We start from the raw sequence: 52,792 nt of genomic DNA, 5'->3' as shown, positions 1-52,792 counted from the left end.
AGCAGAGGGCCGCCTAACATGAGCACCTGACCGGAACAGAACCGGGACAGGTCCACTATTTGTCTGCCGAGACCCTGAGCGCGCTGGCCGAAGTGGTCGAGCAGCACGGGCAGGGCAAGCACAGTGCAAGCACAGGGATCGCTGGCCGTCTGAGGTGGTGATCTGCAACTGGGCGCGTCGGCTTCAGGAGCCGCCGCCCTCTGGCAGCCGGTTTGTCACCACATACCTGCGCAGTCGCGCCGGACGGCAGGCGCTGTCCGAGGGGTGTGCGTTATGCCCTGCAAGAGCTTGTGACGATACTTGCTCGGCATAACTGCACGGTAAGCTATTGAGTTCATAATGTTAGGCCGTGCGCGACAATGTCGGCCGGATGCAGGTCAAATGTCGATCAGATGGGCGATTAACTGTTCAGTATCGCGCACTTTCAACCCGCGCGGATGGGCAAAATTCAAACCCGTAGTCTCGCTGACTCCGGATAAGAGCCGGGGGCCACAGCAAATGGATCAAGCTTGTTACCAGAGTTCTCCCTTGCAGCAGCAGGAGCGGTGCTGGGGTAACAGATGCAGCTACTCCTCGTCCGGATATGGAAGCAGGGATCTCCAGCTGTGGACGCAGTCCTGCGTTGCGAACCATTTTCCGAACCGCTATCAGAGACGAACACGGCCCCGTAGCTCAACTGGATAGAGCACGGACCTTCTAAGTCTGGGGTTGGGGGTTCAAGTCCTCCCGGGGTCGCCATCTCTCTTTTATGTGTTTCTGTCGTTCGACATCGAAATACCAACTTTTCGACAAAAGTTGGTATTCGGCAGATTCAGGATATTCGAGAAGCTTGCCGGGCCAGCCGGGACCAGGTGCTCGGCGATAAGGAATGTCGTGTCACGGTCCTGACCGCGTGCTGAGCAACACCGGCTCAGCCCAGTTCCGTTCGAACAACTGCCCGAAATCCTGCCCGCCCGGCGTGAACGGCTGTGGTCGTTCCGAACTTCGCTGGCTGCGGTGACCTCAGCCAGAGCATCGGTCTCCGACTTGCACACCATCAGATCCCTGAATCAGACCCCGGCAGGTTTCGCCCTGCATCTGGAAATCGCAATCACCCCTCCCGCTGCGCAACATGAAAGCTCCGGCGCCGCGTGATTGCTCAAACCGCGCCCAAGGGCGTAAATGATCAACGGGCTCCGGCCGCAGCCGGGTAAAAGTTCAGTGGCAGGTCCGTGCTTTAAAAGAGAAATTCAAGATTCCCAAGGTATTATAGAGATATCTCCCAATTTCTGCTGCTCGTGTCGTTGCCTGATGGTGAAGCAACGTTCGATCTCATCCCGTGGTGAAATGAACCCTGCCGACCTCGCATCCAGGGTAAATGGTTGCTTTCCTGTTGCCCGTAGCACTGCGAGAACCTCGTTCTCATGTAGCCCGAACCCGGTCGCGATGGTCGTGGTCGTCAGAAATTTTCCGTAAAACGCGGCGAGGTCGGCGCGAGTGACAGGATACTGCATGGCTTCGGTTTTTCACTTTTTTTGAGCGGAGACATGGCGGGCTTCAAAAGGGCCAGCATTCAGAAACAATTGCGCACATCCACGCTGCGCCCGAGCTCTGCCGCCGAAATGATATCCGCGAGCGCCCCAGCTTTTGTGGTGACCCGCAAGGCTCCTCAGGCTGGTGATCCCATTGTCAGCAAGTCGCCGCTGGAGCTGCTGGCCAGTGTAGTGCGATCCCTGATCCGAATGATGGAGCAGCGCATCGGCCTGCCGACAACGAGGTTTTGGCGATCAGGGCCAGACATTCGCGGGTGCGGCATCGGCCACCGTCATGATCCGGAACCGACGGCCATCCGTCAGCCGATACGACCCGCGCCATGGGCCGCAGTTCCGAGGAGCAGAAGAAACTGGACCGGCACCGGAAGAAGCAGCGCTTGCAACCGACCGCAGCGCAACCTGGCCGCCCTTTGGGCTGCTTTTTCATGTCTGACCCCATATCTGATCTTCTGGCAGGTTGGTATTCACGCGTCGGAAGTCGGGATTTCGGTATCGGCAGCTCGGCGTTTTGCGTGTCGGATGATCGCTGTTGCGCAAATGCTGTGACGGATTCACGATGAGAATCCAGTCTGTTGGCCGGGATACGGCAGACCAAAGCCTCCGGCCTGCCGTATCCCGGCCTGGCATGACCACAATACGGCGCCGGCCAGGCGCGGATCTTTGTCACACTGGTTTGATCCCGATACACAGTGGACGATACCCCGCGTTATGGAGCGCGTATCGTCCTATTGTAGTGCTGGTCTCCGTTTGTGACCGCTGGCGCCGTCATGGCCCCTGCGTGCGCCCTCGCGGAGCGGGGGGCAAAAACCGGTTGACCCCGGACCGCTCCGGGTTTTCCATAGGGGCGATGGTTCCCGGACCGGCTCTGGCCGTTTCGGGTGAAAAGGGAACGGGGTGCGGCGGCTCAAACCGCCAAGGCCCCGACTGCCCCCGCAACTGTGAGCGGCGAGCAACCTCCGGAATGCCACTGCCCTTCGGGGCGGGAAGGCCGGAGCGAGCCGCGACCCGCAAGTCAGGAGACCTGCCATCGCAAGACATCAACAAGAGCCCGGGCGGGGTGCCCCGGAAGGAGTTTGCGGTGATATATGCGAAGGCCCCCTCGGGGGGATTTAAGATCCGTCATGGCGACAGCCGCGCGGTGCGTGCGTCCGGCGCGGCGCTGACACAGGCCGGTTTTCCTCCGGTTGAGTTTCGGAAAGTGGCGCTGCCTTCGCAGGTTCAGGGCCGCGACCCGCGTCTCTGGCCGCGGCTCAGCTTTCGCCTCGATCAGGGCGAGCGGCTGGTTCTGTTCGGGGATCAGCCGGAGATTGCGGCGGAGGTGCTGCGGCTGATCGCGCGGCAAACTGCGGCGATGGCCGGGGCGGTCTGCCTGCAGGGGCGCGACATCTGGCTGATGTCTGGGGCTGAGGTCCGGCAGAAGGTCGCTTTGGTTGACGCGGGAAGCCTTTGCGATCCGGCGGGTAGGGTGGGGGTGAGTGCGGGAGTGAGCCTGTGGCAGACGGTGTCGCGGGCGCTTTTGCCCGAGGGCTGTGACTGGGGCGAGGTCCGGGATGACCGGCGGCGGCAGGATATCGCGATGGCGCTGGCGAAAATGGGCCTGCTCGCGCAAGCGGATCAGGATTGCGCCGGGCTTGATGCCGCCGGCCAGCTGGCCCTGGTGATGGCACGCGCACTTGCGATGCGGCCCGGGGTTTTGCTGATCGACGCCACCCGGCCTGACCCTGCGGCGGCGCCGGCGCTGGATCTGCTGGCCGGTCTCGATGACCTTGCCATCCTGGTCGCGGCGGCGCCACAGCAGCGCTCAATGACCTGGGCCACCGGCTGGGCGACGGGCTGGCTCAGCCCGCCTGACATGCTTTGCTGAGCTGGGACGGGGGGGGCATTTACCCCCCATTCCGGCGCCGTTCAGAGGTTTTCCGATTGCGGGAAACCGAGGATATGGAAGCCGCCATCGACATGGATCGTCTCGCCCGTCGTGGCGCGACCGTAATCCGAGCACAGCCAGACTGCGGTGCCGCCGATGGTTTCCAGTGTGGCATTCGCCCGCAGCGGCGCGTTTTCTTCGGTGTGGCGGAAGGTCGCGCGCGCGCCGCCGATCGCCGATCCGGCCAGCGTCTTCATTGGCCCGGGTGAGATCGCATTCACCCGCACGCCCTGCGGCCCAAGGTCATTTGCCAGATAGCGCGTCGCTGATTCGAGCGCGGCCTTGGCCACCCCCATCACATTGTAATTCGGGGCGATTCTGGTCGAGCCCTGGAAGGTCAGGGTGACAAGACTGCCACCGTCCGGCATCAGCTCGGCGGCGCGGCGGGCCACGTCGATAAAGCTGAAACACGAGATATTCATCGAATTGAGGAAATTCGCGCGGCTCGTATTGGTGAAGCGCCCGGTCAGCTCGTTCTTGTCGGAATAGGCGATGGCATGGACCACGAAATCCAGGCTGCCCCAACGGTCTTTCAGCGCAGCAAAACAGGTGTCCAGCGAGGCCTCATTGGTCACATCGACATCAACAAGGATATCGGATCCGACCGAAGCGGCAAGCGGCTGCAACCGCTTGCCGAACGCTTCGCCCTGATAGGAGAAAGCCAGCTCTGCCCCTTCGGCCGCCAGCGCCGAGGCAATGCCCCAGGCAATGGAACGGTCATTCGCAACCCCCATGACGAGGCCGCGTTTACCCTGCATCAGTCCGGCCATTGCCCGGTTCCCCCGCTTTATTCTTACCCGAGATATTTACTCATAACCAAAGTGGCATTGGTGCCGCCGAACCCGAAACTGTTCGACAATACACCGTCAATTTCGACATTCTCGCGAAGGCTGGTCACGATTTCGCCCGGCAGCAGCTCCGGGTCGGGGGTTTCGACATTGGCCGAGGCCGCGATGAAACCCTTGTTCATCATGATCAGCGAATAGATCGCCTCATGCACCCCGGTTGCGCCGAGCGAGTGGCCGGTCAGAGATTTGGTCGAGGCCACCGGCGGGGTTTTCCCCTCGCCAAAGACGCGGCGGATCGCCTTGATCTCGGTGATGTCGCCGACGCCGGTCGAGGTGCCGTGGCTGTTCAGGTAGTCGATCCGGCGGCCTTCCGGCAGGGTGGACAGCGCCAGTTTCATCGACCGCTCGCCGCCCTCACCCGAGGGCGCGACCATGTCATAGCCGTCAGAGGTGGCGCCGTAGCCGGTGACTTCGCCGTAGATCTTTGCGCCACGCGCCAGCGCATGGTTCAGCTCTTCCAGCACAACAAGGCCGCCGCCGCCCGCGATCACGAAACCGTCGCGATTGGCGTCATAGGTGCGCGAGGCGCGTTCCGGCGTGTCATTGTATTTCGACGACATCGCGCCCATCGCGTCGAAGAGGCAGGACAGCGTCCAGTCGAGCTCCTCGCCGCCGCCGGCGAAAACGATATCCTGCTTGCCCATCTGGATCAGCTCTGCCCCATTGCCGATGCAATGCGCCGAGGTCGAGCAGGCCGAGGTGATCGAATAATTCACGCCCTTGATTTTAAAGGGCGTCGCCAGGCAGGCCGAGGTCGTCGAGGACATGCCTTTGGTCACGCCGAACGGGCCGATCCGCTTGGGCGAGCCGGTTTCCGCGACGATGTTATGCGCCTTGAAGAAGGATTTGGTCGAAGGGCCACCCGATCCGACGATGATGCCGGTGCGCTCATTCGAGATATCGCTTTCCGCAAGGCCCGAATCTTTGATCGCCTGTTGCATCGCGATGAAATTATAGGCTGCGCCATCGCCCATGAAGCGCAGGTCGCGCTTGTCGATATGGTCCTCGAAGGTGATGTTCGGCTGGCCATGCACGCGCGAGCGGAAGCCACGCTCGGCATAGTCCGGGGCGAAAACGATGCCGGATTTCCCGGCGCGCAGGCTGGCTTCGACCTCGGCCACATCATTGCCGATGGGAGAGACGATGCCGAGACCGGTGATGACGACGCGACGCATAGGGGTACAGTCCTTGCCTTGAGGTCAGGAGGCCGAGAGGGCCACCTTCATATCTTTCACGAGGTAGATGGTCTCGCCATCCGCTTCCACGCGCCCGTCTGCCACACCCATGGTCAGGCGGCGGCTTTGCACGGCCTTGGTGAAATCGACGTAATAGCGCAGCATCTTGCGCTCGGGGCGCACCATGCCGGTAAGTTTGACCTCGCCCACGCCAAGCGCATAGCCGCGGCCTTCCCAGCCGCGCCAGCCGAGGTTAAACCCGGTCAGCTGCCACAGCCCGTCAAGGCCAAGACAGCCCGGCATGATCGGATTGCCGGGGAAATGGCAGGCGAAGAACCACAGATCCGGCGTGATGTCGAATTCGGCAACCACATGGCCCTTGCCATGCTCGCCGCCATCTTCCGAGATCTCGGTGATGCGGTCCATCATCAGCATCGGCGGCTCGGGCAGCTGGGCGTTGCCGGGGCCAAACAGCTCGCCCCTTGCGCAGGCGAGCAGGTCATCCCGGTCGAATTTGTTCGGATAACGCCCCATAATCTCCCCGTTCTGTCTTTAGTTTCACAACTTTCCTCTAACAGAGGCGACAAACATAGGGCAAGGGCGCAGCGCTTGCGAGGGGGCCGCAGGGCATTTTGGCGGTTTTCAATTGAATCCCCGGGCCGCAACACTTTATAATCTTTCCAGCAACGCCCGTATGACAGCTGGCGGTGTCGCGTCCGGTCGGTGCTGCCTCCCTGCATTTTACAGGGGCCGGCGGCCCGGAAACGGAACGCGATGCTGTGACACTGCGGCAAAAGGGCAGGAGCAGGATGGATATGGCACAGGCGAGCGAAGCTCACGATGTAAGGGCTCAGGCAGAGATCAGGGCTCAGGAAAGGGCCTCTGACTGGCTGCAACGCGGGGGCCTGCGCCCGACGCGGCAACGCCTTGCTCTGGCCAGCCTGCTGGTCGGCGATGGTGAAGATCGCCATGTCACCGCCGAAAGCCTTTTCGAGATGGCCGGCTGCGCGCAGGAGAAAGTCAGCCTCGCCACCGTCTATAACACCCTGCGCGCATTCTGCGATGCCGGGCTCGTGAATGAGATCGTGGTCGATGGGGCCCGCAGCTATTTCGACACGCGGATCGACGATCACCCGCATTTCTACTGGGAAGACAGCGCGATCCTGACCGATGCGCCCAAGGAAGAGCTCGAGCTCGCCCGTATCCCCGAGCCCCCCGCCGGCACCGAAATCAGCCGTGTCGATGTGGTGATCCGGTTGCGCCGCAAGTAACGGCGCTTATGCGCCCCGGGCGGTGCCGGAAGAGGTCAGCCGCCGATCAGCGCGCCACGCGATTTCAGCGCATTCAGCCAGAACAGCCCCTGGGCCGTGCCGCGCGCAGGCCGGTATTCCGCGCTGATCCAGACATTTTCCAGCTCTGCCACCGCATCGCAGAGATCAGGCAGCGAAAAGCCGCCACCACCCGGTTCATTGCGGGCCGGGAAACCGGCGATCTGCACATGGCGGATGCGGTCACGATGATCGGCCCAGACGCTGGCCGCATCGCCATGCAGCTTTGCCGCATGCCAGATGTCAAATTGCAGGCCGATCTTCGGATTGGCGATATCGTCGATGATCCGCGCCGCCTGGTCGTAATCATTGAGGAAGTAGCCCGGCATGTCGTCGGGGTTCAGCGGCTCCATCACGAGCGTCAGATCCGGCGCCTGTTCGGCGGCCCAGGTAAGATTGGCGGTAAACACCGCCTCGGCCTGTGGCCCGCGCGCGACACCGGCCATAACATGCACCGCAGGGACATTCAGCCGCGTCGCATAATCGGCAGCATGAAGGAACCCGTCGCGGAAGGTCTGCTCATCGCCGGGCCGGGCGGCAAAGCCGCGATCCCCCGAGGCCCAGTCGCCCGGGGGCGTGTTGATCAGCACGAGCGGCATGTCGCCAAGCGCGCGTTCCCATTCTGCAACCGGGTGATCATAGGGGAACAGCACCTCGACCCCGTCAAAGCCGGTGCGCCGCGCCCAGTCGGGGCGGTCCAGCATCGGGACCTCGGTGAAGAGATAGGTCAGATTGGCGGCGAAGCGGGACATATATCGGGATCAGGCCAGTTCTGAAGATCTGATGACGGGAAAAAACTCCCCCGAAGACCAGAGGCCAAACCAGCTATCCCCGTCATATGTCTCATGGCAACCGAAATCCACCATCCGGAGAAAGCTTTTCCGGTCGATCCGCGCCCAGAGCGCCGCCTCACCCTCACCCCGGATCAGGATATAGGGAGAGGGCTCGCCGGAAACAGGATCGCGTCTGACCTCCAGCGGATGGGCGCCGGAGGCCAGGGCCACGTCCCCGGTCTTCGTGGTAAAACGCAGCACCTGGTCGCGCCCGGTGCCTTCCGCCTCGATATCGACGGCGAAGAGCGGCGCATCTTCGACAATGATCCCGACCTTCTCGACCGGCGTGACAAGGTAATATCTGCCTTCCTCGCGCTTCAGGATCGACGAGAACAACCGCACCAGCGCCTCGCGCCCGATAGGGGTGCCGAGATAGAACCATGTGCCATCCCGCGCGATCCTTATGTCGAGATCGCCGCAAAAGGGCGGATTCCACAGATGGACCGGCGGCAAACCGCCCTTCTTTGTGGCCTCTGTGGCCGCCTTAGCCAGGCCATCGGCTGAGGGCTGGTTGTTACTCTGATCCTGCATGATCCTCACCGGCTTGTCCCTCCAATGTCGGATGCCCGGGCCCGGATCGCAAGACCGCGCCGCAACTGGCTGATTTCGGAGGCCTCCGGCGGGGATATTTAAGGACAGAAAATAGCGGCCTCTCATTTTCTGTCCCTAAATATCCCGGGGGAGCGCGCAGCGCGTGGGGGCAGGGCCCCCGGCGACAGTGGTCACCGGCGAAACATCGCGCTTCTGTCACGATCATTTGTGTCAAGTCGCCTTTTGGCATTTGTGGTCCGGCGGTGATTTCGGTCTAATGTCTCCGCTGAGACCGACGTTCAACACAGATGGAGCCTCTGAATGACCGCAGCCCCCGCAGGAGATGTCGCGCTGGTGACCGAGATCGAGGCTCTGGGCGCAAAGCTCGGCGAGGCCCGCGCCTCGATCGAGCGTCGCTTCATCGGGCAGGAAAAGGTGGTTGAGCTGGTGCTTTCGGCCATGCTCTGCGGCGGTCATGCTTTGCTGGTCGGTCTGCCGGGGCTTGGGAAGACCCGCCTTGTCGACACGCTCGGCACCGTCATGGGGCTGAACGCCAACCGCATCCAGTTCACGCCCGATCTGATGCCGGCGGATATTCTCGGCTCCGAAGTGCTCGAGACCGCGACCGATGGCAGCCGCGCCTTCCGTTTTCTCGAAGGCCCGGTCTTCTGCCAGCTTTTGCTCGCTGATGAGATCAACCGCGCCAGCCCGCGAACACAATCCGCGCTTTTGCAGGCGATGCAGGAGAAAGAGGTCACCATCGCCGGTCAGCACCGCGCGCTTGGCCGGCCGTTCCATGTGCTCGCGACGCAGAACCCGATTGAACAGGAGGGGACCTATCCGCTCCCCGAGGCGCAGCTGGACCGTTTCCTTGTCCAGGTCGATGTCGATTACCCGACCCGGGCGGTCGAGCGTGAGATCCTTCTCGCCACCACCGGCGCGGCTGAGGCCGATGCCATCCAGGTTTTCGACACCGATCAGCTGATCCAGGCACAATCGGTCATTCGCCGCATGCCGGTCGGCGATAAGGTTGTCGAATCTATCCTCGACCTCGTGCGCGCCTGTCGTCCGGGGGAACCCGAAGGCCGCGATCTGAAAGACAGCCTCGCCTGGGGTCCGGGGCCGCGCGCGGCGCAGGCTCTGATGCTGACCGTCCGGGCGCGGGCGCTCCTTCACGGCCGGCTCGCGCCGTCGCTCGACGATGTGGCGGCTCTGGCCCAGGCCACGCTGACGCATCGGATGGCTTTGTCCTTCGCCGCCCGCGCGCGGGGCGAGACCCTGGCCGCGGTGATCTCGCGCACCACCACCCGCATCCTCGGGCTTGAGGCGGCTGCGTGAGCCCGACCCTTCAGAACGAGGCCCTTCAGAGCCGGGCGGAGGCGCTCGGCCAGTCGCTGCCGCCTTTGCTGGCCGAGGCCGAGATGCTGGCCGCCACCCTGATGCTGGGCGAACATGGCCGCAGGCGAGCAGGGTCTGGCGATGAGTTCTGGCAATATCGCGCCGCGCATCAGGGCGACCCGGCGCGGGCCATCGACTGGCGGCGCTCGGCGCGCTCTGACGGGCATTTCATCCGAGAACGCGAATGGCAGGCGGCGCAATCGGTGACGCTCTGGGTCGATCCGGCCAAAAGCATGACGTTCACCGGCGGCAAGGACCGCCCGGCCAAGGGCGAGCGCGCGCGTCTGCTGGCGCTGGCGCTGGCGGTGCTTTTGTTGCGCGGCGGCGAGCGGGTCGGTCTGGCGGGGCTGGCGCAGCCGCGGTCAGGCCGCAGCCAGATTGTGCGGCTCGCGGCGCGGCTGGCGGGCGAACCCGAAGCCGGGGATTTCGGCGCGCCTGAAACGGCAGGCATGGTCGGCCATGGCCGCGCGGTGTTCGTCTCGGATTTCCTCGGGCCCATCGAGCCGGTCGAGGCGGCGCTTTCCCGCGCGGCGGATCGCGGTGTGCGCGGCGCGCTGTGCCAGATCCTCGATCCGGCAGAAGAGGAATTCCCCTTTGATGGCCGGGTGATCTTCGAATCAATGTCGGGATCCATGCGGCACGAGACGCAGCAGGCCGGGGAATTGCGCAGCCGCTACCTCGCCCGGCTGGCCGAGCGCAAGGACCGGTTGAGCGAGCTTGCCCGCCTGGTCGGCTGGCAATTTTCCACATTCCATACCGGAGCCCCGGCGCAATCTGCGCTTTTGTGGCTCTATCGCGCGCTGGAGGGCGGGCGCTGATGTTCATGATTGGTCCGGTCGGGTTTCTGACGCCCTGGATTCTCTGGGGGCTCGCAGCGCTTCCGGTGCTGTGGTTCCTGCTGCGTGCGGTGCCTCCGGCGCCGATCCGCCGCCGGTTCCCGGGTGTCGCGCTGCTTCTGGGCCTGCAGGACGAGGATGCCGAGACTGACCGCACGCCCTGGTGGTTGCTGCTTCTCAGGATGCTGGCGGTGGCGGCGGCGATTATCGGCTTTGCCGGTCCGGTGCTGAACCCTGAGCAAAAACAGGCCGGTACGGCACCACTGCTGGTGGTGCTTGACGGCGGCTGGGCGGAGGCGCGCGACTGGGCGCGCCGGATCGAGCGCGCGGGGCTTGTGCTGGACGAGGCCGGTCGCGACGGTCGCACGGTCGCGGTGATCCGCCTGACCGATGCGCCCCAGGAGGTGAGCTTCCGCGCCGCCGATGACTGGAAGGGCAGGCTTGCGGTGATGGAACCCTCGCCCTGGCTGCCGCAGGATCCCGGCGCCTGGATTGATCATTTCCCGGCCGGAGAGTTCGACACGCTCTGGTTGTCGGACGGGCTGGATCACGAGGGGCGCGCCATGCTGGCGGGATTGTTCGCCGATAAGGGGCAGCTGACGGTGCTGACCGGCGATGGCCCGGTGCTGGCGCTGCATCCGGCCGGTTTTGCCGAAGGCGCGGTGCTGCTGTCCGCCTCGCGGCTTGATGCGGGCGGGGCGGCCGATATCGAGGTCACCGGGCGCGGCCCGGATCCTTCGGGGGTGGAGCGCGAACTCGCGCGGGCCAGGATCAGCTTTGCGCCCGGCGAGACCCGGGCCGAGGTGAAGCTTGACCTGCCGCCCGAGCTCAGAAACCGCGTCACCCGCTTCGAGATTGCGGGTCTGCGGTCTGCCGGGGCGGTGAGCCTGACCGATGACAGTCTCAAGCGGCGCAAGGTGGCGCTGATCACCGCGGGCCCCCAGGCCGAAGGGCTGCAGCTTTTGTCGCCTTTGCATTACCTGCGCCAGGCGCTGGAGCCGGTGGCCGATCTGATCGAGGCGCCGGTGACGACGGCGCTGCCCGCCAATCCCGATGCCGTGATCCTGGCCGATGTTGCCCGGCTGACCGCATCGGAAGAGGCGGCGCTGGTGGAATGGGTCGAAAAGGGCGGGCTGTTGCTCCGCTTTGCCGGCCCGCGCCTCGCGGCCTCGGATGTGAGCCGTTTCGAGGAAGACCCGCTGATGCCGGTGCGGCTGCGCGAAGGGGGCCGCGCGCTTGGCGGCGCGATGAGCTGGGGCGATGCGAAGGACCTGGCGCCGTTCCCTGAGGGCAGCCCCTTCTTCGGCCTCGCACTGCCTGGCGATGTCCAGGTGGCCGAGCAGGTCCTGGCGCAGCCCGACCCTGACCTTGCGGAACGCACCATCGCCGCCCTGGATGATGGCACGCCGCTGGTCACGCGCAAATTCATGGGCGACGGCCAGGTTGTTCTGGTTCATGTCACCGCCAATGCGGAATGGTCGACTTTGCCGCTGTCCGGGCTTTTCGTGCAGATGCTTGAACGCCTGGCGATCTCAACCCGCCCGTCTTTGCCGGGCGCGCGTGAACTCGCCGGCCAGATCTGGGTGCCCGAGGTGATGCTGAACGCCTGGGGCGAAGAACGTGACGCGGGCGAGGTCGCAGGTGTGGCGGGCGAAGACCTGGCGATTGCGATGGTGGCAGGTCCTGGCCCCGCCCATCCGCCCGGGCTTTACGCGGGTGCCGACCGCCGTGTCGCCCTGAACGTCGTCAGCCCCGAGACCAGGCTGGTGGCGGCGGAATGGCCGGCTTCGGCGCGGGTCGAAGGGCTTGCGACCCCGCCCGAACAATCGCTCATGGGCTGGCTCCTGTCGGCCGGGCTGGTGGTGTTGCTGGCCGATATCCTTGCCTCTCTCTGGCTTGGGGGGCGGCTCGGCGGCCTGCGGCGCGGGGTTGCGGTTCTCGCAGTGGCGCTTGTGGCCGGGCTGGCCGCGCCACAGGCGCAGGCCCAGGTCAGCGGCGAGACGCCGCCCGCGCCCCCCGAGGCCGCGCAGACCACCGACAGCGCGCCGCCTGACACGCCGCAACCCGGCGATGACTTCGCGATCCGCTCCACCTCGGGCGTCTCGCTGGCCTATGTGAAAACCGGCGATGCGCAGATCGACGAGACCTCGGAATTCGGCCTTGTCGGGCTTGGCGACCGGCTTTGGGAACGCACCTCGATCGAGCCGGAATATCCGACCGGGATTGATCTCGAGGCTGATGAACTTGCGTTTTTCCCCTTCCTGTACTGGCCGGTTACGGCAGATGCGCCAACGCCGTCGGACGCGGCCTATGCGAAACTGAACCAGTTTCTGCGCACCGGGGGCATGATCCTGTTCGACACCCGTGACGCCAATATCGCGGCCTTTGGCGGCGGCACTCCGGAAGGCCAGGCACTGCAACGGATCGCCGCCGGTCTGGATATCCCGGCGCTGGAGCCGGTGCCGGAGGACCATGTTCTGACCCGGACCTTCTACCTCTTGCAAAGCTTCCCCGGCCGCTGGGCCGAGGGCACGATCTGGGTCGAGGCGGCGCCCGCAGATGCCGGTCAGGAAGAGGGCGTGCCGTTTCGCAACCTGAATGACGGGGTGACGCCGGTGGTGATCGGCGGCAATGACTGGGCGGCGGCCTGGGCCACCGATGAAAACGGCGTGCCGCTTTTGCCGGTGGGCCGGGGGGCGGCGGGCGAACAACAGCGCGAGCTGGCCTGGCGGTTCGGCATCAATCTGATCATGCATGTGCTGACCGGCAATTATAAATCCGACCAGGTCCATGTGCCTGCGCTTCTTGAAAGGCTCGGCCAATGAACGGCGCGATGACGGCGCATCTTGTCTTCGATCCGCTGGTGCCCTGGCCGCTTTTATGGGCGCTTGGCGGCGTGACGCTTCTGATGCTGGCGCTGGCGCTCTGGCGTGGGCTGCCGGGCTGGTTTTTGCGCGGGCTTGGGCTGGCTGCGCTTCTGGCGGCGCTGGCCGGGCCGGGGCTGCAAAGCGAGGACCGGCAGAACCTTTCCGACATTGTGATCGTCCTGGTGGATGACAGCGCAAGCCAGGGCCTTGGCGCGCGGGCTGACCAGACGCGGCGCGCGCTGACGCGGGTGGAGGCCCAGGTTGCGGCGCTGGACAACACCGAACTGCGGGTAAAACACATCACCGATGGCGCCGACAATACCGGCACGCTGGCGATGACCGCCATGTCGGAGGCCCTGGCCGAGGAACCCCGCGCCCGGGTGGCGGCGGTGATCCTGATCTCGGACGGGCGGGTGCATGACCTTGAGATGCGCCCCGATCTGCCCGCGCCGTTCCATCTGCTGCTGACCGGCGAAGCGGCCGACTGGGACCGCCGCCTTGTGGTGCAGAATGCGCCGGCCTTCGCGATCATCGGCGAGGAATTCAAGCTGAAGCTGCGGGTTGAGGATCAGGGTCTGGTGCCGCCGGATGTGCCGCAATTTGCCGATCTGACCATCGCGGTCGATGCCGATGCGCCGCAGACCTATTCGGTGCCGGTGGGCGAGGATCTGGAACTGCCGGTCGTGCTGCCGCATGGCGGGCTGAATGTGCTGCAATTCGCCATCGGCCCGACCTCGGGCGAGCTGACCGAGCGCAACAATACCGCCGTGGTGCAGATCAACGGCGTGCGCGACCGGCTGCGCGTGTTGCTTGTTTCGGGCGAGCCACATGCCGGGGAACGCGTCTGGCGCAACCTGTTGAAATCAGATGCCAGCGTCGATCTCGTGCATTTCACCATTCTGCGCCCGCCGGAGAAACAGGATGGCGTGCCGGTGGATGAACTGTCGCTGATCGCCTTCCCGACGCGCGAGCTGTTCATTGAAAAGATTGACGAATTCGACCTGATCATTTTTGACCGCTACCGGATGCGCGGCATTCTTCCGATGTCTTACATCGACAATGTCGTCCGCTATATCCGCGAGGGCGGCACGGTTCTGGTGGCCTCGGGGCCGGAATTCGGCGCGGTCGACAGCCTTTACCGTTCGCCTCTGGCCGAGGTGCTGCCGGTGGCACCGACCGCTCAGGTCATCGAAGGCGGGTTCCGCCCGAAGATCACGGAACTCGGCCAGCGCCATCCGGTGACCGAGGGCCTCGACCGATTTGCGCCTCAGGGCGAAAATGGCGAGCCGGGCTGGGGCCGTTGGTTCCGGGTGATGGAGGTCGAGAAGCTTTCCGGCCAGACCGTGATGGAGGGGCCGGATGGCGCGCCTTTGCTGGTGCTGGACCGAGTGGATGAGGGGCGGATCGCGGTCCTGACCTCGGATCATGCCTGGCTCTGGGGCCGCGGTTATGAGGGCGGCGGGCCGCAGCTGGAGCTTTTGCGGCGGCTGGCGCATTGGATGCTGAAAGAGCCGGATCTCGAGGAAGAGGCGCTGACGGCGACCGCCAAAGGCAATGAACTGACCATCACGCGGCGCACGGTGTCCGAGGACCCGCCGGGGCCGCTGATTGTCACCGCACAGGACAGCGCGGAGGCGGGAGAGCCCGGGAAGCCGGTGATCCTTGATATGATCCAGGTGGCGCCCGGCAAGTATCAGGTGGTCTGGCAGGCGCCCGAGGCCGGGCTCTACCGGCTGGAACAGGGCGATCTGACGCGAATGATCGGTGTCGGCCCGGCCAGCCCGCGCGAATTCGTCGAAACCATCGCCTCGGGCGATGCGGTGATCGCGCCGAAATCCGCCGGCGGCCCGGCCTATGGATCGGTGACCCGGCTGGAGCCCGGCCTGCCGGACCTGCGCCAGGTGGCTGAGGGGCGGCCGGTGACGGGGCGCGGCTGGATCGGTATCACGCCGCGCGAGGCCTGGATGACCACCGAGGTGCGGCTGGCGGCTTTGCTGCCGGGCTGGGCCTGGCTTCTGCTGACCGCCGGGCTGGCCATCTCCGCCTGGCTGATCGAGGGCCGCCGGGGCGCGAAGCGCTGAGAAGGGGGCGCCCCTGCGGGGCGCTTTGCCTTCGGCGAGAGTATTTTCGTCAGGGGAAAGCTGTTGCGCCGCGCTGCCGCTTTTCCGGGCGCGGGACTGAGGGCGCATTTTGCTGGGGCGCGCGGGGGACAGCCGCTGCGGGCAGGTCGCCGGGCCTGCCGGGGGGGGGCGCCGAGTTTGATATCCGGAGAGTTTAACAGGGGCGGCGGGCGGGACGGGCGAGGTTGCGGGTGATCTGCGGTGGAGAACACCCGGCCCTCCGCCAGTCCTGCAAAAAGTGGCGGAAGGCAGCCCCTGGCCGAAGTGCCTGGCGGAGCGAGCGAGGCCCGGGCGGGGCCGGAACCCCGTTTCTTCCGGTTATGGCGCTGGTCAGGCGCGGCTGATCTCGTCGAGATACCAGGTGATGTAGCGCAGCTCGTTATATTCCATCGGTGCGATGGGACCAGGCTCGAAGTAATGCGATTTCACACCGCGCGCGGTGTGTTCGATGATCTTCTTGTCTTCCTCGGTCGTGACCTTCCAGAGCCAGGTCAGGCGGTTCAGATCGTAATCGACGCCTTCTTCGGCGCCGTCTTTCACCAGCCAGATCAGTTCCATCTCGCAGGTATCATGGGTTTTCGGGATGAAACGGTAGATCATGCCGTGATCGGGATAGCAGACCAGGAAGGTTGTGCCGCCGAGATGGATCGAGGTCACGCCGCCATCATAATCGGTGAACCGCCCCATCAAAGGTGCGAGGGGGGAGCCATCTTCGGACCCGGTCGAGGCGCCCTCGTAAAGCGCATAGCGGAAGACATCGACCGCCTCGCCGCCCCGGGCCGAATTCTGCCAGTGATTGCCCGACAGCACGGAAAGCCCGAGCGCGCAGCTCTTTTCCTCCATCGCTGCATTGAGACCGGCGATCACTTCGGGCGGTTGTTCCAGCGCGTGGGTCTGCGAATATTCCGGATGCGCCGGGCCGCAGTGATAGCATTCGACATAATTCTCGACCGCGAGCTTCCAGTTCGCGGAAATCGGATAGGTCTCGCGATGGGCGACCTTTGCCGCGCCCCAGCCATATTGGCCGATACTGGCGTGCAGGGATTGCTCCACTTGCGTGAAATCCAGTGGCTCTTTCGCGAAAGAGATGAAGACCAGCCCCTCGACCACCTTCACATGCACTTTTTTCAGTGCATGGGCGGCGCGGTCGAAATCCTTCGGCATCAGCCGGGCCGCGCGCAAAGCGCCGTCCAGAGTATAGGTCCAGGCGTGATAGGGGCAGACGAACATCTTCGCATTGCCCCTGTCTTTGGTGCAGACCTCGGCGCCACGATGGCGGCAGGAATTCAGGAGCCCATGCACCTCGCCCTGCATGTCGCGCGTCAGGATGATCTGTTCATCGCCAAGGCGGAACAGTTCGAAATCGCCGGGCTTCGGGATCACGCTTTCATGGGCCAGACAGTGCCAGTGGCGGCGGAACACCCGCTCCATATCACGGGCAAAGACGTCCGGATCCATGTAGAAATCCCGCACGAGGCCATGGCCCGGGCGGTGATCTGCGATCAGCCGCGCTATGGCATCGGGCCTTTGGTCCGGGGTGGAGAAATTATCGTCGTGAAGCGCGCCCAATCTGGCCTCCTGCTGGTTTGTCTGCTGCCCCGGGGGATCGGAGACGCAAGGTCGCGGTCCGCAGCGGACCCGGCAAAGCGCTCCTGACTGCCCGCCGCAGCCACGCTGATTTCCGCCTCAGGGCTGGTTTCCGAACACCGGGCCCGATCCCTTTCAGGGACCGACATGGCACCTTCCCTGCCGCTCCCCCGGCCAGTGGGTCCCGCCATGTTGCACGGCGCTGCCACCGTTGCCGGGCCAGCACCGGCATCGGACCGGCTTCCCATTTCTCCGCCAGACACCTCCCGATAGGGTGACACCCTGATCTGACGCGATCAGAACAGGCGCAAAGCGGAAAACTGTCCTGTCTGCGGCAAAATATGTCGAAATTGATCTCAGGCCCGGAATGTGATGCGTTTCAGGCCGCAGCCGGGCCAGCTGGCGCAGGGCTGAGCGCGAGATTGCGCGAAACCGGGGCAAAAAGCCGCTGCGGATCATGGCTGATCTCGACCGGGGCAAAGCGGGTTTCAGCGCGCAACTCAGCGATCATCGCGGTGACGAGGCCCCAGGTTTCTTCATCCAGCCCCGAGGCGGCCGCAGCCAGCAGCAGGAGATGGGGGCGGATCGCAACCGCAAGCAGCAGCGCAACCCGCTGCGCCTGACCTTTTGACAGATGCCGGGCGGGCAGGTCGGCCTCTGCGCCGAGATTCAGTTTCGCGAGGGCCTTGCGGATGTCAGGCCCCGCGCGCCCGGGCAGCACCAGCGCGATGTTATGCGCCGCCGTCAGACCGGGGATCAGCTATGGGTCGCCAAAGGCAAAGCCGATGCGCAGGTCAGGACGTCGGTGAACCGCGGCGGTGACCGGGCCGGGCAGGCCGGCGATATGGCGCAACTGCGCGGTCTTGCCGGCACCGCTTTGCCCCGTGAGGCGCAGGCTGTCGCCCCGGGGCGAGGCGGAAAGACAGCGGTCCGAACAGGCGCGGCTGATCAGGCCTGATCTGTAAGCTCACGGCTTCGACAGTCACAAGCGGGGTCATGGCCGCACCGCCTCGCGGTCAGGCCGGCCCAACAGCGCCTCAGGCGCGGCGATCAGGAGCAGGGTGACGATGGTGAGCGCAAAGAGCCGGTCCGTCATCAGCCAGGTCTGCGCCGACCGGATGGCGCGTCCAGGCCTCTGGCGTCCGCCGGGCAACTCGACCGGTAATGTGATCCGCAGCCCATTGGCCAGGGCCAGGCGCAGCGCGGGCAGGAGCGCGGTGGCCAGCGCGGGCCAGGTGATGTGACGCAACCGGCGCAGGCGCGGCATCCGGAACAGCCGTGCCATCCCGTCGAGCCCGGGGTCACCGGCGGCCAGTCCGCTGCTGGTCGCGATCCGGAAGACCGGCAGCAGCAATATGGCGACCGCCGTGATCCCCATGACCGGCCCGCCATCAAGCCAGAGGATCGGCCGGATCGTCAGCACCGCCGCCGGTATCCCCATCAGGATCAGCCGCAGCGGCGCAAGGGCCGTGCCGGCCAACGGCCAGCGGGTTGAGAGCGCGCCAAGACCAGGCCCGGCACGCAGCGCGATGAAGATCCCGGCCAGAGCCGCGGCAAGGCTCGGGGCGAGGGTCTCGAGCCAGAAGGCGCGCCCGGCGATCAGGCCCGTCAGCGCGCGGGCAACCGGCAGTGGCCCGGGCAGGATCGGCGGCAGGGGCTGGCGCGACAGCGCCTCCCAGATCGCGACAAGGACTGACAGCGTCAGAGTCCAGGACGATCACAAGGTTGGGACAGGCCTCGCCCGGATGCAGAATGCGGCGCAAGGGCCGCGCCGGTATGCAGCACCCAGCCTTCGCCATTGCGGATCGGATGGGAGATGCCACTTGCGTCGCGAATGGCCATGGCGCCGGTCATGTTGCACGCCATGAGCAAACGCCCCGCCGGCCAGCGCACCAGATCTTCCATCCCGGAACCGGCGGCAAAATGGCTGAGCGCGACCGAAAGCCCGGGCCCGAGGCGAAGCAGATCGACCCGCATCGTATCCGCCACACCCGGAAGCGTGACCCTCGTGGTCTCGCCCTCACCGGGCAGGAACCGGGCAGGTTCAATCCGGGCGAGGCCCGGTCCCGATGCCCCGGTGGCGGCCGGGCGGGCTATGTGCAGGCCGGATATGTGCGGGCCAGATGCGGGCAAACCAGGCCGGGCGGCCTCAGGCAGGTCAGGAACCGTGCGACCAGAGGCCGCCGGTGGCGCGCTATTGTCCATTCTTCCTCCGATCCGTCACACCCGACGGCTGAGCCAGAATGCAGGGTCGGTCTCCTGACTTGCGGGTCACGGCCGTCCCGTCCTTCCCATGGCCGGCTTTGCCGGGCCACAATGGGCAATCGGGGTGGCTTTCCGCTTACAATCGCGGGGGCGGTCGGATTTCGCGCGGCCTCTTCCGCCTGTCGCGGACCCCGTGGCTGTCCTGTTCCCTGCCATTCCCCCTGGGGGCAATGGCACCATGCACTGCCAGGTGCCGGCATCTCGCGCCGCAGAGGTGCCGCTGAGGTCAAGCCACCGGCGGTAGGGTGCGATGGCGGCGCCGGGTCTGAACGGGATCAGAAGGGCTTTACCACCACGGCCCAGAGAATGGCGATTACGGCAAAGACGCTGATTTCGTTAAAGATCCGCAGGAACAGGTCGCTTTCGCGGAACTCGCCACGCCGCGCCCGCCAGACCATGCGACCGGTCCAGATGTAATGGATCACCAGAAGCGCGACGAGGCTCAGCTTCAGATGCAGCCAGGGGTCAAACCCCCACCAGCCGAAAGCCAGCCAGAGCCCGGTCGCAATGGCGATCACCATCAGCCCGGCCGAAAAGCGATAGAGCCGCAGGGTCAGATCGCCGAGCGGTCCGAAAGCGCCAAGCCGCGCCCATTCGCGCTTCCAGTAGATCAGCGCGCGCGGCACCGCGAAGATCGAGGTCATCCAGCCCATTACGGCCAGAATATGAATGATTTTGATCCAGTCCATCGGCTCAGGTGGCAGATTTCCCCCTCTTTGTTCAAGGGAGAAACTGTCGCAGGGCCTCAGTAGCCCCGGGTTCGGTCCACCAGATGGAGCAGCGGCTCGCCCGTTTCCGCGCGGCGGATGTTCTCGGCAATCACCTGCGAGGCGGTCACCGCGCGGGTATCGGCGGCAACATGCGGGGTGATGGTGACCTTCGGATGCGCCCAGAACGGGTGGTCCTGCGGCAGGGGTTCGACCCGGAAGACATCCAGTGTGGCATGCGAGATCTGGCCGGCATCCAGCGCCGCGATCAGCGCGGCATCGTCAATCAGCGGGCCGCGGCCGGGGTTGATCACCACGGCGCCCGGGGCCGTCATCGCAAGCGTGCCTGCATTGAGGATATTCTGCGTGTCCGGCGTGTTGGGCAGCAGGGTGATGACGATCTGCGCATCGCGCAACGCCGCTTGCAGACCGGCCTCACCATGAAAGGTTGCGAGATCCGGGATGGATTTCGGGCTGCGGCTCCAGCCTTTGACCGGGAAATTCAGGGCCTGGAGGGCGCGGGCACAGGTGAGGCCCAGCTCGCCCAGACCAAGGAAGGTGACCGGGCGCTGGCGGGCGATGGGCGGGCAGGCGTGGTCCCAGACCCGGTCGGGATTGACGATATGGCGGTCCATGCCGAGATGATGGCGCAAGACATGGCCGGTGACATATTCCACCATGCTCTCGGTCAGGCCCGGATCGACCATCCGGGTCAGGGGCTGGGTGAGGCTTTGATTGCCCACGATCCGCTCGACCCCGGCCCAGAGCGACATGACCGCTTTCGCGCGGGTGAAGGGGGCGAAATCCTGCAAAGGCGAGGTGGGCGCGTAGAGAATATAATCAATCGCCGCAGGGTCAGGCGCTTCGGTGACGATATCGGCGCTGATACCGGCCGCTTTAAGCGCGGCGGGCAGGAGGAGTTCATATTCATCCCAGCCGGGAGCGGAAAAGAAGATCTGCATCATGGGCGTGAGCCTGCGTCGCGCTGCGCGATTTGTCCAGAGGCGGCGCCCCTTCGGGGCGCTTTGCGCGTTCCGCGCGGTGAGTATTTAAGTCAGGGGAAAGCCCATTTCCCCTTGATGCAAATACTCATCTGCTGACTGCCGCTCAGCGCGGCCGGTGGACATGGGCGCTTTGCATCAGCCCAAAGCCCACAAGGATCACCAGCATGGCCGAGCCGCCATAAGACATCAGCGGCAGCGGCACGCCGACCACCGGTGCCATGCCCATCACCATCGACAGGTTCACCGCGATATAGAAGAAGAAGTTGGCGGCGACCCCGATGATCAGGAGAGACGAGAACCGGTCGCGGTTTTGCAAGGCCGAGATCATGCAAAACCCGATGATCAGCGCGTAAAGGATCAGCAGCGAGAAGGCTCCGACAAAGCCGAATTCCTCGGCGAGCGTCGAGAAGATGAAGTCGGTCTGCTTTTCCGGCAGATAGTTCAGCCGCGACTGGGTGCCCTGCATGAACCCCTTGCCCGACCAGCCTCCGGAGCCAAGGGCGATCTTGGCCTGGATGATGTTATAGCCCGCCCCCAGCGGATCGGCAGAAGGGTCGAGGAAAGTGTCGATCCGGCGGAACTGGTAGTCATGCAGGAGCTGCCACTCGGTGCCCCGGCTCTGGAACACCGCCACCACAGTGCCCACGACCACTCCGGTCACGGCAGCGAAATACCAGTAGCTGACGCCGGCGGCGAACATCACTGCCGCCCCCGCCATCAGGAGCATCAGCGAAGTGCCGAGGTTGGGCTGCATCAGCACCAGCACCGTCGGCAGCGAGGTCAGCAGCACCGGGATCAGCACCCATAAGGGCCGCGATACTTTGCGGATATCGAGCCAGTCATAATAGGCGGCCAGCATCAGAACGAGGCTGAATTTCATCATCTCGGAGGGCTGGAGCCGCAACGGCCCGAAATCGATCCAGCGCTGCGCCCCCATGCCCACGACACCATAGAGATCGACGATGATCAGCAGCACGAAAGAGGTCAGATAGGCGATGCCCGCCATCGAGCGCCAGAACCAGACCGGCACCATGGCGACCATGAACATCAGCACCATGCCGGCGGCAAAGACCTGGGCCTGGCGCCGGGCCCAGAGGTTGAAATCCCCGCCCGCCACCGACCAGAGCATCAGGATCCCCACCGCCGAGACCGCCGTGACCAGCACGATCACCTGCCAGTTCAGGTAAAGCACCTTGCGGATGCCGGTCGGGGCCTGTTTCAGGCGGTTCTCGAAAAATGCCATTGGCTCAGGCCTGATCGGATTTGGTGAGGGCGCCGGTCTCGGGGTCGCGCAGCGGCAGGTCTTTCAGCATCGATTCGATCCGGCCGCGCTGGTCGGAAGGGTAGGCGGCCAGGGGCGGGCGGCCTCCGGCAAGGGCCGCGAGGATCACATCGCGCGCAACCGGCGCCGCCACAGTCGAGCCGCCGCCGCCATGTTCGATGATCACCGCCACCGCATAGCGCGGATTGTCATAGGGCGCATAGCCCACATAAAGCGCATGGTCGCGCCGCCGCCAGGGCAGTTGTTCGTTGCGGATCACACCCTGGCTGCGCTCGGCTGCGCTGATGTTGCGGACCTGGCTGGTGCCGGTTTTGCCGGCAAGGATCATGGTCGGATCGACGATCCGGGCCGAGCGCGCGGTGCCCGCCTGGCTGTTGACCACATCCCACATCCCCTGCCGCATCGCCGCAAGGTGGCGTTCGTCAATCCCGAGCGATGCCGGTTCGGGCGCAGCAATCTCTTTCCCGTCGATCATCCGCACGAGGCGCGGCTCTACCGCACGGCCCGAGGCGATCCGCGCCGTCATCACCGCCAGTTGCAAAGGCGAGGCCAGCACATAGCCCTGACCGATCGAGGCGTTGATCGTGTCGCCGATCCGCCAGTCCTGGCCGTAGCTTTCCTGTTTCCAGGCGCGGTCGGGCATGGTGCCCGGCACAATCGCCGACATCGGCAGCTCATGGCGGCCCCCCAGCCCGAGACGGCGGCCCATCTCGGCCATCTTGTCGATGCCGACCTTTTGCGCGATGTCGTAATAATAGACGTCGCAGCTTTTCTGCAGGCTCTGGGTCAGCGACAGCGTTCCATGGCCGCCCCGGCTCCAGCAGTGGAAGCGGCGGCCGCCGAATTCCAGATAACCCGGGCAGCGCACCTTATGGCCAAGGTCAATCGCACCTGAATCAAGCGCCGCCAGCGCGGTGACCATCTTGAAGGTCGAACCGGGCGGATAGGCGCCCGAAACCGCTTTATTCGCCAGTGGCCGGTGGTCGTTTTCGGTCAGGCTGGCATAATCGGTATGGCTGATGCCGCGCACAAAAAGGTTCGGGTTGAAGGACGGCGCCGAGGCGCAGCACAAGAGATCGCCGTTCCGGACATCCATCACCACCACGGCGGCGCTCTCACTGCCCAGGCGGGCCTGGGCGAAATTTTGCAGATCGGCGTCTATGGTCAGGCGGATATCGCCGCCGGCGACACCTTCCTCGCGGCCGAGTTCCCGCATCACCCGGCCAAAGGCGTTCTTTTCCACCTGGCGGGTGCCGGCACGACCGCGCAGCACCTTCTCCATCCAGCGCTCGGTCCCGATCTTGCCGATCTGGAATTTCGGCAGTCTGAGGATCGGGTCGGGATCCTCCTGCTCGTCGAGATCCTTTTGCGACACCGCGCCGACATAGCCGACGATATGGGCGAAATCATAGCCGCGCGGATAGATCCGCGACAGGCCGACCTCGGGGATCACCCCCGGCAGCGCCGGCGCATTGATCGCAACTTTCGAGAAATCGTCCCAGTCGAGCCGGTCTTTCACCACGACCTTCACATGCGCCGCGTTCTTCTTCACATCGGCCAGCGTCTGGTCCAGCTCTTCGGCGGTCATGGGGATCAGCCCGGCAAGGCGGTGCATCACCCGATCGACATCGCCCGCATCCTCGCGCGTGATCACCACGCGGTAATTCTGTTCATTCCCGGCGATCAGCTTGCCATTGCGGTCCTGGATCAGGCCGCGCCCCGGCGGGATCAGCTCGATCGAGATGCGGTTCTCTTCGGCCAGGAGCTTGAATTCCTCGGCCTGGTCGACCTGGAGATAGCGCATCCGCACGCCAAGCGCCGCCACCATCGCCGTCATGCCGCCGCCCAGCAAAAGGCCCCGCCGCGTGATGCTGCGGGCGCTGTCTTCCGCGTCTTTTTGCGTGCGTCTCATCAGCTCACCCGTTCACAACCGTCTGCCGAAATCATCCACCTCACCGGTGGCGGGTTTTCTCAGATCAAAAGCCAGGCGCGACAGGCCCACCACCAGCGGATAGGCGAGGATCGACCACAGCACCTGGACCACGGCGAATCCGAAAGGCGGCAGATCAACAAGGGTCAGCGTAAGCGCCAGCCGCTGCGCCAGCAACATCGCGATCATCAGCCCCGAGGCCAGCAGCCATTCGACGGCGAAATTCATCTCACGCGTCAGCGCATGGCGGCCGCGCAGGAATTCAGACGCGAGCACGACCAGCGCGGTCCAGAGCCCCGGCGGGCGCAGCAGCAACAGATCCTCGATCAGCAGCACCGGCGCGATCAGCCAGACCGGCAGGAAATCGGGGCGGCGCATCATCCAGGCGATGATCAGGCATAACAGCAGATCCGGCCCGGGAAACCGGCCCACAGCCGTGCTCAGCGGCAAAAGCCGCACAAAGAGAAACAGCCCCGCCAGCGCCAGGAAAAGCAGCCGGTATCCCCAGGGATCCATCTGCATCCGGCCGATCATTGCCCGCCCCCTTGCGCATCGGCGCCCTGGCCGGTGGCATCGCCGCCTTCGGCATAGCCGGATCCGGTTTCGCCGATCTCGCCGCTGCCGGTGGCGGGCTGGGCGGCGGCCTCGCGTTCGCCGTCAACCGTGGCCACGGGGACCGAAGGCAGCGGCGGCGCGATCAGCTGGCCGGGGTCAAGGATCGGCTCCAGCTCATGGCTGCGAAGCACGCGCAGGAATTCAAGCCGCTGGTAGTCGGCGGCGAGCACCACCCGCAGCCTGCGATCCGATCCCATCGCGACCTGGCCGACCAGCAGGCCGGCAGGAAAGACACCACCATCCCCGGAGGTCACCACCCGGTCGCCCGGACGAACCTCATCGGTGGTCTCGATGAAATCAAGAAGCGGCAAGGCACTGTTATCACCCGACAAAAGCGCCTTCTGCCCCGAAGGCTGAATGGTCACCGGAATGCGGCTTGAGGTGTCGGTGATCAGGATCACCCGGCTCGTGCGGGCGCCAATGCCCGAGATGCGGCCCACCAGCCCGATCCCGTCCATCGTGGCCCAGCCGTCGCGGATGCCGTCGCGCTCACCGACATTCAGCAGCACCGACTGACGAAACGGGCTGCCACTGTCCGCCAGCACCACACCGGTCACATGGGTCAGTTTCGGGTCGAGCCGCACATGGTTCAGATCCAGAAGCCGCGCATTCTTCTGCTCCAGCTGAAGCGCGGCCTCTTTCCAGGCCTTCATCTGCTGCAGCTCGCGCTTCAGTTCCTGATTCTGTTCATAGATGCGGGTATAGGACTGAAAGTCCTCGATCATGGTCATGGCGCGTGTCACCGGCACCAGCGCCCATTCCATATTGGGGACCACCGCATCGACCAGCGCCGCGCGGAACCGTTCCACCCTCGGGCTGTCGATCCGCCAGAGGATAAAGATCCCCAGAAGTGCCGCCACCAGCAGCCCGACCAGCAGCCGCCGCACGGGGCGGGAAAACTCTTCTGATCCGCTACGGCTTCTCGACACGCGCGCGCCCCGGTGGTGCTTGAAATGGGTTTGCCAGTGGAATCGGGGCCAGGATGACCCCGGGCTGATTCAACCGGGCCGGCTCAGATATCGTATTCGATCACATGCCGGAGTTGCTTTTCATATTCCAGCGCTTTGCCGGTTCCGAGAGCAACACAATTCAGCGATTCATTCGCGACCGAGATCGACAGCCCGGTCTGTTCGCGCAGCGCCAGATCCAGATCACCAAGGAGCGCGCCGCCGCCGGTCAGCATGACGCCGCGGTCAACGATATCAGCGGCGAGATCCGGAGGCGTTGCCTCCAGCGCCTGCATCACCGCGTCGCAGATCTGCTGCACCGGTTCGGCCAGCGCCTCGGCGACCTGGGCCTGGCTGATTTCGGTTTCCTTCGGCACGCCGTTCAACAGGTCGCGCCCCCGGATCTGCATGACCGCGCCGCGCCCGTCATCGGGCATCCGGGCCGTGCCGATCGACGTCTTGATACGCTCGGCCGTCGAATCGCCGATCAGCAGATTCTGGTGGCGGCGCAGGTAAGAGACGATGGCATCATCCATGCGATCACCGCCAACACGGACCGAACGCGCATAGACGATATCGCCCAGCGAAAGCACCGCGACCTCGGTGGTGCCGCCGCCGATATCGACCACCATATTGCCGGTGGGTTCGGTGATCGGCATGCCGGCGCCGATCGCCGCAGCAATCGGTTCCGACAGGAGCCCCGCGCGTTTCGCGCCTGCCGAGATCACCGACTGGCGGATGGCGCGTTTTTCCACCGGGGTCGCGCCATGCGGCACGCAGACGATGATTTTCAACCGGGTCCAGGTGCCGCGACGAATGACCTTGCGGATGAAATGCTTGATCATCTCTTCGGCGGCTTCGAAATCGGCGATGACGCCGTCGCGCATCGGGCGGATCGCCTCGATGGAGCCGGGCGTCCGGCCCAGCATCAGTTTCGCATCTTCGCCGACCGCGAGGACCTGCTTTTTGCCGTCCTTGGTGTGATAGGCCACCACCGAAGGCTCATTCAGGACGATGCCCTTGCCACGGATATAGACAAGCGTGTTCGCCGTGCCGAGGTCGATCGCCATGTCCGACGAGAAGATTCCGGGGATAAGCGCCATGCGGGCAGCGTCCTTCGTGTCCTGTGGATCGCGTCCCGCGCCGGGCAGATGGCGGGAAAACGACCTGTTGCACCCGCGACTCAGAGAACTCCGGCGGGCGCCTACATATAAAGAGACACAGAGTTTTGTGAAAGCCCGTGAGGACGGTTCCGGCACACATCTGCGTGCATAAAACCGGCTTGCAGTTTTGCGATATTCAACTCGCCAAAACGGGCGATTTCTGCGAGTAAACTTTACATTTTACGACATTTGGTCAGAGACGCACCCTGGTTCCGGCTAAAGGACCGGACGCGCGGTTACAGCAACCGCCGGCAACGGCGCCCGGAAGCCGGTTTCGGGAATCGGGCAGCGGGAAAACGGATGGGGCCGGGGGGAGGGCAGGAAAAGGCCGCGGTGCCACCTTTCCCTGCCCCGGTCTGGTCTGAAACCGTTACGGCGCGTCGCTGTAGGAGACCGATTTCAGATCGTCATTCGGCGCCGTTTTGGTGCGGCGCACGATCAGCCGGTTCAGCGCATTGATATAGGCCTTCACGCTGGCAACGATGGTGTCGGTATCGGCCGACATGCCGGTGACGATCCGCCCGTCTTCTTCCAGCCTGACCGAAACCGTGGCCTGGGCATCGGTGCCCGCCGTCACGGCCGCCACCTGATAGACCTGCAGCCGCGCCTTATGCGGGAAGAGCTGTTTCACGCAGTTGAAGGCCGCATCGACCGGGCCATCGCCGGTCGCATCGACATGGTGATCCACCCCATCGACCGAGAGCACCATATCCGCCTCTTGCGGCCCATCGGTGCCGCATACCACCCGCAGCTTCTTCAGCGCCAGCGTGTCATGCGCGTCGAGCGTCTGTTCATCCGCGACCAGCGCCAGGATATCCTCGTCAAAGACCTCTTTCTTGCGGTCGGCCAGCGCCTTGAACCGCACAAAGACGTCATTGAGCTGGTTATCGGCCAGATCATAGCCCAGCTCCGCCAGTTTCGAGCGCAACGCGGCGCGGCCCGAATGCTTGCCCATGACGATGTTCTTGGCGTTCAGTCCGATATCCTCGGGGCGCATGATCTCGAAGGTCTCGACGTTTTTCAACACGCCGTCCTGGTGGATGCCGGATTCGTGCAGGAAGGCGTTCTTGCCGACGATGGCCTTGTTCGGCTGCACCACAAAGCCCGAAACGGTGGCGACGCGGCGCGACAGATGCATGATCTTTGTCGTGTCGATCGCGGTGCGATAGGGCAGGATGTCGTTGCGGACCCGCAGCGCCATCACCACCTCTTCCAGCGCGGTATTGCCGGCACGTTCACCGAGACCATTGATCGTGCATTCGATCTGGCGCGCGCCAGCCTCGACAGCGGCGAGAGAGTTCGCGGTCGCCATGCCCAGATCATTATGGCAATGGGTCGCGAAAATGATCTCATCGGCGCCGGGCACACGCTCCAGCAGCATCCGGATGATCTTCGCCGATTCCATCGGATAGGTATAGCCGACGGTGTCGGGAATATTGATCGTGGTGGCCCCGGCTTTGATCGCGATCTCGACCACGCGGCAGAGGTAATCCGCCTCGGTGCGGGTCGCATCCATCGGCGACCACTGGATATTGTCGCACAGATTGCGCGCATGGGTCACGGTCTGGTGGATGCGCTCGGCCATCTGGTCCATGTCCAGATTGGGAATGGCGCGGTGCAAAGGCGAGGTGCCGATAAAGGTGTGAATGCGCGGCGATTTCGCGTGTTTCACCGCCTCCCAGGCGCGGTCGATATCTTTGAAATTGGCGCGAGCGAGGCCACAGATGGTCGAGGTCTTTGCGTTTTTCGCGATCTCGGAAACCGCGGCGAAATCGCCCTCCGAGGCGATCGGGAAACCAGCCTCGATGATATCAACGCCCATCTCGTCAAGCAGGGCTGCGATCTCCAGCTTTTCAGCATGGGTCATGGTGGCGCCGGGCGATTGCTCGCCATCGCGCAGGGTGGTGTCGAAAATCATGACGCGGGGTTGTTGGGCGGATGTGTCAGCAGTCTGTGCCATGGGGTATTCCTTGGTCTTGTTCGTCTCAGCCATGGCCCGAAATGCAGGATCGGGCCGGTTCTCAGGCCGGGCGCTTGGTCACATCCGAGCGGTCGCGCCCGAAGGCCCGCTCAGACGAGACTGAGAAGAAGGAGACCGGGGGCTGTTCCATGCGGCAGAAGCGGGCAGGAGCCCGGCTGCGGCAGGATAATCTGATGCGATCCCGTGTTCATGATGCCGGACTATACGCAAGATGCGCGTCCTGAAAAGGGCCAGGCCGCATTTTTCTGCTTTGTGTGCCAGTTTTTTGCCCTGGGCCCCCCGGCTGGCTGCGGAAGCCTCCGGCGGGGATATTTCAGGGACAGAAAATGATATCTCCGCTTCAGCTTCATTTTCTGTCTCTAAATATCCCGGGGGTGAGCCGCAAAGCGGCGAGGGGGCAGAGCCCCCTCTGCCCGGCAGGGTTCAGGGTGCAGCGGCAGGTGCAGCCTCGGTCAGGATGCCATCCTGCCAGATACCTTCTGCGATCTGGCCGGTCTTGTAGGTCATCTTGCCCTGGCCATGGCGCTTATCGGCTTTGAAATCGCCGTCATAGACATCGCCGGTGGCATAGGTGGCGATCCCCTGGCCTTCGCTCTGATTGTTCACCCAGTCGCCGCTGTAGCGGTAGCCCTCGGTTGTAGTGAGCTCGCCCTTGCCATCGCGCTTATCGGCTTTGAAGTCACCCTTGTAGACAGTGCCATTGGCGAAGGTCGCGGTGCCGCTGCCGTCGCGCAGGCCCGCTTTCCACGATCCTTCATAACGGTAGCCATCGGGGCGGGTCATCACGCCCTGGCCTTCGGGGCGGGCTTTGACGAAATCGCCTTCATAGACCTGGCCATTGGCGTAAGCCGCGCGGCCTTTGCCCTCGATCACCCCATTCACCCAGGCGCCCTGATAGGTGGATTTGTCGGGATAGGTGATCGCACCCTCGCCATGTGACTGATCCGCTTTCATGGCGCCGACATAGACCGAGCCATCGGGATAGGTCACCGAACCGGTCCCCTCCATCTTGCCGGCCACCCAGGATCCCTCATAACGGAAGCCATCCGGCGTCGAGAATTTGCCCTGGCCGTCGCGTTTATCGGCTTTGAAATCGCCCTCATAGACATCGCCCGCCTTATGGGTGGCGATGCCTTTCCCTTCGCGTTTGCCGTTAACAAAGGCGCCCTCATAGACATCGCCATTGGGCTGGGTCAGCTTGCCTTCGCCATTGATCTGGCCCTGCGCCCAGCCACCGGCATAGATCAGCCCGTTCGGCATGGTCAGCGTGCCCAGACCGGAACGCTCATCCGCCCGCATCGCGCCCTCATAAACGGTGCCGTCGGAATAGGTGAGCTTGCCGCTCCCTTCCTTGACGCCATTCACCCAGTCGCCCTCATAGCGGTAGCCGCCCTCATTTTGCAAAACGCCCTTGCCGTTCCGCTGCCCGTTCAGGAAGGCACCGGTATAGATCGCGTTATTGGGATAGGTCGCTACACCCTCGCCAGTCATCTTGCCTTCGATCCAGTCACCGTCATAGGTGCCGCCATCGGCAAAGGTGATCTTGCCACGGCCCTGAGGCTGGCCTTTCTCGAAAGCGCCCTCATAGACTGATCCATTCGGATAGCGCGCCCGGCCCTGGCCCCTGATCTCACCATCGACCCAGTCTCCGGAATATTCATATCCGTTCGGGAGGCGGTAGGTTCCCTTGCCATGCTGACGGCCGTTTCTGAAGCTGCCTTCATAAACCGATCCGTTGTCATATTGCTTGGTAATGACCTCGCCGTCAGACTGGGCGAGGGCAGGGCCGGAGGACAGGGCCAGACAGGTGGCCAGCGGCGCGGCAAGTGTGGCGGCGTAAAGGGATGCCGTGAATTTGCGCATTGCAGGATGTCTCCGGTGTCGTTTGCGCCCGCAGCCTAAGCAGGGGAAGCCGCCCATGTCCAGACATCAGGCCGCGCATCTGCGTGAGGCTTTCCAGCCCGCCCCGATCTGCTAGAAGCGGTGGGGCGAGAGGCGCGATAAGGACATGACGATGACCGATACATTCCGGTTCCTCCTGGTGCAGGCCAATCCGGTCTTAGGCGATATCGCCGGCAATGCTGCAAAGGCCCGCGCTTTCTGGGAGGAGGGCAAGGCTGCCGGGGCCGATCTGGTCGCGCTGACCGAGATGTTCATCACCGGCTATCAGACCCAGGACCTGATCCTGAAACCCGCCTTTCACCAGGACGCGATCCGCGCGATCGAGGCGCTTGCGGCTGAGTGTGCCGACGGCCCGGCGCTTGGGATCGGCGGGCCGGTTCTGGCGAATGGTCAGCTGTTCAACGGCTATTACATCCTTGAAGGCGGTAAAGTTTCTGCCCGGGTGCTGAAGCATCATCTGCCGAATGACGCGGTTTTCGATGAAAAGCGGCTGTTCTCTTCCGCAGATGTGACCGGGCCTTATGTGGTCCGCGGCCTCCGCATCGGCACGCCGATCTGCGAGGATGCCTGGCACGCGGATGTCGCTGAGACCCTGGCCGAGACCGGGGCCGAGATCCTTCTGGTCCCGAATGGCTCGCCCTATCATCGCGGCAAGCCCAATCTGCGGCTCAATCTGATGGTCGAGCGCGTGGTCGAGACCGGGCTGCCGCTGATCTATCTGAATATGGTTGGCGGCCAGGATGATCAGGTGTTTGACGGCTCGTCCATGGTGCTGAACCGGGGCGGGCGGCTCGCGGTGCAGATGCCGCAATTCGACGAGGTCAGCACGCTGGTCACCTTCCGCCGTGGTGCAGAAGGCTGGGAGGCCGACTCGGGCGAGATCGCGGCCATTCCCCCGATCGGCGAGGCCGATTACCGCGCCTGCGTGATGGGCCTTGGCGATTACATGCGAAAGTCGGGATTCTCCAAAGCCGTTCTGGGCCTGTCGGGCGGCATTGATTCCGCAATTGTCGCGGCGATTGCCGCCGATGCGCTTGGGCCGGAAAATGTGCATTGCGTGATGCTGCCTTCGGAATATACCAGCGCACATTCGCTGGAGGACGCGGCCGAGGTCGCGCGGCTTTTGGGGGCGCGGCTCGATACCGTGTCCATCGTAGGCGCGCGCGGCGCGGTGGGCGAGGCGCTGGCGCATGTCTTTGCAGGCACCGGGCCGGACGTGACCGAGGAAAACATCCAGTCCCGCCTGCGCGGGCTGATGCTTATGGGAATATCCAACAAATTCGGGGCGATGCTGCTGACCACGGGCAATAAATCCGAAGTCGCGGTCGGCTATTGTACCATCTATGGCGATATGAATGGCGGCTATAATCCGATCAAGGACATGTATAAGACGCGGGTCTTCCTGACCGCGCGCTGGCGGAATGAAAATCATCGCCCCTGGATGAAAGGCCCTGCCGGCCCGGTGATGCCCGGGCGCGTCATCACTAAGCCCCCGTCAGCCGAACTGCGCCCGGACCAGAAAGACGAAGACAGCCTGCCGCCTTATGAGATGCTCGACGCGATCCTTGAAGGGTTGATCGAGAATGACCTCTCGGTTGCGGATCTGGTCGCAAAAGGCTTCGCGCGCGAGACGGTGAAGCGGGTGGAACATCTCGTCTGTATCTCTGAGTGGAAGCGGTTCCAGGCGGCGCCAGGCGTGCGGCTGACCCAGAAAGCCTTCTGGCTCGATCGCCGCTACCCGATGGTGAACCGCTGGCGCGACAGCTCCGGCGCATGACGGGCGCGCTTTATATCGGAGCCGCACTGGCCGAAATCGCCGGCTGCTTTGCCTTCTGGGCCTGGTGGAAACAGGGCGCTCTGGCGCTCTGGCTGATACCCGGTACCCTTGCCCTGGTGGCATTCGCCTGGGTGCTGGCCCTGACGCCACCGGAACATGCGGGCCGCTCTTACGCGGCCTATGGCGGCATCTATATCTGTGCCTCGCTTGTCTGGCTCTGGCTTGCCGAAGGCGAGGCCCCGCGCACGACCGATCTGGTCGGGGCAGCACTCGCTTTGACCGGGGCCGCCGTAATTCTCTGGGGCGCGTGGCCTGCCTGATGGCGGCCCCATCTGTAAGGCAAGCCGCTTCTGGCCGACTGCGGAAGCCTCCGGCGGGGATATTTAAGAGACAGAAAATGACAGCTGCACCCGAGCCTCATTTTCTGTCTCAAAATATCCCGGGGGAGTCCCGGAACGGGACGGGGGCAGCGCCCCCTTGCGCGGATGCGGCGGTCACACCGTATGCAGATAGAGGTCGAAATCGACTTCGGAAACCGTCCGCATCACCCGGCCATATTCCGCCGCCTTGATCGCGGTAAAGGTGCGGTGCATGTCTTCCCCGAGCGCCTCTTTCAGGAACTCCGAATCCTTCGCCGCATCAATGGCCGATTTCCAGTCAGAGGGGATCGCGCTGGCGCCTGCCTCCTCATAGCCATTTCCGGTGGTTTCCGGGCCGGGGTCGATCTGGTTTTTCATCCCGTGCCGGATCCCCGCCAGCACGGTGGCACCGACCAGATAGGGGCTAGCGTCAACGCCCGAGGGGCGATGCTCGATCCGGCGCGCACGGATGTCGCCTGCCGGGATCCGGAGCGCGACCGAGCGATTGTTCACACCCCAGGTCGGCGAGACCGGCGCGTAAGATTGCGAGGCAAAGCGGCGCCAGGAATTGGCATGCGGCGCGAAGACCAGCATCGATTCCGCCATCGTCGCTTTCAGACCGCCAAGCGCGTGGCGGATCGCCGCATTCCACTGTCCCTCGATCTCTTCGCGGAAGATGTTCTTCCCCGAGCGGTCCTGCATCGAGACATGGAAATGCATCCCCGACCCGGCGTAATTCTCATTCGGTTTGGCCATGAAACAGGCCGTCACGCCATGGGCGCGGGCCTGTGCGCGCACGATCCGTTTCAGCCGCACCACGTCATCGGCGGCCTGCATGACATTCTCGCGGTAATGCAGCGTCAGCTCATATTGCCCTGGCGCATACTCCGAGATCATGGTCTCGGCATTGATCCCCGCCGCCTTCGCGCCTGCGTAAATATCGGAAAACAACGGCAGCATGCCGTGGAGATGGTCGACCGAATAGACTTCGGTCTTACGCGACGCGCGGCCGTCCAGCACATCGCGGGCGGGCTGCATCTTGCCATATTGGTCGCGCGTGTTCTCCAGCAGGAAAAACTCCAGCTCGAACGCGCCCGCCGGGTAAAGGCCCTCGGCGGCCAGCGCCTCGACCTGGGCCGCCAGCGCATGGCGCGGGTCCGAGGTCATGGGCGCGCCGTCCAGCGTATACATCGACATGAAGACCTCGCCGCGCGGCGGGGTGGTCCCGTGCAGGGCCACCAGCGTGCCGGGGATCGGCCAGGCGCGCAGGTCGCCATCGCCCTGATCCCAGATCAGCCCGGTCTCATGCACATCCTCGCCGCAGATATCGAGGCCGAGGATCGAGATCGGCAGATGGCGGCCGGATTTATACAGCCCCTCCAATTCATGCCGACGGATGATCTTGCCGCGCCCGATGCCATTGGCATCATGCAGGATGATGTCAAAGGCCTCGATTTCGGGATGGGCGGCGAGGAAGGTTTCGGCCTCGGCCAGGGTGGAGCCGGAAGGGCTGGTCTCGGTCATCTCAATGGTCTTTCGCGGCGGTTTTTTGCGGGGCAGGGAAAAGCTCGGCCAGGACGGCGGCGAAATGGGCGATCAGGCGGTCGATCTGGCCTTTCGTCGTCACCGGGCTCACGAGCATCATATTGTGGAAGGGGGCGATCAGACTGCCCCGGTTCAGAAGGCCCAGATGCACCGCCGCCTCGACGGCGTGGTGATGCGCCATGCCGGCTTCGGTGCCGTTTTTCAGAGGCTCGGGCGCGCAGATGAATTCGACCCGGGCGCCGACACGCGCGACATGCCAGGGGGCCTGCGCTTTGCGGATCGCCTTGGTCAGCCCCTTCGCCAGCCGCGCCGCGCCTTTTTCCATTCTGGCATAGGCTTTGGCCGTCATCACCTCCGATAGGGTCGCCACCAGACAGGCGAATTGCATCGGATTGGCCGAAAGCGTGGTGCCCATGCCGGAATGGCCGGGCGCGCGGGCGGCATTGGCGGTGGCGTAGCGCTTCGCGACCTGGTCGGTCATGCCCCAGACCGCCGTGGGCATGCCGCCTGCCACGCATTTTCCGACAATGAACATATCGGGCGAGAGCCCGTGCACGCCGGTATAGCCGCCGAGCCCCGAAGACAAAGTATGCGTCTCGTCAATCATCAGAAGCGCGTCATATTGCGTCGCCAGCCGGCGCAGCCCGTCATGAAAGCCCGGCGCGGGCAGCACCATGCAGGAATTGGTCATCACCGGCTCGGTCAGGATCGCGGCGACATCACCTTGCGCGAGGGCCGCCTCGACGGCTGCCAGGTCGTTGAATTCGACCGCTACTGCACCAGGCGTGAGATCGGCGATCTGGCCCAGAAGCCCCTGGCGGTTTTGCGTGACCCCATTGACCAGCTCGACCATGACATCATCGACGGTGCCATGGTAACAGCCGTTGAACACAAGGATTTTCGGCCGCCCGGTCACGGCGCGCGCCACTTTGATCGCGAAGCGGTTGGCATCGGTTGCCGTGGTCGCGATCTGCCATTGCATCTCGCCAAAGCGGTCCGACAGCAGCCGCCCGGCCTCGGCCACGGCATCCGAGGGCAGCATATAGGTCAGGCCGCGCGCGGCTTGGGCGCGAATTGCCCGCGCCACCGGCGCAGGGGAGTGGCCAAACATCGAGCCGGTATCGCCCAGACAGAAATCGTCGATCTGATGCCCGTCGATATCCAGGATCCTTGCCCCGCCGGCTTTCGCGATCACCGTCAGATGCGGCATCGGCCAGTCGGTCATCCAATGCATCGGCACGCCGGAAAGATAATGCTTTGCCGCAGCCGCCATCCGCGCCTTCGATTTCGGATGCGCCTTTGCGTAAACCTTCGCCTCACGGGTGGCAAAGCGATTAAGAAGCCCGGTATCGACCCCGGCTATCTGTCCCGCATCGGCTTTGGTTTTCGGCATATCGGCGCCCTCCTGATCCCGCTCCGTTATCACGCGGAATTTGATCAAAAAGCAAGAGGGCGGCGCGGGATCAGCCCCAGGCGCCTTCGAAATCCGCAGGCACCAGCAGGTTGTGGCGGCCCAGATCCGCCACATCCCGCTCGCCACAAAGCGCCATGGTGATGTCCAGCTCGTCCCGGATCACCTCGAGCGCCTTTGTCACGCCTGCTTCGCCCATCGCACCGAGGCCATAAAGCCAGGGCCGCCCGATCATGCCGCCGGTCGCCCCCAATGCCAGCGCTTTCAGCAGGTCCTGTCCCGAACGGATGCCGGAATCGAGCCAGACCTCGCAGCGATCCCCGACCGCCCGCACAATCGACGGCAGCATCCGGATCGAAGACAGCGCGCCATCCAGCTGCCGCCCGCCATGGTTCGAGACCACGATCGCATCGGCGCCCATATCCACTGCCATCTGGGCATCCTCGGCGTCGAGAATGCCCTTGAGGACGAATTTCCCCTGCCACTGGTCACGGATCCGCCGCACCATCGACCAGTCGAGACGCGGCTCGAACTGCTCCCAGGTCCAGGCGTTGAGGCTGGCGAGGTCATCGACGCCTTTCACATGGCCCATGATGTTGCGAAAGCTGCGGCGCTTTGTGCGCGCCATCGCGAGGCACCAGGCCGGGCGGGTCATCATATTGAGGATATTGGGCAAGGTCAGCCGGGGCGGGGCGGTCAGCCCGTTTTTCAGATCCTTGTGGCGCTGCCCGATGACCTGCAGATCCAGCGTGACCATCAGGGCGGGGCAGGCCGCCACCCTGGCCCGTTCGATGATGCCGTCCACGAAATCCTCATCGCGCATGACGTAAAGCTGGAACCAGAACGGCCCCACACCCGCCTCGCTGAGGTCTTCGATGGAACAGATCGACATAGTCGACAGCGTGAACGGCACCCCAAAGCGCTGCGCCGCGCGCGCGCCCAGAATCTCACCATCCGCCCATTGCATCCCCGCCGACCCGGTGGGCGAGATCGCCAGAGGCATCGCCACCTGCTGCCCGATCATCTCAGCGCCCAGCCGACGGTCGGACAGATCGCGCGCCACCCGTTGTCTGAGCCGGATCTGCGCGAAATCGGCAGAATTGTCGCGGAAGGTCTGCTCTGTATAGCTGCCGCTCTCGCAGTAATCCCAGAACATGCGCGGCACGCGGGCCTGATGCAGGCGCCTGAGATCCTCGATACAGGTGATGACCGGCATGGCGGGTTCCTTCATCGCAATATGGTCTGGCTTAATGTTGCAGATCCGCCGCCTCAAGCGCGGCGCGGGCGATCAGGGACGGGATTTCCGCATGCAGGCCGAGCGCCGGCAGAATCTGCCCAGGAAAGCCCGCCTGTGCCAGCGCCTCGGGCAGATCATGCAGAACATGGCCGCCCGCCATGGCGAAAAACGGCAGGCAGATGGCGCCCGCGCTCCAGCCCGTGACATCGCGCAGAAAGGGCACCTCTTCGATAAAGCCGCATTCCACCCGCCGCGCACCACTTATCTCCGCGACCCGCGCTGCCACCTGGCGTGCCACCTCCGCCGGTGCGGGGGAACGCCCCGAGCCATGCGCGGCCACCAGCACCTCCGCCGCGCCGCTTTCTGTCGCGATGCGGGCCGCGAGATCCTGCACTTCCGGCATCATCCCCATCGGCGCCATCTGCTGCCAGCCGGTCACGCCGGCCGCGTCCAGGCGCGCGGGCACCGCGACTTTCGTGAACCAGCCCGCCGCCATGAAAAGCGGAAAGACCAGCCCCGGAACCTCGCCCGCCAGCCGCTCCAGCGCGCCGGGCTCGGCCAAAGTCGCCGCCGAAACCCGCCAGCCCGGCAGATGCGCCGCGACACGCGCCGCCAGCGCCCCGACCTCCTCCGCCGCCGGCAAAGGATCAGAGGGCTGGCCATGCGCAAGGATCATCAAAGAGCGGGCGCCGCCCCTTTCCCCTTGATCCAAATACTCAAATTCGGCGTCAGCCACAGGCAGGCCCTCTCAGAAATGCGCCCGGATCACATCCGCGAACAGCCGTGCAATCACAGGCGCCGCCTCGGCCTCGTAATGGATCCCATCCACCGCAGAGACCCCGATCTTGCCCGCCAGATCTACGAAAGGCAGGCCGTTTCGCGCCGCAACTGCCCCGATTTCACGGCCCAGATGCTGCGATTTGGCCTCGCCCCCGGCAAAGATCTGCGCCAGCGCGCCGGTCTCGCGGATGGGCGGCGGCGCGACCAGCACCACGCCCGGAGCGCCGCCCACCGGCCCGGCGCCGCTCGCGCGGATCACCCGCACCAGCCGCTCCAGCGACAGCGCGATATCGCCGGCATTGACCGAAAACCGCTGTTTCAGATCATTGGTCCCGAGCATCAGCAGCACGACATCAATCGGCCGGTGGCTTTCGAGGATCGAAGGCAGCACCGTCAGCCCGTTCCTGTGCGCGCCTTCAATCGGGTCGTCATGCAAAGTGGTGCGCCCCGGATGGCCCTCGGCGATCACCTCCCAGCCGTCCAGATCGGCGGCGAGCAGGCTCGTCCAGCGGTGGCGATGCGCGAAACGCCCCATCGCGCCCGGCTCCGCCATCGGCATGGTGCCATGGGTGTTCGAATCGCCGTAAAGCAGCAGGGTCTTTGTCATCCGCTCACCTCTGTATTTGCAGGATCGAATATCACCTTGCCATCCACTGCGACCACCGGCGCCGCAGGCAGGCGCGGCAGGATCGCGGCCACCGCGACCGAAGGGCGGCAAAGCTTTGTGCCCTTTGAGGTGACCACGAAGGGGCGGTTCACAAGGATCGGATGTTCGGTCATCGCGGCGATGATCGCATCTTCGCCGACACCCGGCGCGGTCAGGCCCAGCTCCGCAGCCTGCGTCCCGTTGTCGCGCAGGGCGTCCCGCGCGGTAATGCCGGCGGTCGTGAAAAGCCCGCGCAGCTGTGCCTCGGTCCAGCCGGTTTTCAGGTATTCCACCACCAGGGGTTCTTCCCCGGCGGCGCGCAGGATCGACAGCACATTGCGCGAGGTGCCGCAGGCCGGGTTGTGGTAAATCGTGCTGACGGCGCTGGTCACGGGATCACCTCGAAGCGGTCGACATCGATCATGCCGTGATCGGTGATCTTCAGATGCGGGATCACCGGCAGCGCGAGGAATGCGAGCTGCAAAAACGGCTCTTCCAGCACGACACCGAGGCTTTGCGCCGCCGCGCGCAGCCGCACCAGCGCGTCGCGCACGGCTTCAAAAGGCTCAAGGCTCATCAGACCCGCGACCGGCAGCGCCAGTTCGGCCAGAACGCGGCCGCCCTCGACCACCACGAACCCGCCCTCGATCTCAGAGAGCCGGTTCGCCGCCAGGGCCATATCGGCGTAATCGGCGCCGACCACCGCGATATTGTGATGGTCATGGCAGACGGTCGAGGCAATCGCGCCGCGCTGCAACCCAAAGCCTTTGACAAAGCCGGTGGCGCGGTTGCCGTTCCTGCCATGGCGTTCGATCACCGCGATGCGGATCAGGTCGCGGGTGAGATCGGGGCGCTTGTCGCCATCTTCGGGGGCGATATCGTATTTCAGGAATTCGGTGATGATCTTGCCGGGCAGAATACCGATCACCGGCGTCTCGACACGGTTCCCCGAACAGCGGAAATCGGCGGGTGAGACGCGTGGCGCTTTGACCGAATGGCGTGCGACCGGGGCCGTGGTTCCGCGCGCGGCAAAGGCCGCCTCAGACAGTTCCACCCCGCCGGCAAAGACCCGGGCGACACGGCAGCTCTCCAGCCCGTCGATCACGGCGATATCGGCGCGTTTGCCGGGCGCGATCAGCCCGCGATCCTTCAGCCCGAAGGCTTCAGCTGCCGAGAGGCTCGCCGCGCGGTAGACCGCAAGCGGCGGGCAGCCAAGGCGGATCGCGGTGCGGATCAGGTAATCGATATGGCCATGTTCGGCGATATCCAGCGGGTTGCGGTCATCGGTGCAAAAACACAGGTAAGGCGAATGCCGCTCGGTCAGGATCTCTGCCAGCGCGTGCAGATCTTTTGAGACCGAGCCTTCGCGGATCAGCACCCGCATCCCCTTGCGCAGCTTCTCCAGCGCCTCTTCGGCCGAGGTCGCCTCATGTTCAGTGCGGATGCCGGCGGCGATATAGCCGTTCAGATCATTGCCGCGCAAAAGCGGCGCATGGCCGTCGATATGACGCCCCTGAAATGCCGCAAGCTTCGCGATACAGCCCGCGTCTTTCATCAGAACGCCAGGGAAATTCATGAACTCCGCCAGCCCGATCACGCGCGGATGATCCATCAGCGGGATCAGGTCTTCGGCCTCAAGCTTTGCCCCCGCTGTCTCCATATGGGTCGAGGGCACGCAGGAGGAAAGCTGCACGCGGATATCCATCAGCGTCTGCGCTGACGCATCAAGGAAATAGCGGATGCCTTCAATGCCGCAGACATTGGCGATCTCATGCGGGTCACAGATTGCGGTCGTCACCCCATGTGGGCCGACACAGCGGTCAAATTCAAAGGGCGTGACCAGCGAGCTTTCGATATGGAGATGGGTGTCGATAAACCCCGGCACCAGGATCTGGCCGGCAAGGTCGATCTCGCGCCTGCCCTGCCAGGTGCCGAATGTGCCGACGATCGTATCCCCGCAGATCGCCACATCGCTTTCCACCAGATCGCCGGTGATCAGGTCAAAGAACCGCGCGCCCTTCAGCACCAGATCGGCCGGCACAAGCCCGCGCCCCTGGTCGATCCTGTCTGCAATCTGATGGCCCGACTTAGCCCTGGTCTCAGCGTCTGACATAGCGGCACCTCCTGCGCGCAGGAAAGCCGATCCATAGCCCAAGGTCCAGAGCGCCCGACCCGTAAGCTGTTGCCGGGGGGCGCTTCGGGCTTGCCTCGTCGGGCGGTCCATGGTCAGAACAGGGGGCAGAGAGAGGAAAGCCCATGCGCCCCTTGCGCGGTATTGCCCTTAAACTGGGATCGGTTCTGATCTTCATCCTGATGTCGGCGCTGGTGAAAACCACCTCCGACAGGGTGCCGGGCGGCGAGGCGGTGTTCTTCCGGTCCTTCTTTGCGATCCCGGTGATCGTGGCCTGGCTGGCGCTGCGGGGCGAATTGCGGACCGGGTTCTACACTGCCAATCCGATGGGCCATGTCTGGCGCGGCTTTGCCGGCACGATGGCGATGGGGCTCGGCTTTGCCGGTCTCGCCTATCTGCCATTTCCCGAAGTGACTGCCATCGGCTATGCGGCGCCCCTGCTGACCGTGGTCTTTGCCGCGATGTTTCTGGGCGAGAATGTGCGGCTGTTCCGGATCTCGATGGTGCTGATGGGGCTTGTGGGCGTCCTGATCGTGATCTGGCCGCGCCTGACCATCCTGCAAGGCGGTGTGCCCGGCGAGGGCAGCCATGCCGAGGCCTTCGGTGCGGTCATCGTGCTGACCGGCGCGGTCTTTGCCGCCCTGGCCCAGGTGTTCATCCGCAAGCTGGTGGCGACCGAGAAAACCGCCACAATCGTCTTCTGGTTCTCGGTCACCGCAACCTGTCTGTCGCTGTTCACCATCCCCTTCGGCTGGGTCTGGCCGACCCCGCGCGAGGCCGTCACCCTGATTGCCGCAGGCCTGATGGGCGGGGTGGGGCAGATCCTTCTGACCTCGGCCTATCGCGAGGCCGATGCCTCGCTGGTGGCGCCCTTTGACTATGCCTCGATGATCTTCGCGCTGGCGATCGGCTGGTTCGTATTCCAGGAAATGCCGACCTCGACCATGCTGACCGGGGCGGTGCTGATCATCGTGGCCGGGATCATGATCATCTGGCGCGAGCGTCGCCTCGGCCTGGAGCGCGCCCGCCAGCGCAAGGCGATGACGCCACAGGGCTGAGCTGGGGCGCCGGGGGAGAAGGGCCTTCATGCGAGACGCCAGGACAGACGCGACCCGACTGCACAAATTACACGAGGTTCAATGTCGCCGGCCCTGATCCCATTCTTTTCCGCCCTCGCCGCGATCCTTGCCACCCTGTTGGCGCTGTGGTCATCGGGGGTCGCGCGCCGGGGCAGCACCGCACTGGCCGCGTTCGCGCTGGGGCTGGCGCTGATTGTGGCGCTTTCTGCGCTGCCGGTCGCGCTGACCGGCGAAGCCATCCGCGCGCGGGCGATCCTGCCGGGCGGGGTGGAATTCGGGCTGCGGCTGGACACTCTGGCGCTGGTGTTTCTGGTGCCGATGCTGATCGCGGCGCTGGCCTCGGTGCTGGTGGCGGGCGGCTTTTTCGAGCGTGAGTCGTCTGTCGCACAGGTTCAGCCGCTTTTGCTGGCGGCAGTGGCGGCGCTGGCGCTGGTGATCCTTGCGGATCGCATCTGGCTGGCGGCTGCCGGCTGGTTCCTGGCGACGCTGTTCACCTTTGTGCTGATCTGGCGCAGTGGTGACCATCCCGGCGGCATGGCTGCCGCCGCGCCGGGGTTATTGTACGGGCTGCTCGCGGGCGGGTTTCTCTTTACCGGCCTGTCGCATCTGGCCACCCTGGCGGGCGATGCCGGCATCACGGTGATCAGCCATCGCGGCGCCGAGATCCGGGCCAGCGGCCAGCATCTGGTGCCGGCCTTCCTGATCCTGACCGGAGCGCTTGCCGGATCAGGCCTCGTCCCGTTTCGCAAAAGCCGCAGCTGCGCGATCTATGCGCCGGGGCCGGTCCTGGCGTTTCTGTTGCCGGCGGGACCCGGTCTTGCGGCGCTTTATCTGCTGGCGCGGCTGGCGCCGGCTGCAAGCGGCGCGGGTGGGGGCGGCGCGGGAAGCGGTGCAGCGGTCTGGGGCGGCATGTTGACGGCGCTGGTGGGGCTGTCGGTGCTGGTGGCGGGGATGTCAGCGCTCAGCCGGCGCGGGCTTGCCGGCATCGCCGAGGCGGTGCTGACGGTGTTGCTGGCGCTGGCCTTCTGGCTGGCGGGGCAGGGCGCAACCGGGGCGATGGCGCTTCTGGTCATGGCGATGGTGCCGGCGGGGTCGGCGCTTTTGATCTGCGCCGGGCTGATCCGGCTCGAGACGGGCAGCCTGCGTCTCGCGGTGCCGGGCGGGCTGATCAACCGGATGCCACTGACCGCACTGATTGCGGGCCTGTCGCTGATCGCCCTCTGCGGCATGGCGCCTTTCGCGGGCTGGCACGCGCTGACCGCGCTGCTGGAGACCTCCGGCGCGGCGCTGCTGCCCGCAGGTGCGGGATATGGCGCCTGGATCGCGGTCGCGCTGGTGGTTGCGGCTTATGCACTGATCTTCGCGGCGCTGCTGCACAGTGCTCGGCTGGCAAAGCTGGACGCGGCTGTGTCTGATGCAAGCGGTCATGTCTCGCTGCGCGATGCGCGCCCGGCGCTTTTGCTGATGCCTGCTCTGCTGGTGGGGCTGACGGCGCTGGCGGGGCTATTCCCAGGGGTTCTGTCGCGACTCGCAGCCCATACCGCCCTTCCGGCTATGCAGGAAGGCGCGGGGGCGGCGGTCCTGACGCTCTGGCCCGGATCAGGGGATATCTTCCCCTGGCTCTGGTTCGGATCGGTGGGCCTGGGCTTTCTGATCGACGGTCTGCGCCCGCGCGTGCGCCAGCCCCGGCTCCGGCCCGACGGGGCCGGGAACGAGGACGAGGACGGGGCCGGGGATGCGATTGGCTGAACCTCTGACCGCCGTCAGGCGGAATGAGCGCCTGCGGCCAGCGCCGCGACCTGGGCCAGGATCTCGGCCACCGGGCGTTTCTCGCCCACGCTTTTCACAATCGCCGAGCCGACAACGCTGCCATCGGCAATCGCCGCCATGGATTTCGCCATTTCCGGCGTGTTGATGCCAAAGCCCACCACCACCGGCAGATCGGTCGATGCCTTGATCCGCGCGATATCGGGCGCGATATCGCTGGCCTGTGGCACGGCGGCGCCGGTGATCCCGGTGATCGACACATAATAGACAAAGCCCGAGGTGTTTTGCAGCACCTTCGGCAGCCGTTTCGCATCGGTGGTCGGCGTGGCGAGGCGGATGAAATTGATCCCCGCCGCCTGGGCGGGCAGGCAAAGCTCCTCATCCTCTTCTGGCGGCAGATCGACCACGATCAGCCCGTCGATTCCTGCCGCTTTCGCCTCTGCGACAAAACGGTCGACGCCATGCGAATAGATCGGGTTGTAATAGCCCATCATCACGATGGGCGTGACCTTGTCGCCCTCGCGGAAGGCGCGCACCATATCCAGCACCTTCGCCAGGGTCATCCCCGCCGAGAGCGCGCGCTGGCCGGCGGCCTGGATGGTCGGCCCGTCGGCCATCGGGTCGGTAAAGGGCATGCCAAGTTCGATAATATCGACCCCGGCGCCCGGCAGGCCGCGCAGAAGCGCGAGCGAGGTCGCCGTATCGGGATCGCCTGCCATGATATAGGAGACGAAGGCCTTTTTGCCCTCAGCGCGCAGCCTGGCGAATGTGTCGTCGATCCTGGTCATCTGCAGCTCTCCCGAAACCGGGCCCGAAGCCCGGGCTTTTGGTCATGATTTGCCGAAAGCCCGGCGGAAAGGCAATGCTTCACCGCAGGTTTTCAGGCATCCTGCGCGCGCAGATGCCCGGGCGAGCGGCTCTCGCGGCGATTTCACCCGCATCTTCCTTGATCCCGCGCCCGCTCTCGTCTAACTGGCCCCATCAGCTATGGAGGGCCGGAAATGGGCTTTAAGATGGGTATTGTCGGCCTGCCGAATGTGGGGAAGTCGACCCTCTTCAACGCGCTGACCAGAACCGCCGCGGCCCAGGCCGCCAATTTTCCCTTCTGCACCATCGAGCCGAATGTCGGCGAGGTCGCGGTGCCGGATGCGCGGATCGACAGGCTGGCGGCGATTGCCGGGTCGAAACAGATCATCCCGGCGCGGATGACCTTTGTCGATATCGCGGGCCTCGTGCGCGGTGCGTCGAAAGGCGAAGGGCTCGGGAACCAGTTCCTCGCGAATATCCGCGAATGCGATGCCATTGCCCATGTGCTGCGCTGCTTTGAAGATGGCGATATCACCCATGTCGAGGGCCGCATTGACCCGGTCGCCGATGCCGAGACCATCGAGACCGAGCTGATGCTCGCCGATCTTGAAAGCCTGGAACGCCGCCGCGCCAATCTCGCGCGCAAGATCAAATCGGGCGACAAGGATGCGGCGGACCAGGACCGGCTGCTGGCGCAGGCTCAGACCGCGCTGGAGGCGGGGCAGCCCGCGCGCACGGTCAAAGTGCATGAGGATGACCAGAAACAATGGAAGCTCCTGCAGCTTCTGACCGCGAAGCCCGTGCTTTACGTCTGCAATGTCGAAGAGGCCTCGGCAGGCGCCGGCAACAGCCAGTCGGCCCGTGTGGCAGAGATGGCGAAGGCTCAGGGCGCCGGTACGGTGGTGATCTCGGCCCGGATCGAAGAGGAGCTGGCGCAGCTTCCCGAAGAGGATGCGCAGGTCTTCCTTGAGGAAATGGGACTGGAAGAGGCGGGCCTCGACCGGCTGATCCGCGCGGGCTACGGCCTGCTCGGCCTGCAGACCTATTTCACCGTTGGCCCGAAAGAGGCCCGTGCCTGGACGATCACCAAAGGCATGCTGGCGCCGCAGGCGGCGGGCGTGATCCATGGCGATTTCGAGAAGGGCTTCATCCGCGCCGAAACCGTGGGTTATGACGATTACATCGCCGGCAAGGGCGAGGCGGGCGCGAAAGAGGCGGGCAAGTTCCGCGTCGAAGGCAAGACCTATGAGGTGAAGGACGGCGACGTGCTCCACTTCCTGTTCAACGCCTGATGGATCATGGCGGCGGGCTCAGCCCGCTGCCGACACCCTGATGCGCGAGCGGCGCGCGACGCCGCCCTGCATCGCCCAGCGGCCCACCGGGGCCGCCATGCCAATGAGCTGCGGCGCCGCCGGAAAGCGGGGCCGCGCGCCCTCCGGGTAAAGCGCCTGAATGGAAGCGGGCAGGATTTCGAATCCCGACCGCGTCACCATTTTGCGAAACAGCCCCAGCACGGCAGGTCTGACCGGCGCGGTCGAGATCACCCGCAAAACCTCGGCCACGCGGTCGTCGAAGCGCAGCTGAGGCACCATTCCGGTCAGATAATCCTGCACCGAGGCCGCCGTCACCGGCACATCGCGCGCGCCCAGCATCCGCGCCACCAGCGCCATTTCCGCGAAATAGCGGTCCTGGTCGGCCACCGGCATATCCGGCTCGGTAAAGCGCAGATGTGCGGCGAGAAAGCCTGACACTTCCGCCACATGCACCCAGGTCAGCAGACCCGGATCCGAGGCGCGATAGGGGCGTCCCGAGGCATCCTGGCCCGCGACCCGGTCATGGATGCGGCGGACGCGCGCGATCAGCGCCTCGGCCTCGGCGCGCGCGGCATAGGTGGTGCCGGCGATAAACTGGGAGGTGCGCGCCAGCCGCCCCAGAACGTCAGCGCGGAAATTCGAATGGTCCCAGACCCCGGCAATCGCCAGCGGGTGCAACATCTGCAGCATCAGCGCCGAGACGCCGCCCACCACCATCGGCACGAAATCGGCATGGACCCGCCAGCAGACTGCGTCCGGTCCGAAGAGCCCGGGATCCCCCAAAGGCGCGTCAAACCGGATCTGACCGCTGCCGGTCATCTTCAGAATATTGCCGGCAATCAGTTTTCTGAGCGGTTCCAGTGCCATCATGCGTCCGGTCGGGGTGCTTTCCCCTGCACCCTGACCCGCCCCCGAAGCACAGGCAAGCCCGCTTTCCCGATGTTGTATGCCCAGGGAGCGATTGCTATGAGGGGGCATCCCCCGCAAAGGAGCCCGGAAGTGGAAGTCAGGATTCTCGACCCCCGCCTGAATGACTGGGGCCTGCCCCGCTATCAGAGCGCCGGTGCCGCTGCGGTCGATCTGATGGCCTGTATCGACGCGCCGGTCCTGATCGCGCCCCAGGCGCCCGCGGTGCTGGTGAAATCGGGGATCGCGCTGAATTTTGGTGATATGTCGCTGGCGGCTCTGGTGCTGCCGCGTTCGGGGCTGGGGCATAAGAAGGGTCTTGTCATGGGCAATGGCACCGGGCTGATCGACCCCGACTACACCGGCGAGATCATGGTCTCGGTCTGGAACCGCAATCCGGCGGGTTCGGATCCGATTGAGATCGCGCCGGGTGAACGGATCGCGCAGATGATTTTCGTCCCTGTGCTGCGCCCTGATTTCCGGGTGGTCGAGGCGTTTTCCACCCTGACCGCGCGCGGCGCAGGTGGCTTCGGCTCGACCGGCGGCTGAGGCACCCGAAGCTGAAGCGCAGTTCAGGCCCTGGAGGCAGCAGATGTTCGACAATCCGACGGTGTTCTTCCTTCTGGCCATGCTGCTCGGGACCGGGCTCGGGCGGGGCGCGACGATTGGGATTGCGCTGTTCTGGGCCGCGCTCCAGGCCGGGATCGGCTGGTATGGGGTCGAGCGCGTCAATCTCCAGCTTGGCTGGGACAGCCGTTATTTCCTCGTGCTGGGATCGGTGGTGGTGCTGGTGCAGTGCTACCGCCATCTCCTGCGGTACCTGCGCGATGAGGCGGGCAAGACCGCGCCGCCGGAGCCGCCTCGCGAAGAGGGGCCATTCACGCCCGCCGAGGTCAGCCGCTATGCGCGCCATATCTTTCTGCGGGAGATCGGCGGTCAGGGGCAGCAGCGCCTGAAGGCTGCGAAAGTTCTGGTCGTGGGGGCAGGCGGGCTTGGCGCGCCGGTGCTTTTGTACCTCGCCGGGGCCGGGGTGGGCGAGATCGCGGTGATCGACGATGACCTGGTCGAGCTCAGCAATCTGCAACGCCAGATCATCCATTCTGACGCGCGGATCGGGATGCCCAAGGTGTTTTCCGCCGAGGCTGCGATGAAGGCGCTGAACCCGTTTATCGAGGTGCGGCCCTATCACCGCCGGCTTGATGCCGCCGTGGCCGGGGCGCTGATCGCCGATTACGACCTGGTGCTGGACGGCACCGATAATTTCGACACGCGCTACCTTGTGAACCAGACCTGCGCGCGGCTCGGGAAACCGCTGATCACCGGCGCGATGACCCAATGGGAGGGGCAGCTTTCGCTCTGGGATCCGGCGCAAGGCGGCCCGTGTTTTGAATGCGTCTTTCCCGAACGGCCGGCACCCGGAATGGTTGCCTCCTGTGCCGAGGCCGGGGTGGTGGCGCCGCTGCCAGGCGTGATCGGCGCGATGATGGCGCTGGAGGCGGTGAAACATATCACCGGCGCGGGTGAGGGGCTGAAGGGGCGGCTGATGATCCATGATGCGCTTTATGCCGAAACCCGGATGATCCGGGTGAAAAAGCGCAAGGGCTGTGCCGGCTGCGGCGGCTGAGACGGCTCAGACCTGAAGCCCCTCTTCGGTGATTATGGCATCAAGACCGATATCATGCGGCTGCGGGTGGATGCTCGCCAGTTCCGCGCTGTGAAACCCCACCCCGATCGTGAAAGGGCGCGGGTCCAGCGCTGCGAGCGTGCGGTCGAAATAGCCACCGCCATAGCCAAGCCGGTAGCCTTTCCGGTCCCATCCGACCAGTGGCGCGAGGCTGATATCGGGGCGGACATGTTCGGGCGCAGAGGGCACAAGGATGTTCCAGTGCCCGCGCTCCATCGCGGCGCCTTTCGTCCAGCGCCGGAAGACCAGCGGCGCGGCGCGGGTCTCGACCACCGGCAGCGCGAGATGCAGCCCATGGGCCTCAAGCGCCAGCATCCAGGGCCGCAGATCCGGCTCGGCCCTGATCGGCCAATAGCCCGAGAGGATCAGCCCGGGTCTGAGCAGGCCGCGTTCCTCCAGCAGCCGGTCGAGATGGAGCGCCAGCGCCGCCGCCACCTCCCGGCGCCCGTCCGCAGTCATCAGGTCGCGGGCTGCAAGCCGCTCTGCGCGTTTTTGCCGCCGCCAGGCGGGCAGGTCATTTTCGGGCCGGATCTCGGTCATCGCATTCCTCCACCGCCAGCTATTCTGCTGCCAGATCCATCATGCCGGATCCTGACCGGATCTGCGCGCCATTTATGCGGCTTTTCCACGCGGTTGCGCCGTTTTTCGCCGCAGGCCCGGGCTTGTCAGCACGCAGCCCCGTCGTCATAGTCCCGCGCACCAGCCGCAGGAGATGAGCAATGACCCCCTCCCAGACCTTCAGAATGGCAACCGCTGCGTTTTTTCTGACCGGGATGGCGCTGGCGCCGATGGCCATGGCCGAGACGCTGCCGGATCTTGCCGGACGCGAGATCGTGGTTGCGACCGAAAACACCTATCCGCCGCTGCAATATATCGGGCCCGAGGGCAAACCGGTCGGCTGGGAATATGATGCGGTCACCGAGATCGCCAGACGGCTCAATCTGACGGTGAAATACGAGAATACGAGCTGGGATGCGATGATCCCGGCGATTTCGGCGGGCCAGTATGATGTCGCGATGAACGGCATCACCATCAAGGAAGAACGGCTGGAGGCGGTTGATTTCTCGCAGCCCTATATGCTGTCGCAGATGCTGATGGTGGTCCGGGGCGATGAAAGCCGCTTTACCGATGCGGCGTCATTCGCGGCGGACAGTGATTTTCTGATGGCCGCGCAGCCCGGCACGACGCCCTTTTATGTGGGCGTCTATGACGTGCTGGACGGCGATGAGAAAAACCCGCGTATCGTGAAATTCGAGACCTTCGGCGCGGGCCTTCAGGCGCTGCGGGCCGGCGATGTCGATCTGGTTCTCTCGGACAGCACTGCCGCGCATGGCTATGTCGAGACCTCGGGCGGGGCGCTGAAGATCATCGGCGCGCCGCTGGGGGCAGAGGAATTTGGGTTCATCTTCCCGAAAGGCTCGGACCTGGTTCAGCCCTTCGATGCGGCGATCAGTGCGATGGAGGCGGATGGCAGCCTTGAGGCGCTGAACCGCAAATGGTTCTTTGACACCAGGGATGGTGGCTGAGAGCTGAGGGATCAGGTGCTGTGAGAGGGCGTCGCAAGCAGGAATCCGGGCCGGATTTTCCCTGGTGGCTGCTGGCACTTGGTGGGCTCCTGTTGTGGCTTTTCGCGGAAATTCTCTCGGATGAGCATTACCGCGCTGCGCTGGTGATGCTGTCTGAAGGCATCCGGATCACCGTGCTGGTCTCGCTGACCGCCTTTGGGGGCGCCTGTCTTCTGGGCCTCGCGCTGGCGATGATGGCGCTGTCGCGGCGGATCTGGCTCAGGCAGATCGCAAGGTTCTATGTCGAGCTGATGCGCGGCATTCCGATGATGGTGCTGCTTTTATATGTGGCCTTCGCGCTGGCGCCTTTGCTGATCCTTGGTGTGAACCGCGTTGGTGGCCTGTTCGGAGCCGAACCCCTGACCACCCGCGATTTCCCGCTTTTGTGGCGCGCGGTTCTGGCGCTGGTGCTGGCTTATGGCGCCTTTCTGGCTGAGATATTCCGCGCCGGCATCGGCGCGGTCAATCAGGGCCAGACCGAGGCCGCCGACGCACTTGGCCTGAGCCGCTGGCAGCGCTTTCGCCTCGTGGTCCTCCCTCAGGCCTTCCGGCTGATCCTGCCGCCTTTGGGCAATGATTTCATAGCGATGGTCAAAGACAGCTCGCTGGTGGCGGTGCTGGGCGTGACCGATATCGCGCAATTGGCCAAGGTCGCCTCCTCGGCCAGTTTCCGCTATATGGAAACCTATAATGTGGCGGCGATGCTGTATCTGGTGATGACGCTGGGCCTGTCTTTGGGCCTGCGCTGGATCGAGCGGCGGCTGGCCGCGCGCCCGGGTTAGGGGCGCAGCCCGGCGCCGCCTCAAAAAGGGGGCTCTGCCCCCGGCGCCCCTTGCGGGGCGCCTCCCCCGGGATATTTAAGGACAGAAAATGGATCTGAAGAAAGAGGTGTCGCGATGAATCTTCTCCTTGAGAAATGGGACACGCCTTTCGGGCTGCCGCCTTTCGGGCAGATCCGGGATGAGGATTTCGCGCCGGCTTTCGATGCGGCGCTTGAGGCGGCGCGGGAACGTATTGCGGCGATCAGCGCGGGCGAGGCGCAGGATTTTGCCGGGGTGATCGAGGCGCTGGAACTTGCGGAGCGCGAGCTCGATCAGGTGGCGGGGGTGTTTTACAATCTCGCCGGTGCGGAGTCCAACGCGGCACGCGAGGCGTTGCAGCGCGATCTGGCGCCGAAGCTGAGCGCGTTTTCCTCGGAAGTGACCAATAACAAGGGGCTGTTTGCGAAGATCGAAGCGCTTTGGCAGGCGCGCGCGGATCTGGGGCTGACTGCAGAGCAGCTGCGGGTGCTGGAGCTTTATCGGCAGATGTTCGTGAGATCGGGCGCGGGGCTCGACGGCGCGGCGGCGGCACGTCTGACCGCCGTGAAGTCGCGGCTGGCGAGCCTTGGCACCAGCTTCAGCCAGAATCTTCTGGCCGATGAGCGCAGCTGGTTCATGGAGCTGGCCGAGGATGATCTGGAAGGCCTGCCGGGCTTTGTGATCGAGGCCGCGCGCGCGGCAGGGGCGGAGCGCGGGCTTGGCCCGGTGGTGACGCTGTCCCGTTCGCTGATCGTGCCGTTTTTGCAATTCTCGCCCCGGCGCGGCTTGCGGCAAAAGGCCTGGGAGGCCTGGGGGCAGCGCGGCGCCAATGGCGGGGCGACCGACAACCGCGGCATCGCGGCGGAGACGCTCTCCCTGCGCGAGGAGCGGGCACACCTGCTCGGTTATCCGGATTTCGCGCATTTCAAGCTCGAACCGGAAATGGCGAAGACGCCCGGGGCGGTCCGGGATCTGTTGCTGCGGGTCTGGGCGCCGGCGCGCAAAAAGGCGCTGGAGGATGGCCGGGTGCTGGAGGCGATGCTGCATGCGGATGGCATTCAGGGGCCGCTGGAGCCCTGGGACTGGCGCTATTATTCCGAGAAGCGGCGCCTTGCGGACCATGATCTCGATGAGGCGGTGATCAAGCCCTATCTCTCGCTTGACGCGATGCTGGCGGCGATGTTCGGCTGTGCCACCCGGCTTTTCGGTCTGGATTTCCGCGAGATCGACGGGCCGTTCTACCACCCGGATATGCGCGGCTGGGACGTCACCCGCGACGGTCGCCATATCGCGGTTTTCCTGGGCGATTATTTCGCGCGCGGCTCGAAACGGTCGGGGGCCTGGTGTTCCGCGATCCGCTCGCAGCGCAGGCTGGGCGGTGATCAGCGCCCCGTCGTGGTCAATGTCTGCAACTTCGCCAAGGGGGATCCGTGCCTCTTGTCTTATGACGATGCGCGGACCCTGTTCCATGAATTCGGCCATGCGCTGCATCAGATGCTGTCGGATGTGACCTATGGTTTCATCTCGGGGACCAGCGTGGCGCGTGATTTCGTGGAACTGCCGAGCCAGCTTTACGAGCACTGGCTGGAAGTGCCGGAAGTGCTGGAGGAATATGCCCGCCATTACCAGACCGGCGAAGCGATGCCTGAGGCTCTGCGCGACCGGCTTCTGGGCGCCTCGACCTTTGATCAGGGCTTTGCGACGGTCGAGTTCCTCGCCTCGGCTTTGGTCGATCTGGAATTCCATTCCGGCGCCGCGCCGCAGGATCCGATGCAGAAACAGGCGGAGATCCTGGCCGAAATCGGCTTGCCGCATGCGATTCCGATGCGCCATGCCACGCCGCAATTCGCACATGTGTTTTCCGGGGACGGATATTCCTCGGGGTATTACAGCTATATGTGGTCGGAAGTGATGGATGCCGATGCCTTTGCCGCCTTTGAAGAGACCGGCAATGCCTTTGACCCGGAAATGGCGGCGAAGCTTGAACGCTTCATCCTCTCGGCCGGCGGCTCGGAAGACCCGGAACAGCTTTATCTGAAGTTCCGCGGTGCCATGCCGGGGGTGGAGGCGCTTTTGAAGGGCAGGGGGCTTCTCGAGCCGGTCTGACCCCTCAAAGGCACATCGCCGCAGAAAACCCGCGTCCTGGTCAGCCCCGGAGGTTGCCATGACGTGGGATTTTGTGCATTGAAGGCGCGGTCGGTCCCGTGGCT

45 protein-coding genes, 2 tRNA genes and 3 riboswitches (1 of these 50 cut by a window edge) are annotated in these 52,792 nt (G+C 64.7%); of the genes, 19 read left to right on the top strand and 28 right to left on the bottom strand.

All coding sequences use genetic code 11. The annotated features are described in order from the left end of the window. The first annotated feature begins 661 nt into the window (after nt 1-661). The 3 genes from JC607_RS11415 (at nt 662) to JC607_RS11405 (ending at nt 3,396) form a co-directional block, all read left to right on the top strand. Nucleotides 662-738: transfer RNA gene (locus JC607_RS11415), tRNA-Arg, on the top strand. Nucleotides 739-1,526: 788 nt separating this feature from the next. Then, nucleotides 1,527-2,078, top strand: a complete 552-nt coding sequence (locus JC607_RS11410) for a hypothetical protein (protein WP_198837045.1) — start codon at nt 1,527-1,529, stop codon at nt 2,076-2,078. A gap of 285 nt (nt 2,079-2,363) precedes the next feature. After that, a riboswitch (cobalamin riboswitch) is annotated at nt 2,364-2,576 on the top strand. A gap of 34 nt (nt 2,577-2,610) precedes the next feature. After that, the gene (locus JC607_RS11405; RefSeq protein ID WP_198837044.1) at nt 2,611-3,396 is read left to right on the top strand and encodes a hypothetical protein; all 786 of its coding nucleotides are present in this window, start codon (nt 2,611-2,613) and stop codon (nt 3,394-3,396) included. Nucleotides 3,397-3,437: 41 nt separating this feature from the next. On the opposite strand, the gene JC607_RS11400 is transcribed toward JC607_RS11405, so the two are convergent. Genes JC607_RS11400 through fabA form a run of 3 tightly spaced genes read right to left on the bottom strand, consistent with a single transcriptional unit; the run spans nt 3,438 to nt 6,013 of the window. After that, complete coding sequence (locus JC607_RS11400) at nt 3,438-4,226, bottom strand: enoyl-ACP reductase (protein WP_198837043.1); 789 nt, start codon at nt 4,224-4,226, stop codon at nt 3,438-3,440. A gap of 23 nt (nt 4,227-4,249) precedes the next feature. Then, nucleotides 4,250-5,479, bottom strand: coding sequence for a beta-ketoacyl-ACP synthase I (gene fabB / locus JC607_RS11395; RefSeq protein ID WP_198837042.1), 1,230 nt, complete (start codon nt 5,477-5,479; stop codon nt 4,250-4,252). Between the two features lie 24 nt (nt 5,480-5,503). Next, nucleotides 5,504-6,013, bottom strand: a complete 510-nt coding sequence (gene fabA, locus JC607_RS11390) for a bifunctional 3-hydroxydecanoyl-ACP dehydratase/trans-2-decenoyl-ACP isomerase (protein ID WP_198837041.1) — start codon at nt 6,011-6,013, stop codon at nt 5,504-5,506. A gap of 281 nt (nt 6,014-6,294) precedes the next feature. On the opposite strand from fabA, the gene irrA reads away from it, so the two are divergent. Next, the gene (gene irrA / locus JC607_RS11385; RefSeq protein WP_092901920.1) at nt 6,295-6,750 is read left to right on the top strand and encodes an iron response transcriptional regulator IrrA; all 456 of its coding nucleotides are present in this window, start codon (nt 6,295-6,297) and stop codon (nt 6,748-6,750) included. Nucleotides 6,751-6,785: 35 nt separating this feature from the next. On the opposite strand, the gene JC607_RS11380 is transcribed toward irrA, so the two are convergent. Continuing rightward, nucleotides 6,786-7,559 (bottom strand): hydroxypyruvate isomerase family protein, encoded by a 774-nt coding sequence (locus JC607_RS11380; protein ID WP_198837040.1) that lies wholly within the window; start codon nt 7,557-7,559, stop codon nt 6,786-6,788. Nucleotides 7,560-7,568: 9 nt separating this feature from the next. Further along, nucleotides 7,569-8,171, bottom strand: a complete 603-nt coding sequence (locus JC607_RS11375; RefSeq protein ID WP_198837039.1) for a DUF1285 domain-containing protein — start codon at nt 8,169-8,171, stop codon at nt 7,569-7,571. Between the two features lie 321 nt (nt 8,172-8,492). Here JC607_RS11375 and JC607_RS11370 point away from each other — a divergent pair, with 321 nt between their 5' ends. From JC607_RS11370 to JC607_RS11355, 4 genes are read left to right on the top strand one after another with little or no spacing between them, the layout of a single operon-like run. Then, entirely contained in the window at nt 8,493-9,509 is a 1,017-nt protein-coding gene (locus JC607_RS11370; RefSeq protein WP_198837038.1) for a MoxR family ATPase, read from the top strand. Then, nucleotides 9,506-10,387: a DUF58 domain-containing protein gene (locus tag JC607_RS11365; protein ID WP_370584789.1), complete on the top strand. Its 882-nt coding sequence runs from the start codon at nt 9,506-9,508 to the stop codon at nt 10,385-10,387. The genes JC607_RS11370 and JC607_RS11365 overlap by 4 nt, the downstream gene beginning before the upstream one ends. Then, a complete protein-coding gene (locus JC607_RS11360) occupies nt 10,387-13,230 on the top strand; it encodes a DUF4159 domain-containing protein (protein ID WP_198837037.1) in 2,844 nt (947 codons plus the stop codon). The genes JC607_RS11365 and JC607_RS11360 overlap by 1 nt, the downstream gene beginning before the upstream one ends. Before the next feature lie 8 nt (nt 13,231-13,238). Beyond that, the gene (locus tag JC607_RS11355; protein WP_198837036.1) at nt 13,239-15,353 is read left to right on the top strand and encodes a hypothetical protein; all 2,115 of its coding nucleotides are present in this window, start codon (nt 13,239-13,241) and stop codon (nt 15,351-15,353) included. A 369-nt stretch (nt 15,354-15,722) separates the two neighbouring features. On the opposite strand, the gene JC607_RS11350 is transcribed toward JC607_RS11355, so the two are convergent. From JC607_RS11350 to JC607_RS11290, 13 genes are all read right to left on the bottom strand, one after another. Further along, nucleotides 15,723-16,961: an aromatic ring-hydroxylating dioxygenase subunit alpha gene (locus JC607_RS11350; protein WP_198837035.1), complete on the bottom strand. Its 1,239-nt coding sequence runs from the start codon at nt 16,959-16,961 to the stop codon at nt 15,723-15,725. Nucleotides 16,962-17,064: 103 nt separating this feature from the next. Next, nucleotides 17,065-17,279, bottom strand: a riboswitch (cobalamin riboswitch). 79 nt (nt 17,280-17,358) lie between these two features. Next, the gene (locus tag JC607_RS11345) at nt 17,359-17,700 is read right to left on the bottom strand and encodes a hypothetical protein (protein WP_198837034.1); all 342 of its coding nucleotides are present in this window, start codon (nt 17,698-17,700) and stop codon (nt 17,359-17,361) included. A 273-nt stretch (nt 17,701-17,973) separates the two neighbouring features. Next, on the bottom strand, nt 17,974-18,459 hold the full coding sequence (locus tag JC607_RS11340) for an ABC transporter permease subunit (protein ID WP_233092861.1): 486 nt from the start codon (nt 18,457-18,459) through the stop codon (nt 17,974-17,976). Between the two features lie 221 nt (nt 18,460-18,680). Then, entirely contained in the window at nt 18,681-19,184 is a 504-nt protein-coding gene (locus JC607_RS11335) for a hypothetical protein (RefSeq protein WP_198837033.1), read from the bottom strand. Nucleotides 19,185-19,210: 26 nt separating this feature from the next. Continuing rightward, nucleotides 19,211-19,393, bottom strand: a riboswitch (cobalamin riboswitch). 126 nt (nt 19,394-19,519) lie between these two features. Further along, complete coding sequence (locus tag JC607_RS11330) at nt 19,520-19,933, bottom strand: CopD family protein (protein ID WP_198837032.1); 414 nt, start codon at nt 19,931-19,933, stop codon at nt 19,520-19,522. Between the two features lie 56 nt (nt 19,934-19,989). Beyond that, nucleotides 19,990-20,916 carry a glyoxylate/hydroxypyruvate reductase A gene (locus JC607_RS11325; protein WP_198837031.1) on the bottom strand — a complete coding sequence of 309 codons (927 nt, stop codon included), beginning with the start codon at nt 20,914-20,916 and terminating at the stop codon, nt 19,990-19,992. Between the two features lie 142 nt (nt 20,917-21,058). Continuing rightward, a complete protein-coding gene (gene rodA, locus JC607_RS11320; RefSeq protein ID WP_198837030.1) occupies nt 21,059-22,198 on the bottom strand; it encodes a rod shape-determining protein RodA in 1,140 nt (379 codons plus the stop codon). 4 nt (nt 22,199-22,202) lie between these two features. Beyond that, entirely contained in the window at nt 22,203-24,149 is a 1,947-nt protein-coding gene (gene mrdA, locus JC607_RS11315; RefSeq protein WP_198837029.1) for a penicillin-binding protein 2, read from the bottom strand. A gap of 12 nt (nt 24,150-24,161) precedes the next feature. After that, nucleotides 24,162-24,701 (bottom strand): rod shape-determining protein MreD, encoded by a 540-nt coding sequence (locus JC607_RS11310; RefSeq protein WP_092898972.1) that lies wholly within the window; start codon nt 24,699-24,701, stop codon nt 24,162-24,164. Continuing rightward, nucleotides 24,698-25,711, bottom strand: coding sequence for a rod shape-determining protein MreC (mreC, locus tag JC607_RS11305; RefSeq protein WP_198837028.1), 1,014 nt, complete (start codon nt 25,709-25,711; stop codon nt 24,698-24,700). The genes JC607_RS11310 and mreC overlap by 4 nt, the downstream gene beginning before the upstream one ends. Nucleotides 25,712-25,794: 83 nt before the next feature. Continuing rightward, nucleotides 25,795-26,832, bottom strand: a complete 1,038-nt coding sequence (locus JC607_RS11300; protein ID WP_092898968.1) for a rod shape-determining protein — start codon at nt 26,830-26,832, stop codon at nt 25,795-25,797. Nucleotides 26,833-27,262: 430 nt separating this feature from the next. Continuing rightward, nucleotides 27,263-28,852: a 2-isopropylmalate synthase gene (locus JC607_RS11295; protein WP_198837027.1), complete on the bottom strand. Its 1,590-nt coding sequence runs from the start codon at nt 28,850-28,852 to the stop codon at nt 27,263-27,265. A gap of 444 nt (nt 28,853-29,296) precedes the next feature. Beyond that, nucleotides 29,297-30,736: a 2-isopropylmalate synthase gene (locus tag JC607_RS11290; protein WP_198837026.1), complete on the bottom strand. Its 1,440-nt coding sequence runs from the start codon at nt 30,734-30,736 to the stop codon at nt 29,297-29,299. A 151-nt stretch (nt 30,737-30,887) separates the two neighbouring features. On the opposite strand from JC607_RS11290, the gene JC607_RS11285 reads away from it, so the two are divergent. Together JC607_RS11285 and JC607_RS11280 are read left to right on the top strand one after the other, a co-directional pair. Next, nucleotides 30,888-32,552, top strand: coding sequence for an NAD+ synthase (locus JC607_RS11285; RefSeq protein WP_198837025.1), 1,665 nt, complete (start codon nt 30,888-30,890; stop codon nt 32,550-32,552). Then, nucleotides 32,549-32,872: a YnfA family protein gene (locus JC607_RS11280; RefSeq protein WP_198837024.1), complete on the top strand. Its 324-nt coding sequence runs from the start codon at nt 32,549-32,551 to the stop codon at nt 32,870-32,872. Before JC607_RS11285 ends, JC607_RS11280 begins: the two co-directional genes overlap by 4 nt. Before the next feature lie 174 nt (nt 32,873-33,046). Here JC607_RS11280 and JC607_RS11275 read toward each other — a convergent pair whose 3' ends face one another. From JC607_RS11275 to ade, 7 genes are all read right to left on the bottom strand, one after another. Then, nucleotides 33,047-34,435, bottom strand: a complete 1,389-nt coding sequence (locus JC607_RS11275; RefSeq protein ID WP_198837023.1) for a glutamine synthetase family protein — start codon at nt 34,433-34,435, stop codon at nt 33,047-33,049. A 1-nt stretch (nt 34,436) separates the two neighbouring features. Beyond that, entirely contained in the window at nt 34,437-35,849 is a 1,413-nt protein-coding gene (locus tag JC607_RS11270; RefSeq protein WP_198837022.1) for an aspartate aminotransferase family protein, read from the bottom strand. A gap of 70 nt (nt 35,850-35,919) precedes the next feature. After that, on the bottom strand, nt 35,920-37,083 hold the full coding sequence (locus tag JC607_RS11265) for an alpha-hydroxy acid oxidase (RefSeq protein WP_198837021.1): 1,164 nt from the start codon (nt 37,081-37,083) through the stop codon (nt 35,920-35,922). Nucleotides 37,084-37,114: 31 nt separating this feature from the next. After that, the gene (locus JC607_RS11260) at nt 37,115-37,780 is read right to left on the bottom strand and encodes a CbiX/SirB N-terminal domain-containing protein (protein ID WP_198837020.1); all 666 of its coding nucleotides are present in this window, start codon (nt 37,778-37,780) and stop codon (nt 37,115-37,117) included. A 72-nt stretch (nt 37,781-37,852) separates the two neighbouring features. Then, a complete protein-coding gene (locus JC607_RS11255) occupies nt 37,853-38,491 on the bottom strand; it encodes a GDSL-type esterase/lipase family protein (protein WP_198837019.1) in 639 nt (212 codons plus the stop codon). Next, on the bottom strand, nt 38,488-38,922 hold the full coding sequence (arsC, locus tag JC607_RS11250; RefSeq protein ID WP_198837018.1) for an arsenate reductase (glutaredoxin): 435 nt from the start codon (nt 38,920-38,922) through the stop codon (nt 38,488-38,490). The genes JC607_RS11255 and arsC overlap by 4 nt, the downstream gene beginning before the upstream one ends. Next, nucleotides 38,919-40,643 carry an adenine deaminase gene (gene ade, locus JC607_RS11245; protein ID WP_198837017.1) on the bottom strand — a complete coding sequence of 575 codons (1,725 nt, stop codon included), beginning with the start codon at nt 40,641-40,643 and terminating at the stop codon, nt 38,919-38,921. Before ade ends, arsC begins: the two co-directional genes overlap by 4 nt. Before the next feature lie 143 nt (nt 40,644-40,786). Here ade and JC607_RS11240 point away from each other — a divergent pair, with 143 nt between their 5' ends. Next, nucleotides 40,787-41,719 (top strand): DMT family transporter, encoded by a 933-nt coding sequence (locus JC607_RS11240; RefSeq protein WP_198837016.1) that lies wholly within the window; start codon nt 40,787-40,789, stop codon nt 41,717-41,719. 81 nt (nt 41,720-41,800) lie between these two features. Beyond that, nucleotides 41,801-43,489: a proton-conducting transporter membrane subunit gene (locus JC607_RS11235; protein WP_198837015.1), complete on the top strand. Its 1,689-nt coding sequence runs from the start codon at nt 41,801-41,803 to the stop codon at nt 43,487-43,489. 14 nt (nt 43,490-43,503) lie between these two features. Here JC607_RS11235 and trpA read toward each other — a convergent pair whose 3' ends face one another. Further along, nucleotides 43,504-44,295: a tryptophan synthase subunit alpha gene (gene trpA / locus JC607_RS11230; protein ID WP_198837014.1), complete on the bottom strand. Its 792-nt coding sequence runs from the start codon at nt 44,293-44,295 to the stop codon at nt 43,504-43,506. 213 nt (nt 44,296-44,508) lie between these two features. Between trpA and ychF the strand changes: the two genes are divergently transcribed. Next, nucleotides 44,509-45,606 carry a redox-regulated ATPase YchF gene (ychF, locus tag JC607_RS11225; RefSeq protein WP_198837013.1) on the top strand — a complete coding sequence of 366 codons (1,098 nt, stop codon included), beginning with the start codon at nt 44,509-44,511 and terminating at the stop codon, nt 45,604-45,606. 18 nt (nt 45,607-45,624) lie between these two features. Here ychF and JC607_RS11220 read toward each other — a convergent pair whose 3' ends face one another. Then, the gene (locus JC607_RS11220; RefSeq protein WP_198837012.1) at nt 45,625-46,494 is read right to left on the bottom strand and encodes an oxygenase MpaB family protein; all 870 of its coding nucleotides are present in this window, start codon (nt 46,492-46,494) and stop codon (nt 45,625-45,627) included. A gap of 132 nt (nt 46,495-46,626) precedes the next feature. On the opposite strand from JC607_RS11220, the gene dut reads away from it, so the two are divergent. After that, a complete protein-coding gene (dut, locus tag JC607_RS11215; RefSeq protein ID WP_370584788.1) occupies nt 46,627-47,082 on the top strand; it encodes a dUTP diphosphatase in 456 nt (151 codons plus the stop codon). A 43-nt stretch (nt 47,083-47,125) separates the two neighbouring features. Next, complete coding sequence (locus tag JC607_RS11210) at nt 47,126-48,157, top strand: molybdopterin-synthase adenylyltransferase MoeB (RefSeq protein WP_198837010.1); 1,032 nt, start codon at nt 47,126-47,128, stop codon at nt 48,155-48,157. Nucleotides 48,158-48,163: 6 nt separating this feature from the next. Here the strand turns inward: JC607_RS11210 and JC607_RS11205 are convergent, their stop codons facing one another. Further along, nucleotides 48,164-48,757 carry a 5-formyltetrahydrofolate cyclo-ligase gene (locus JC607_RS11205; protein WP_198837009.1) on the bottom strand — a complete coding sequence of 198 codons (594 nt, stop codon included), beginning with the start codon at nt 48,755-48,757 and terminating at the stop codon, nt 48,164-48,166. A 179-nt stretch (nt 48,758-48,936) separates the two neighbouring features. Here JC607_RS11205 and JC607_RS11200 point away from each other — a divergent pair, with 179 nt between their 5' ends. From JC607_RS11200 to JC607_RS11185, 4 genes are all read left to right on the top strand, one after another. After that, nucleotides 48,937-49,743, top strand: coding sequence for a transporter substrate-binding domain-containing protein (locus JC607_RS11200; RefSeq protein ID WP_198837008.1), 807 nt, complete (start codon nt 48,937-48,939; stop codon nt 49,741-49,743). A gap of 20 nt (nt 49,744-49,763) precedes the next feature. After that, the gene (locus tag JC607_RS11195) at nt 49,764-50,564 is read left to right on the top strand and encodes an amino acid ABC transporter permease (RefSeq protein WP_198837007.1); all 801 of its coding nucleotides are present in this window, start codon (nt 49,764-49,766) and stop codon (nt 50,562-50,564) included. 114 nt (nt 50,565-50,678) lie between these two features. Further along, complete coding sequence (locus tag JC607_RS11190) at nt 50,679-52,688, top strand: M3 family metallopeptidase (protein WP_198837006.1); 2,010 nt, start codon at nt 50,679-50,681, stop codon at nt 52,686-52,688. Between the two features lie 92 nt (nt 52,689-52,780). Next, nucleotides 52,781-52,792, top strand: a tRNA-Arg gene (locus tag JC607_RS11185); it runs 65 nt beyond the window's last position.

The sequence above is a fragment of the Paracoccus sp. IB05 genome (assembly GCF_016405985.1).
In the GTDB taxonomy this organism is placed as follows: Bacteria; Pseudomonadota; Alphaproteobacteria; order Rhodobacterales; family Rhodobacteraceae; genus Pseudogemmobacter.
Note: the sequence above shows the minus strand (reverse complement) of the source record. Positions and strands in the feature narration are given on the sequence as shown.

Bases quoted from the DNA above. Each gene is read 5' to 3' on its own strand.
- JC607_RS11270 (WP_198837022.1), bottom strand. From the start codon at position 35,849: ATGCCGAAAACCAAAGCCGATGCGGGACAGATAGCCGGGGTCGATACC.
- JC607_RS11260 (WP_198837020.1), bottom strand. From the start codon at position 37,780: ATGATCCTTGCGCATGGCCAGCCCTCTGATCCTTTGCCGGCGGCGGAG.
- JC607_RS11190 (WP_198837006.1), top strand. From the start codon at position 50,679: ATGAATCTTCTCCTTGAGAAATGGGACACGCCTTTCGGGCTGCCGCCT.
- JC607_RS11275 (WP_198837023.1), bottom strand. From the start codon at position 34,435: ATGACCGAGACCAGCCCTTCCGGCTCCACCCTGGCCGAGGCCGAAACC.
- JC607_RS11205 (WP_198837009.1), bottom strand. From the start codon at position 48,757: ATGACCGAGATCCGGCCCGAAAATGACCTGCCCGCCTGGCGGCGGCAA.
- JC607_RS11220 (WP_198837012.1), bottom strand. From the start codon at position 46,494: ATGGCACTGGAACCGCTCAGAAAACTGATTGCCGGCAATATTCTGAAG.
- JC607_RS11235 (WP_198837015.1), top strand. From the start codon at position 41,801: ATGTCGCCGGCCCTGATCCCATTCTTTTCCGCCCTCGCCGCGATCCTT.
- JC607_RS11330 (WP_198837032.1), bottom strand. From the start codon at position 19,933: ATGGACTGGATCAAAATCATTCATATTCTGGCCGTAATGGGCTGGATG.
- JC607_RS11210 (WP_198837010.1), top strand. From the start codon at position 47,126: ATGTTCGACAATCCGACGGTGTTCTTCCTTCTGGCCATGCTGCTCGGG.
- JC607_RS11200 (WP_198837008.1), top strand. From the start codon at position 48,937: ATGACCCCCTCCCAGACCTTCAGAATGGCAACCGCTGCGTTTTTTCTG.
- JC607_RS11310 (WP_092898972.1), bottom strand. From the start codon at position 24,701: ATGATCGGCCGGATGCAGATGGATCCCTGGGGATACCGGCTGCTTTTC.
- ychF (WP_198837013.1), top strand. From the start codon at position 44,509: ATGGGCTTTAAGATGGGTATTGTCGGCCTGCCGAATGTGGGGAAGTCG.
- JC607_RS11335 (WP_198837033.1), bottom strand. From the start codon at position 19,184: ATGGACAATAGCGCGCCACCGGCGGCCTCTGGTCGCACGGTTCCTGAC.
- rodA (WP_198837030.1), bottom strand. From the start codon at position 22,198: ATGGCATTTTTCGAGAACCGCCTGAAACAGGCCCCGACCGGCATCCGC.
- JC607_RS11280 (WP_198837024.1), top strand. From the start codon at position 32,549: ATGACGGGCGCGCTTTATATCGGAGCCGCACTGGCCGAAATCGCCGGC.
- ade (WP_198837017.1), bottom strand. From the start codon at position 40,643: ATGTCAGACGCTGAGACCAGGGCTAAGTCGGGCCATCAGATTGCAGAC.
- fabA (WP_198837041.1), bottom strand. From the start codon at position 6,013: ATGGGGCGTTATCCGAACAAATTCGACCGGGATGACCTGCTCGCCTGC.
- trpA (WP_198837014.1), bottom strand. From the start codon at position 44,295: ATGACCAGGATCGACGACACATTCGCCAGGCTGCGCGCTGAGGGCAAA.
- JC607_RS11400 (WP_198837043.1), bottom strand. From the start codon at position 4,226: ATGGCCGGACTGATGCAGGGTAAACGCGGCCTCGTCATGGGGGTTGCG.
- mrdA (WP_198837029.1), bottom strand. From the start codon at position 24,149: ATGAGACGCACGCAAAAAGACGCGGAAGACAGCGCCCGCAGCATCACG.
- JC607_RS11375 (WP_198837039.1), bottom strand. From the start codon at position 8,171: ATGCAGGATCAGAGTAACAACCAGCCCTCAGCCGATGGCCTGGCTAAG.
- irrA (WP_092901920.1), top strand. From the start codon at position 6,295: ATGGCACAGGCGAGCGAAGCTCACGATGTAAGGGCTCAGGCAGAGATC.
- JC607_RS11370 (WP_198837038.1), top strand. From the start codon at position 8,493: ATGACCGCAGCCCCCGCAGGAGATGTCGCGCTGGTGACCGAGATCGAG.
- JC607_RS11295 (WP_198837027.1), bottom strand. From the start codon at position 28,852: ATGGCACAGACTGCTGACACATCCGCCCAACAACCCCGCGTCATGATT.
- JC607_RS11240 (WP_198837016.1), top strand. From the start codon at position 40,787: ATGCGCCCCTTGCGCGGTATTGCCCTTAAACTGGGATCGGTTCTGATC.
- JC607_RS11290 (WP_198837026.1), bottom strand. From the start codon at position 30,736: ATGCGCAAATTCACGGCATCCCTTTACGCCGCCACACTTGCCGCGCCG.
- fabB (WP_198837042.1), bottom strand. From the start codon at position 5,479: ATGCGTCGCGTCGTCATCACCGGTCTCGGCATCGTCTCTCCCATCGGC.
- JC607_RS11380 (WP_198837040.1), bottom strand. From the start codon at position 7,559: ATGTCCCGCTTCGCCGCCAATCTGACCTATCTCTTCACCGAGGTCCCG.
- JC607_RS11285 (WP_198837025.1), top strand. From the start codon at position 30,888: ATGACCGATACATTCCGGTTCCTCCTGGTGCAGGCCAATCCGGTCTTA.
- JC607_RS11325 (WP_198837031.1), bottom strand. From the start codon at position 20,916: ATGATGCAGATCTTCTTTTCCGCTCCCGGCTGGGATGAATATGAACTC.
- JC607_RS11255 (WP_198837019.1), bottom strand. From the start codon at position 38,491: ATGACAAAGACCCTGCTGCTTTACGGCGATTCGAACACCCATGGCACC.
- JC607_RS11355 (WP_198837036.1), top strand. From the start codon at position 13,239: ATGACGGCGCATCTTGTCTTCGATCCGCTGGTGCCCTGGCCGCTTTTA.
- JC607_RS11360 (WP_198837037.1), top strand. From the start codon at position 10,387: ATGTTCATGATTGGTCCGGTCGGGTTTCTGACGCCCTGGATTCTCTGG.
- JC607_RS11265 (WP_198837021.1), bottom strand. From the start codon at position 37,083: ATGCCGGTCATCACCTGTATCGAGGATCTCAGGCGCCTGCATCAGGCC.
- JC607_RS11410 (WP_198837045.1), top strand. From the start codon at position 1,527: ATGGCGGGCTTCAAAAGGGCCAGCATTCAGAAACAATTGCGCACATCC.
- JC607_RS11300 (WP_092898968.1), bottom strand. From the start codon at position 26,832: ATGGCGCTTATCCCCGGAATCTTCTCGTCGGACATGGCGATCGACCTC.